This is a genomic window from Paenibacillus hodogayensis (assembly GCF_039536325.1).
Taxonomy (GTDB): domain Bacteria; phylum Bacillota; class Bacilli; order Paenibacillales; family NBRC-103111; genus Paenibacillus_AB; species Paenibacillus_AB hodogayensis.
In genome coordinates this window covers 1-57,671 of the sequence record NZ_BAAAYO010000010.1, presented here as the reverse complement: position 1 = coordinate 57,671, position 57,671 = coordinate 1, and the positions used below count along the sequence as shown (strand labels likewise).

At 54.0% G+C, this 57,671-nt stretch carries 38 protein-coding genes and 1 pseudogene (1 of these 39 running past the window's edge); 31 read left to right on the top strand and 8 right to left on the bottom strand.

Annotation, left to right across the window (positions count from 1 at the left end; translation table 11 throughout):
• The 5 genes from ABD796_RS19450 to ABD796_RS19430 form a co-directional block, all read left to right on the top strand.
• Positions 1-126, top strand: partial view of an HD domain-containing protein gene (locus ABD796_RS19450; protein WP_379117665.1) — the 3' portion only. The gene continues 525 nt to the left of window position 1, outside the view; the window shows 126 of its 651 coding nt (coding positions 526-651); its start codon lies beyond the left edge, outside the window; its stop codon occupies positions 124-126.
• A 199-nt stretch (positions 127-325) separates the two neighbouring features.
• The gene (locus ABD796_RS19445; protein ID WP_344910714.1) at positions 326-3,226 is read left to right on the top strand and encodes a 2-oxoglutarate dehydrogenase E1 component; all 2,901 of its coding nucleotides are present in this window, start codon (positions 326-328) and stop codon (positions 3,224-3,226) included.
• Complete coding sequence (gene odhB, locus ABD796_RS19440) at positions 3,219-4,508, top strand: 2-oxoglutarate dehydrogenase complex dihydrolipoyllysine-residue succinyltransferase (protein WP_344910711.1); 1,290 nt, start codon at positions 3,219-3,221, stop codon at positions 4,506-4,508. Before ABD796_RS19445 ends, odhB begins: the two co-directional genes overlap by 8 nt.
• An 892-nt stretch (positions 4,509-5,400) precedes the next feature.
• A complete protein-coding gene (locus ABD796_RS19435) occupies positions 5,401-7,641 on the top strand; it encodes an exosporium glycoprotein BclB-related protein (protein WP_344910708.1) in 2,241 nt (746 codons plus the stop codon).
• A 30-nt stretch (positions 7,642-7,671) separates the two neighbouring features.
• Positions 7,672-9,234 carry an RCC1 domain-containing protein gene (locus ABD796_RS19430; RefSeq protein WP_344910706.1) on the top strand — a complete coding sequence of 521 codons (1,563 nt, stop codon included), beginning with the start codon at positions 7,672-7,674 and terminating at the stop codon, positions 9,232-9,234.
• Between the two features lie 107 nt (positions 9,235-9,341).
• On the opposite strand, the gene ABD796_RS19425 is transcribed toward ABD796_RS19430, so the two are convergent.
• Positions 9,342-10,412 (bottom strand): LacI family DNA-binding transcriptional regulator, encoded by a 1,071-nt coding sequence (locus tag ABD796_RS19425; RefSeq protein ID WP_344910704.1) that lies wholly within the window; start codon positions 10,410-10,412, stop codon positions 9,342-9,344.
• Between the two features lie 284 nt (positions 10,413-10,696).
• Between ABD796_RS19425 and ABD796_RS19420 the strand changes: the two genes are divergently transcribed.
• The 11 genes from ABD796_RS19420 to ABD796_RS19370 all read left to right on the top strand — a co-directional run bounded on the left by ABD796_RS19420 (position 10,697) and on the right by ABD796_RS19370 (position 28,856).
• Positions 10,697-12,250, top strand: coding sequence for an FAD-dependent oxidoreductase (locus tag ABD796_RS19420; RefSeq protein WP_344910701.1), 1,554 nt, complete (start codon positions 10,697-10,699; stop codon positions 12,248-12,250).
• A gap of 38 nt (positions 12,251-12,288) precedes the next feature.
• Positions 12,289-15,867, top strand: coding sequence for a carbohydrate binding domain-containing protein (locus ABD796_RS19415; protein ID WP_344910696.1), 3,579 nt, complete (start codon positions 12,289-12,291; stop codon positions 15,865-15,867).
• A gap of 60 nt (positions 15,868-15,927) precedes the next feature.
• Positions 15,928-17,244 (top strand): ABC transporter substrate-binding protein, encoded by a 1,317-nt coding sequence (locus tag ABD796_RS19410; RefSeq protein WP_344910691.1) that lies wholly within the window; start codon positions 15,928-15,930, stop codon positions 17,242-17,244.
• Positions 17,245-17,337: 93 nt separating this feature from the next.
• Complete coding sequence (locus ABD796_RS19405; RefSeq protein WP_344910688.1) at positions 17,338-18,219, top strand: carbohydrate ABC transporter permease; 882 nt, start codon at positions 17,338-17,340, stop codon at positions 18,217-18,219.
• Entirely contained in the window at positions 18,212-19,036 is an 825-nt protein-coding gene (locus tag ABD796_RS19400; RefSeq protein WP_344910685.1) for a carbohydrate ABC transporter permease, read from the top strand. Before ABD796_RS19405 ends, ABD796_RS19400 begins: the two co-directional genes overlap by 8 nt.
• A gap of 524 nt (positions 19,037-19,560) precedes the next feature.
• Positions 19,561-21,507 (top strand): 1,4-alpha-glucan branching protein GlgB, encoded by a 1,947-nt coding sequence (gene glgB, locus ABD796_RS19395; RefSeq protein WP_344910683.1) that lies wholly within the window; start codon positions 19,561-19,563, stop codon positions 21,505-21,507.
• A gap of 15 nt (positions 21,508-21,522) precedes the next feature.
• Entirely contained in the window at positions 21,523-22,689 is a 1,167-nt protein-coding gene (locus ABD796_RS19390; protein WP_344910681.1) for a glucose-1-phosphate adenylyltransferase, read from the top strand.
• Positions 22,686-23,798 (top strand): glucose-1-phosphate adenylyltransferase subunit GlgD, encoded by a 1,113-nt coding sequence (glgD, locus tag ABD796_RS19385; protein WP_344910680.1) that lies wholly within the window; start codon positions 22,686-22,688, stop codon positions 23,796-23,798. The genes ABD796_RS19390 and glgD overlap by 4 nt, the downstream gene beginning before the upstream one ends.
• Before the next feature lie 118 nt (positions 23,799-23,916).
• Positions 23,917-25,347 (top strand): glycogen synthase GlgA, encoded by a 1,431-nt coding sequence (gene glgA, locus ABD796_RS19380; protein ID WP_344910678.1) that lies wholly within the window; start codon positions 23,917-23,919, stop codon positions 25,345-25,347.
• A gap of 25 nt (positions 25,348-25,372) precedes the next feature.
• A complete protein-coding gene (locus tag ABD796_RS19375; RefSeq protein ID WP_344910676.1) occupies positions 25,373-27,334 on the top strand; it encodes a glycoside hydrolase family 15 protein in 1,962 nt (653 codons plus the stop codon).
• A gap of 313 nt (positions 27,335-27,647) precedes the next feature.
• A complete protein-coding gene (locus ABD796_RS19370; RefSeq protein WP_344910674.1) occupies positions 27,648-28,856 on the top strand; it encodes a HEAT repeat domain-containing protein in 1,209 nt (402 codons plus the stop codon).
• A 165-nt stretch (positions 28,857-29,021) separates the two neighbouring features.
• Here ABD796_RS19370 and ABD796_RS19365 read toward each other — a convergent pair whose 3' ends face one another.
• Positions 29,022-29,867, bottom strand: coding sequence for a helix-turn-helix transcriptional regulator (locus tag ABD796_RS19365; protein WP_344910673.1), 846 nt, complete (start codon positions 29,865-29,867; stop codon positions 29,022-29,024).
• Between the two features lie 129 nt (positions 29,868-29,996).
• Between ABD796_RS19365 and fabF the strand changes: the two genes are divergently transcribed.
• The 3 genes from fabF to leuS all read left to right on the top strand — a co-directional run bounded on the left by fabF (position 29,997) and on the right by leuS (position 35,459).
• On the top strand, positions 29,997-31,232 hold the full coding sequence (gene fabF / locus ABD796_RS19360) for a beta-ketoacyl-ACP synthase II (protein ID WP_344910670.1): 1,236 nt from the start codon (positions 29,997-29,999) through the stop codon (positions 31,230-31,232).
• Positions 31,233-31,461: 229 nt separating this feature from the next.
• Positions 31,462-32,586 (top strand): DUF3900 domain-containing protein, encoded by a 1,125-nt coding sequence (locus tag ABD796_RS19355; protein WP_344910668.1) that lies wholly within the window; start codon positions 31,462-31,464, stop codon positions 32,584-32,586.
• A 422-nt stretch (positions 32,587-33,008) separates the two neighbouring features.
• Positions 33,009-35,459: a leucine--tRNA ligase gene (gene leuS, locus ABD796_RS19350; protein WP_344910666.1), complete on the top strand. Its 2,451-nt coding sequence runs from the start codon at positions 33,009-33,011 to the stop codon at positions 35,457-35,459.
• Positions 35,460-35,557: 98 nt separating this feature from the next.
• On the opposite strand, the gene comER is transcribed toward leuS, so the two are convergent.
• Positions 35,558-36,391 carry a late competence protein ComER gene (comER, locus tag ABD796_RS19345; protein ID WP_344910665.1) on the bottom strand — a complete coding sequence of 278 codons (834 nt, stop codon included), beginning with the start codon at positions 36,389-36,391 and terminating at the stop codon, positions 35,558-35,560.
• A 178-nt stretch (positions 36,392-36,569) separates the two neighbouring features.
• Here comER and ABD796_RS19340 point away from each other — a divergent pair, with 178 nt between their 5' ends.
• The 4 genes from ABD796_RS19340 (at position 36,570) to ABD796_RS19325 (ending at position 41,828) form a co-directional block, all read left to right on the top strand.
• Positions 36,570-37,142 (top strand): ComEA family DNA-binding protein, encoded by a 573-nt coding sequence (locus ABD796_RS19340; protein ID WP_344910663.1) that lies wholly within the window; start codon positions 36,570-36,572, stop codon positions 37,140-37,142.
• 114 nt (positions 37,143-37,256) lie between these two features.
• Positions 37,257-38,549: a homocysteine synthase gene (locus ABD796_RS19335; protein WP_344910661.1), complete on the top strand. Its 1,293-nt coding sequence runs from the start codon at positions 37,257-37,259 to the stop codon at positions 38,547-38,549.
• An 11-nt stretch (positions 38,550-38,560) separates the two neighbouring features.
• Entirely contained in the window at positions 38,561-39,073 is a 513-nt protein-coding gene (locus ABD796_RS19330; RefSeq protein WP_344910659.1) for a deoxycytidylate deaminase, read from the top strand.
• Between the two features lie 175 nt (positions 39,074-39,248).
• Positions 39,249-41,828 carry a DNA internalization-related competence protein ComEC/Rec2 gene (locus ABD796_RS19325; protein ID WP_344910657.1) on the top strand — a complete coding sequence of 860 codons (2,580 nt, stop codon included), beginning with the start codon at positions 39,249-39,251 and terminating at the stop codon, positions 41,826-41,828.
• A 628-nt stretch (positions 41,829-42,456) separates the two neighbouring features.
• On the opposite strand, the gene ABD796_RS19320 is transcribed toward ABD796_RS19325, so the two are convergent.
• Positions 42,457-42,786, bottom strand: coding sequence for a DoxX family protein (locus ABD796_RS19320; RefSeq protein ID WP_344910655.1), 330 nt, complete (start codon positions 42,784-42,786; stop codon positions 42,457-42,459).
• 62 nt (positions 42,787-42,848) lie between these two features.
• On the opposite strand from ABD796_RS19320, the gene ABD796_RS19315 reads away from it, so the two are divergent.
• The 8 genes and pseudogenes from ABD796_RS19315 to ABD796_RS19280 all read left to right on the top strand — a co-directional run bounded on the left by ABD796_RS19315 (position 42,849) and on the right by ABD796_RS19280 (position 53,719).
• Positions 42,849-43,178, top strand: coding sequence for an ArsR/SmtB family transcription factor (locus ABD796_RS19315; RefSeq protein ID WP_344912887.1), 330 nt, complete (start codon positions 42,849-42,851; stop codon positions 43,176-43,178).
• A gap of 150 nt (positions 43,179-43,328) precedes the next feature.
• Positions 43,329-43,406, top strand: a pseudogene (locus tag ABD796_RS19310) (phage tail protein); the annotation flags it as partial.
• Positions 43,407-43,914: 508 nt separating this feature from the next.
• The gene (locus ABD796_RS19305; RefSeq protein WP_344910653.1) at positions 43,915-44,385 is read left to right on the top strand and encodes a hypothetical protein; all 471 of its coding nucleotides are present in this window, start codon (positions 43,915-43,917) and stop codon (positions 44,383-44,385) included.
• A gap of 324 nt (positions 44,386-44,709) precedes the next feature.
• Complete coding sequence (locus ABD796_RS19300; RefSeq protein WP_344910651.1) at positions 44,710-45,027, top strand: hypothetical protein; 318 nt, start codon at positions 44,710-44,712, stop codon at positions 45,025-45,027.
• A gap of 73 nt (positions 45,028-45,100) precedes the next feature.
• Positions 45,101-45,556 carry a DinB family protein gene (locus ABD796_RS19295; RefSeq protein WP_344910649.1) on the top strand — a complete coding sequence of 152 codons (456 nt, stop codon included), beginning with the start codon at positions 45,101-45,103 and terminating at the stop codon, positions 45,554-45,556.
• Positions 45,557-45,681: 125 nt separating this feature from the next.
• Entirely contained in the window at positions 45,682-46,191 is a 510-nt protein-coding gene (locus ABD796_RS19290) for an NUDIX hydrolase (RefSeq protein WP_344910647.1), read from the top strand.
• An 882-nt stretch (positions 46,192-47,073) separates the two neighbouring features.
• Positions 47,074-53,268 (top strand): metallophosphoesterase, encoded by a 6,195-nt coding sequence (locus tag ABD796_RS19285; RefSeq protein WP_344910645.1) that lies wholly within the window; start codon positions 47,074-47,076, stop codon positions 53,266-53,268.
• A 262-nt stretch (positions 53,269-53,530) separates the two neighbouring features.
• Positions 53,531-53,719: an S-layer homology domain-containing protein gene (locus ABD796_RS19280; protein WP_344910643.1), complete on the top strand. Its 189-nt coding sequence runs from the start codon at positions 53,531-53,533 to the stop codon at positions 53,717-53,719.
• 338 nt (positions 53,720-54,057) lie between these two features.
• On the opposite strand, the gene ABD796_RS35680 is transcribed toward ABD796_RS19280, so the two are convergent.
• From ABD796_RS35680 to ABD796_RS19265, 4 genes are all read right to left on the bottom strand, one after another.
• A complete protein-coding gene (locus tag ABD796_RS35680) occupies positions 54,058-54,360 on the bottom strand; it encodes a GerAB/ArcD/ProY family transporter (RefSeq protein WP_379117297.1) in 303 nt (100 codons plus the stop codon).
• An 18-nt stretch (positions 54,361-54,378) separates the two neighbouring features.
• Positions 54,379-55,113 carry an IclR family transcriptional regulator gene (locus ABD796_RS19275; protein WP_344910641.1) on the bottom strand — a complete coding sequence of 245 codons (735 nt, stop codon included), beginning with the start codon at positions 55,111-55,113 and terminating at the stop codon, positions 54,379-54,381.
• A 616-nt stretch (positions 55,114-55,729) separates the two neighbouring features.
• Complete coding sequence (locus tag ABD796_RS19270) at positions 55,730-56,188, bottom strand: heme-degrading domain-containing protein (RefSeq protein ID WP_344910638.1); 459 nt, start codon at positions 56,186-56,188, stop codon at positions 55,730-55,732.
• Positions 56,189-56,200: 12 nt separating this feature from the next.
• The gene (locus ABD796_RS19265; protein WP_344910637.1) at positions 56,201-57,382 is read right to left on the bottom strand and encodes an MFS transporter; all 1,182 of its coding nucleotides are present in this window, start codon (positions 57,380-57,382) and stop codon (positions 56,201-56,203) included.
• Between the last annotated feature and the right edge of the window lie 289 nt (positions 57,383-57,671).

Here is a 57,671-nt window from a genome sequence, read left to right as displayed (position 1 = left end):
GAAAAGCTTCTGAGGTTGCGCGACCTGCTGGAAACGGAGTCGGCCCGGACGATCGCGGCGGAGCGTCATCGGTTTATGGAAGGTTATCTGGAACAGTTTCATAAGGAGTGGAACGGGGAATGCTAGTAACTGTATGAGCTACGACGGCAGTTCCCCGAATTCCTTCTTTTTAACCTATATCAAAATTAGATCGATATCATGCAAAACAAGTTGTATTATATATGATTCATTTCGCTTATACTGGACTTAAGCTATATGCTAGTGGTATGCCTTCGGCGCGAAGACACGACTCTTTGCCCGGAAGGGATTAGGAGGTTATACGTCAATGACGACTGGGGAGAGGAATATGGAGAAGCTGTGGAGAACTTACTACGGCCCCAATCTCGGATACGTGCAAGAACAATATGAACGCTATGCGGCCGATCCTGAATCCGTGGACGCTTCGTTCCGCGATTTGTTCGTACGGTGGGGAGCGCCGCCTGCCATAGATGCGGCACCGTACCAAGAGTCTTACGCCGCTCAGACGGCAACAGGCAGCGGCAAGGTCGATCCGGAGCTTGTCCGGAAGGCGGTCGCGGCCGGAAAGCTGGTTTGGAATATTCGCACATATGGCCACCTGGCTGCCGATATCGATCCGCTTCGGCTCAGCGCCGCGGCCAATACGAGGCTGCTGGAGCCTGAAACATATGGTTTGAACAAGGAAGATTTGCAAACGCTGCCTGCCTCGCTGATCTGGGAAAATGCACCGGACTCGGTCGTTACCGGCCAGGATGCGATCGAGCGGCTTCGTCAGGCTTATACGCAAACGACCGCCTACGAATTCAGCCATGTGCATGAAGAACGCGAGCGCGATTGGCTGAACAAGCGGGTGGAGCAGGGCATTCCCGCTGCGGAAGCGCTCAATGCGAAGGAACGCGAGGAGCTGCTGACCCGACTTCTTCAGACGGAGCAGTTCGAAGCTTTCCTTCATCGCACGTTTGTCGGTCAGAAGCGGTTTTCGGTCGAAGGCAACGATTCGCTCGTGCCGATGCTGGACGAAATCGTCCGTTCGGTAGCCCGGGAAGGCGGCAAGCATATCCTGATGGGAATGGCCCATCGGGGACGTTTAAATGTGCTCGCACACGTGCTCGGCAAGCCTTACAGCAAAATTTTCGCCGAATTCCATCATTCGCCGAACCGCGATCTCGTTCCGTCGGAAGGATCGATCGGCATCAACTACGGCTGGACGGGCGACGTCAAGTACCATCTCGGCGCAAACCGCTCCGTCGAAGAAAGCGAAGGCAAACAAATCCGTCTGACCTTGGCCAATAACCCGAGCCACTTGGAGTACGTCAATCCGGTTGTGGAGGGTTTTGCGCGCGCAGCCCAGGAAGACCGCAACAGCCGGGGCAACCCCGTTCAGGACGAAAGTCTGGCTGCCGCTGTCATCATGCACGGCGACGCGGCTTTTGCCGGGGAAGGCATTGTGGCCGAGACGTTGAACTTTAACCGTCTGCCGGGCTACCGCAACGGCGGCACGATTCATATTATCGTCAACAACCGCATCGGTTTCACAACCGAAAGCGAAGATTCCCGCTCGACCTATTACGCCAGCGATTTGGCCAAAGGCTATGAAATTCCGATCGTGCACGTGAACGCGGACGATCCGGAAGCTTGCCTCCTGGCGATCCGCATGGCTTGCGAGTTCCGGGAACGGTTCAAGAAAGGCTTCCTGATCGATCTTATTGGCTACCGCCGCTACGGCCATAACGAATCCGACGATCCGGAAACGACACAGCCAATCATCTACGAAGCGGTTCGCAATCATCCGACGGCGGCAACGCTGTATGCCGACAAGCTTGTAGCGGACGGAACGCTTACCGCGGAACGCGTGGAGGCGATTCGTCGCGAAACGCTGGCTAACTTGCAAGCGGCTTACGAAGAAATGCTGGCCAGCGGAGAGCGGGACGGTACGGCCAAGCCGAACGCCCTGCCGACCGAGCTGGACACGACAAGCTCGATTACGCCGGTAACGGTCGATCAGCTGCGCGGCATCAACGAGGAGCTGCTCAAGCGTCCGGAAGGCTTCCGCACGTATCCGAAGCTGCAGCGCATTCTGGAACGGCGGGCGAAGGCTCTTGACGACGGTGAGAAGGTCGACTGGGCGCTGGCCGAAACGCTTGCGTTCGCGACGATCTTGGCCGATGGCAAACCGATCCGCGTAAGCGGCCAGGATTCCCAGCGCGGCACGTTCGCGCACCGCAATCTCGTGCTGCACGATACGGCCACGGGAGAGCTGTTCTGCCCGCTGCACGCCTTGCCGCAAGCGAAAGCATCGTTCGCGATCCATAACAGTCCGCTGTCGGAAGCGTCCGTGCTTGGCTTCGAATACGGGTATAACGTATTCGCCCCGGAGACGTTCGTCATCTGGGAAGCCCAATACGGCGATTTCGCGAATGCCGGACAAGTCATTATCGACCAATTTTTGGCGGCGGGCCGGGGCAAATGGCGGCAAAAGTCCAGCTTGACCATGCTGCTGCCGCACGGCTACGAAGGACAGGGGCCGGAGCATTCCAGCGCCCGTCTGGAACGGTATTTGCAGCTTGCCGGTGAAGACAACTGGACGGTTGTCAATATGACCCGCGCGTCGCAATATTTCCACCTGCTGCGCCAACAGGCGGCATCGACACAAACGGAGGAAGCCCGTCCGCTGATCGTCATGGCTCCGAAGAGCCTGATCCGCAATCCGCGCGTCGCTTCGCCGGGTGAGGAGCTGGCGAACGGCAGCTTCCAGAAAGTGCTGGAGCAGCCCGGACTCGGGCAGCAGCCGGACCAAGTCGAGCGGATCGTGCTGTGCAGCGGCAAAGTCGCGATCGATCTGGAGGAAGCCGTACAGAGCGATGCGAATGCCGATTGGAGCTGGCTGCACATTATTCGCGTCGAGCAGCTTTATCCGTTCCCGGCCGAGGAGATTTCCCGCATTGTCGCGCGCTTCAAGCATTTGCAGGAAATCGTCTGGCTGCAGGAAGAGCCGCGCAATATGGGGGCGTGGAGTTTCATGGAGCCTCGTATTCGCGAGCTGGCGCCGGAAGGCGTAGTCGTCGGCTATGCCGGCAGACGCGAGCGGTCCAGCACCGCCAGCGGTTACCAGAACGTTCATGCGTTCGAGCAGCGCCAATTGCTCGCCAACACGATGGATCGCAGCTTTTTACAAAAAAACCGTCAAGGGGGCGCAGTACATGTCTGACATCAAAGTACCCGAAATGGGAGAATCGATAACCGAAGGCGCAATTGCCAAATGGACGGTCAAAGTAGGAGATACGGTTAACCAGGGCGATATGCTGCTGGAACTGGAAACCGATAAAATCAATCTGGAAGTCAACGCGGATCGTTCCGGCGTCATCGAGGAAATCCGCAAAGTCGAAGGCGACGTCGTGCAAGTGGGCGAAGTCGTCGGCACGATCCGCGAGGGCGCCGCTTCCGCTCAGGCGGAAAGCGCGGCCCCGGCAGCTGCCGAGCCGGCAAAGCCTGCGGCAAGCGAGCCTGCGCCAGCCGCCAAGCCCGCTGCCGCTGCGCCTGCGGCTCCGGCGCCAGTAACCGACGGTGGAGCATTCGTCGCCTCCCCGTCGGCGCGCAAGCTCGCACGCGAGCAAGGCATTGATCTGCAGCGCGTTGCCGCAGTCGACCCGAACGGCCGCATCGGCCTCAGCGATCTGACGACGCCGCGCCAAAGCGCCGCAGCGGCGCCGGAAGCTCCAGCCGCCAAACTGCAAATCGAACCGGCCTCCAACCGTTCCGCAGGAGGCACGGTGCTTGACGATCCGGCGAAGCCGATCGAAGTTATCCGCATGTCCAGACGCCGTCAGACGATCGCCACGCGGCTTGTCGAAGCGCAGCGTACGGCTGCCATGCTGACGACATTCAACGAAGTGGATATGTCGAAAATCCTCGATATCCGCAAGCGCCGCAAGCAGGCGTTCCAGGAGAAGAACGATATCGGCCTCGGCTTCATGTCGTTCTTTACGAAGGCGGTTGTCGGAGCGCTGAAGAAATTCCCGCTGTTGAACGCGGAAATTGACGGCGACCGGATTCTCGCCAAAAAATATTACGATATCGGCATAGCTGTATCGGCCAAGGAAGGGCTTGTCGTACCTGTCGTACGCGATGCCGACCGTCTCGGCTTCGCCGAAATCGAGCGGACGATCGCCGATCTGGCCGGCAAGGCGCGCGCCAACACGCTGCAACTGTCCGATTTGCAGGGCGGCACCTTCTCCATCACGAACGGCGGCGTATTCGGCTCGCTCATGTCCACGCCGATCTTGAACACGCCGCAGGTCGGCATCCTCGGTATGCATAAAATCCAGTGGCGTCCGGTTGCGCTGGACGAGCAGCGGATGGAAAACCGTCCGATGATGTACATCGCACTGTCCTACGATCATCGCATCGTGGACGGCAGCGAAGCCGTGCGTTTCCTTGTTACGGTGAAGGAACTGTTGGAAGATCCGGAATCGCTGCTGCTGAACAGCTAAGACGCGGACAAGCGTCGTCTCCAGCACAATAGAAGACAGCAGGGAGCTCGGGAGAGCTCTCTGCTGTCTTTTTTACGGATAAGAAGTCAGTCCTCAGGCAATCTCCCCGCATCTAGAATCGCCTCCATTTCAGGAAGGTGACTGCGCTGACGCATGAATAAGACGCGAAATATGTCGTAGCCGCTACTCGCAATAACAGTCGTACAGTCGCCTTCCGTTATTTCGACATCTTCGGGACTAGGTGCAGAATCCCCCGAAATCTTAACGGGTTTTGTCGTGGGAACACCTGTGGTATGAATCTAACGAAATAGCTGTCATCAAGGAGCTACCGTGCTCGCTCCTTGATGACAGCTATTTCTCTTTCAGAAGTCTTTCATAGCCTACATTTATAATAATAGTAGTCTATGACAATACAAAGCAAGGAACTATATAAGTTGAACGAAAACACTTTCTGGAAATAGCCAAGTGAAATGGATAAAGGGATCTGTCTTGTAGCGAGTTTTGGCTCTCAACTCTATTCCGCTGAGTCTTTTTTTCAATCCAGGAGTTGAAAACAACATGTCTGAGCAGCAAGGCAGTCCTTTTCGGAATGAAATGGGCTTCCAACATTCGTTCAACTTATACAGTACAAAGTCAGAGCTAATTCTGCGTATTCGGAAAGGTCTGATCTCTTACTGAGCAAGAGATTAGGTCATTTCATAAATACGGGTTAAGGTCTGACTTTGTGATAGAAGGAGTTGAAAGTTTCATGCTTTTGAAAGGTGGTATAGCATGCAGCACAGACTAAGCCAGTTTTAAGCTCTTACACACCCAATGGCCATAGGCCGTAGCATTTTCGATATCGTTTTAGAGCCGCCTCAAGCTATATTTCAAATTAATGGAGGTAATGACAATGAAAAGCAAGAAGTCAAAGCTTTATAAGTCGTCGGCAATCGCGTTACTGCTAGTAGGGCAACTTACAACCTTGTTTCCTAATTTTGGACCTTTAAAATATGGGGTTGCAGACGCTGCAGCGTTCTCGGATGTGGGCTCATCCTCATGGGCTTCCAAATATATTTCAAAGGTTGCTGCGCTAAGAGTTGTTGAAGGCGATGATTTAGGCAACTTCAATCCTAATAGTCCTGTAAGCCATCAGGAAGCAGTCATTATGGCAGTTCGATTCCTAGGTTTTGAAGAGGCTGTTCCTAAACCTGCTGATCTTACTCTCAAAGTCGATTTATGGGCGCAGAACTGGGTTAAGCTTGCTTTTGAAAAAGGACTGATTGTACCAGGTGAAGAGGTAGAACTTACAGGTTCCAACTGGGGGAGTCAATCAGCCAGCCGTGAATGGGTAACAAGGATCGTTATTCGAGCCATGGGCAAATCTCCCGAGTCTACAGCACTCGCCAATAAAGCAGCGCCGTTCAGCGATGCTTCTGATATTTCAGATTGGGCAGTCGGTTATGTGAATACAGCGGCACAGTATAAAGTAGTTGATGGATTTCCCGATCATACATTTAAGCCAAAGCAAACGATCACACGGGCTCAACTGGCGACAGTTTTGAGTAACGCTGAAATACATACTAGCAGCTTGTCCGATCGGATAACTCGAGGGAATATTGCTGAACTGACTGCGACTAGTATTGTAGTACTGAATAGCATAGGAGCAAAAGTTGCATATCAGTTAAGCTCGGACTCTATCGTTTATGGACAGAATGGACTAGCATCGACGATTCAAGTAGGTGAAGCGGTAACAATCGTACATAATGGCAGCCATGCGCTTTTCGTAGAAGCATCAACTGCTGAGGGGGCTGCATCTGCACCATCCACGCCGCCACTTGTTCCAGGATTGGCAGGAGGTAAAGGTGACAAGGGCGACAAGGGCGACAAGGGCGACAAGGGCGATAAAGGTGACAAGGGCGATAAAGGTGATGTAGGAATTGAAGGTTCAAGAGGAGCAGATGGACAATCGGGTGGAATTGGACCACAAGGATCAGAAGGACCACAAGGACCGCAAGGACCGCAAGGACCACAAGGACCAGCCGGAGTAGCAGGACCAGTCGGGCCAGCCGGAGTAACAGGTGCAGCAGGGGTTGGATTAAATGGAGTGCTGGCATTCGATGCGGCAGCAGCATCCGCTTATTCCGCAACACAGGTAGTCACGCATAATGGCAGTACCTATATTACAAATGTTGCAGCACCAACAGGAGTGCCTGGATTATCCGCAGACTATACACTGATAGCTGCAGCAGGTGTTGCTGGGGCAGCCGGAGTAACAGGTGCCACCGGACCACAAGGACCACAAGGACCACAAGGACCAGCCGGAGTAGCAGGGCCAGTCGGCCCAGCAGGTGCAGCAGGTTCCACCGGCCCAGCAGGGCCAGCCGGAGCAACCGGACCAGCAGGGCCAACCGGAGCGACCGGCCCAGCCGGATCAACAGGTGCAGCAGGGGTTGGATTAAATGGAGTGGTGGCATTCGATCCGGCAATAGCTCCCGGTTATTCCGCAGCACAGGTAGTAACGTTTAATGGCAGTACCTATATTACAAATGTTGCACCACCAACAGGAGTGCCTGGAGTATCTCCAGACTATACACTGATAGCTGCAGCCGGAGCAGCAGGCGCAGGTTCGCTTATCCCTTTTGCGTCTGGGGGGCCGATCACTATGACAACCCTCCTAGGTGGATTGACAGGTACGGCAAGCTTGATTGGGTTTGGATCTTCCGCAACAGGAATTAATCTTACGAGTGGCAATATTGATTTGACCGGTACGACAATGGGGCCAGTTATTAATTATGCATTTATAACTCCGCGTGGTGGAAAAATCACATCGATTTCCGCCTTTTTTAGTAACACTACTCCATTAACACTTATGGCAGGAACGTCGGTAACCATGCAGGCTCAATTGTATAAATCAGCGGGTCCTTCAGCCAACAACACATTTGCTGTAGTGCCAGGAGCTGGGGTAACATTAGCGCCGTCTTTAACGGACGCTGTTTCTTTAGGAGATACAATAAGCGGGACTACAACGGGTTTAAGTATACCCGTAGCGGCTGGTGATCGTTATATATTGGTATATTCCATTTCAGCCCAAGGTATGGCTTTTGTAAATTCGGTAACCGGGTATGCAAGCGCAGGAGTTGCCATTGAATAATCGGTAATAGCTCTGGGGAGGGTGCATCCTATGAAGAATAAGTCTTCGGTAAGTTTTGTTATTATGACAGCTGTATTACTCCATCCATTTGCAATGATGAATCAGGTAGAAAGCAGTCCCGGCAATCCAGGTACTCCGAGCACAGTTGTTAGCCAGAACGTTTACTTAGCCCCACAGGTGAAGGAGCCGCAGCTTGAAGTCAATGTTCCGCCAATCCTTATTCCTGTGGCCGGGTTCCCCAAGGATGGATCTGCACCAAGCGCTCCGCTCTTGAAATTGGCCGGGAGCACGGCAGATAGCGTAAGCCTCATATGGACAGCCGCAGCAGATAATATCGGTGTCATTGGTTATGAGGTTTACAAGGGTGCGTCTGTAGTAACAAGTGTGACTTATGGTACACTCGAAACAACAATTACTGGATTAGTGGCGGGTTCCAGCTATAGCTTCACGGTCAGAGCGAAGGATGCGGCCGGGAATGTTTCATTGGCAAGCAATGAGGTGACACTCCGCCTTATCGACGCTGCTTTGCAAATAACACCCCAAGTTTCGATGGGCAGCTTTAACGCCTTTCACACAGCAGCTGTTAAGCAAGATGGAACCGTGTGGGAGTGGGGAGGATACAAGCTGGGAATCGTGGGACTGGATAAACTTATTCACAGTCTACTCCCATCGAAGGTCATAGGCTTGGATTCTATAAGCTCCATTTCCGTTGGCCAGAACCACTCGCTTGCATTGAAGCAGAATGGTACCGTATGGGCGTGGGGAAGTAATGGTGTTGGCCAATTAGGCGACGGTACGGTAGAACCGAAGCTTGTACCGGTACAAGTGCCCGGTCTAAACCATGTAATTGCCATACAAGCAGGGCAACAGCATTCGTTGGCTTTGAAAAGCGACGGGACCGTGTGGGCATGGGGCTTAAACGCATATGGCCAACTAGGCGATGATACTACGGTTGACCGAGTAACACCAGTCCAAGTATCGGGCCTTGACTCCATTGCCTCCATTTCAAGCGGTGCATTCCATAGCCAGGCTGTTCGAAGCGATGGTACTGCATTTGCATGGGGGTCTAATGCATTAGGCCAATTGGGAGATGGAACGGAGGTGAATCGTTCAGCACCCGTGAAGATAGCGGGCTTAAGTGGGATCACCGCCCTATCGAGCGGACTTTATCACAGTATGGCTCTGAAAAATGACGGCACGGTATGGGCCTGGGGATATAATGGGGAAGGCGAGCTGGGCGATGGCACCGTGATCTCGCGCTTACAGGCTGTGCAGCTGGCTGCCTTACCCCCTGTAAAACAAATTTCCGCCGGTGGTCTCCATAGTATGGCTTTGGGAACGGACGGCATCGTTTGGACTTGGGGGTATAATGGATACGGTCAACTCGGTGATGGTACGAAAGCTACAAGGCTGCTCCCTGTTAAAGTGGCAACCGACGTACTTGTGGACTCTTTGTCTGCCGGGTACTTAAGCAGCAGTGCGTTAAGCCGCGAGGGTTCTTATCTCACATGGGGATCCAACGATATGGGGCAACTGGGTAATGGTTCAATTGTTGGTTCTACATTGGTCCCTACAGAGGTTAAAGTCAACTGATAACGCGAATCGTGCCCTATAAGCCATCCACTTGTGGATGGCTTATATGGGGAAGTATGCCCTCCATTTATTTGGGCATGCCGTTGATTTGTTCTTCAAACGCGAGGTTATCGATTTTTCGGAAACGCCCCCTGCCCTGCGCGCTGCAGCGGCTTGACGGTCTCGCCCCTATAGAAGCCGCCTTGAAGCTGGGTGTGCTCATAGGGCAAATGCGGATTAGCGAGCCTCCACAACATGCGCTCCGCTCCGCGCACCCCGGTTTCCTTAATAAGGAGAAACGGTCTTGACAGCTGCGGCACAAAATCGCTTTTGTCGTGTTCCAGCGAAATCAGCGAGCAATTATCGGGGATGTGCAGCCCGTTTGCGTCACACGCCAAATAAATCCAGGGCAGTCGGCTGCCCAGCGCGCTCAGGATCGCCGTAGGTTTCCGTCGTTGAAGCCGTTCCGTGACGATGTTCATCCATTGCTCTTTGTTCGAAATGACGTCTGTGACATGATCGTCGGCATGTACGTCTTCGCCGTTTTCCCTCATCGCTTCCACGAAGGTTTTCCAGCGCAGCAAATGACCGCGCGCTTCTTTTTCCCCGATAAACAGCACATTGGTATGCCCCATCTCCAGAAAATAGCGCACCGACTGATAGATCGCCGTTTCGACATCCCAGATCACACTGTCTGCGTCCACTGCCGGAGGAGCGTAGTTCAATATAATGCGAGGGATGGCCAGCGACAGCAGCTTGCTTTCCAGCCCCGGCGCGGTAAGCGGTGGAATGAAAATGCCGTCGGCGTACTTGATGTTGTGCTTGTCCACCCATTCCTCGAACGCACCGTCTTTGTCGAACGTTTCGGGAGCAATGACCGTCTCAATGGAATGGCCGAATTCCGACAGCTTCTCCTGCAAGCCGACAAGCAGCATCTGGTTTAAGGCGGAGCCGCTGTTCGTTCGCGCAATGATGAGCATAAAGCGGTGTTTGACTTCCGGGAATAACTGAATCCTCTCCACATTAAGGCTTCGTTTTTGTTCTTTCGTACGGTAGCCCAGTTGTCTCGCCATCTGGTTGACCGCATACCTCGTTTCTTCGGACATGCCGGGAAGACCGCGGAGCGCTTTCGACACCGTATGTATGGAAAGCCCTAGACGATAGGACAAATCATGCAAGGTTACTTTGGGTTTTGGCATGACGGTACAAGCTCCTTTACGAGTTCAATAAGGATCTGAATTCATTGTAACAAAAAATGAAACAAAAATGGAGCTATTTATAAAAACGTTGATATAGGATTTAAGTAGAATGGGAGCCCGAGGAAGGATCTTATGAGATGGTGATTCTAGATAGTCTTGTTTAATCGGTGAATTTGTAATTTGAGTAGAAAATGAAATCAAAATGAAACTAGAAATATAACTTAATTCCTTTTATTCTACGAGTGTATTCATTCGCATGACGAAGAAAAGGAGAGTACGGATTCATGCACGATTTCAGTTCGTTAACGTACTACAAGCCCGCGCAGAAGCAAGCTTTCCCGGAGACCGTAAAAGCGGACCTTTGTATTTACGGCGGAACATCCGCCGGTATTGCCGCTGCGGTACAGGCGAGCCGAATGGGGCTCAAGGTGGTCATTGTCGAGTTTGGCAGCCATCTGGGAGGGTTGACAACCGGTGGGCTGGGCGCAACCGATATCGGGCACAAGGGGGCGATCGGAGGCATTGCCCGCGAGTTTTACCTCGCACTGGGCAAACACTACGGAACGACAGAAGGAGACGGCACGCAGTGGACGTTTGAACCGAGCGTTGCCAAAGCGATTTTCATGGAATGGCTGGAGAGGGAGCAAATCCAGGTATATATGGAGCAGCACCTCGACAAAGTGATCAAGCGCAACGGAAACATTGCGGAGATCGCGATGGAGAACGGGAATACATTTGCGGCAAGCATGTTTATCGACGCCACCTACGAAGGAGATTTGATGGCGCAGGCAGGCGTTTCGTACCATGTCGGCCGGGAATCCAACAACACGTATAAGGAAGTGTTGAACGGCATTCATTTCGGCGACCGCGAACACGATTTCAAAATTTGGGTAGATCCGTACACAATCGAAGGGAAACCGGACAGCGGATTGCTGGCGGGTGTAAGCGATGCGCCTCTCGGTCGCCAAGGGCAGGGAGACAGCAGTGTGCAAGCGTACAATTTCCGCATTTGTCTAACGAATGTGGAGGCGAACCAAATTCCGTTTCCCGAGCCTCCCGGCTATTGTCCGGATGACTTCACTCTGCTTGCCCGCTATATTCAGGGCGGGATCTGGGATGCGCTGCTGCTGCACATCGCGATGCCGAACGGCAAGAGCGACCTGAACAACAAAGGAGCGGTTTCGACCGATTTTATCGGTCAAAACTACCGTTGGCCGGAAGGAAGCTACGCCGAGCGCGAACACATCTTCCAGGCGCATGTTCGCAACAATGTGGGGATGCTCTATTTCCTTGGCAACGATGAGCGGGTACCGAGGGCGGTTCGCGAAGAAGTGCGCAAATGGGGGCTGCCGGCTGACGAGTTTACGGAGACGGGGCACTGGACGCCGCAGTTGTACATTCGTGAAGCTCGCCGCATGATTGCCGAAACGGTCATGACCGAGCATCATTGCAGAAGATTGAGAACGGTGGACGATTCGATCGGTCTTGCTGCGTACACGATGGACTCCCATAACTGCCGAAGAGTCGTTCTGGATGGACGTTGCATCAATGAAGGGAATGTGGAAGTTCCGGCGGCGGCGCCGTACCCGATATCGTACCGGGCTATTGTACCGAAAGGCGAACAATGCTCCAATCTGCTTGTGCCGGTTTGTTTGTCCGCCTCGCATATTGCATTCGGCTCGATCCGGATGGAGCCGGTCTTTATGATTCTCGGCCAGTCGGCTGCGACGGCAGCGGCTCTTGCGCTTCAGGACGGTCGTTCGGTGCAGGAGGTCGACTACGCCAAGCTGCGGCAAAAACTGCTGGAGGACAATCAGTTTTTGGATTGGCCGAAGTGAAGCGAACGTCCATTACGTTCCAATCGGGAGGGGCTACGATGCGTCGAATGCGTTTTGTCGAAAAAAAGCTTGTTTTTCTGATGATACTCACTCTCCTCTTATCCGCGTTTCAAGTCAAAGGGTACGCGCAGGTGGATGACGACGATACGTTCAGAACGGAGACAGCGCTTGGCGCTGTTTCGGGTGCGGTATACGGTCCTGGCAATGTGGCGCTGGAAGGAGCCAGAGTAGTCGTGCTCGGCACCGGCAAACAGGCGATCACCGATGCGTCCGGCGCATACTCCATATCCGATGTTCCGGCCGGCAATCACACATTGACCGTTAATAAAGTGGGATTTGTGGAGAAAAGCTCGGAACCGTTCGTTGTTGCGGCCAATCAAACGGCCAACGTATCCGTTACGCTGGTCGTTGAAGAACTGCTGAAAAATGGCGGGTTTGAGGCGGTCAACGCGGGTATTGCCGCCAATTGGTCGCCGATCAAGGACGGCTGGGGCAATTTTATGCAGGCCGTCCCGGAAGCGGTCCGGAGCGGGAATTACGGCATGTCGATTTTCACGAGCGCGAGCAACAACCCGTGGGTTATGCAGCCGATTCCGGTATCGGAAGGCGGTTTTTACAAGGTAACGTCCTGGTTCAAAGCGATGAATGTGACCGGCAACGTCGGGCTGAAATTCGAATTTTACAAAGGGCCGCAGAATACGTCCGAGAACTGGGTTTCCGGATATGACGTGAAAGCTTCCGCCGCGCTGAATGACGGGGGATGGCATGAGCTGAGCGAGGAGCTCGAAGTACCGTCCGGAACCAAGTATATGTACGTCTACTTGCGCTTGTTCGGAAAAGGAACGGCCTACTTCGACGATGCATCCGTCGTCCAGACGAAGCGTCCGCCTCAACTCGTATCGGTTCAAACGAATAACGTGTACTACTATCCGGATATGACCGCGGGAACGATTCAAGTCAAGACTTCGCCCGAGGACGGGATAACATCGAATAAAACGGTAGATATCAAGATGGTTGCCGATGAAACGGGAGTCATCGTCTTTGAGGAGAACGGCATCGCTGCGGCTCTGGAGATGCATGTCTCATTCGATCCGACCGTCATGGATATGCAGCAGCCTTATCGGATTGTCGTGACGTTAAGGGAAGATGCCCTGCGAACGATCGGCGAGTTGGAGCGTACGGTTTATCGCTGGGCCCGTCCGACGGCGCTTCCGGCGAATGGCCCGCTATATGTGGACGGTCAACCGTTCTTCCCGGTCATCGGCTATCATGTCGATCCTGCCGATTTTCCGGATCTGCTCGCGATCGGCATCAATACGATTCAAGGCCGCTTCGCCAGCAATGCGGCCCAATTGAAAGCGCAGCTCGATGCGGCCCATGCGAGCGGACTGAAAATGTTGGTGCCCTTGTACACCAACATGAAGGTGAAAGAAAACTTCGAGCAAAATCGGCAATATGTAGCCATGTTTAAAGATCATCCTGCCGTGCTTGCGTGGATGATAATGGATGAACCGAGTCTGCACAAAGTGCCTCAGTGGGAGCTGCTGGAATCTTACAGGCAGGTCCGTGCGATTGATCCCGTGCATCCGACCTACATCACGGATTACGATGCATTCGAGACGGCGGGGCAGGCAACCGACATTTTGACAACCGATGTGTACCCGTACCGAAAAGACTTTATGCAGCCGATCTCGGCGGTAGGCAAAAGCGTGCGACTGGCCAGAGCGGCGGTTGACGATGCCAAGCCGATCTGGACGGTGCTGCAAACGTTCCGCTTGGCAAATACGGTGTACGACTATCTTCCGACGATCGATCAGGTGCGCAATATGGCGTATCAATCCGTCTTGGCGGGAGGTAAAGGACTTGCCTACTACTCCATAACCGATCCCGGATGGAAGCTGCAGCAATCCGAGCTATGGCCGGGACTCGTGCAGTTCAAGAGCGAGCTGGGGCTCATTGGCGAGCTTGTAACACAAGGTGCGAAGATTGACGAGCACATTGGCAATGACGTGCAGTGGGGCATATGGGAGCGCGGGAGCGAGCGCTATGCGGTCGCGATCAATTTGACCAAGCAGAACCAAACGGCCGCTTTGCCGATCGCTGTACCCGGATACGAGATGCAGCTGCTGTATGGCGGTACGCCAAAACAATGGGCGAGCTGGGAGAGCGAGCAGCAGATCGCGCTGACCGCGGAGCAGACGCTTGTATATCGGATCGTTCCGTTTGCGGTAAAGGCGGATGAAGCTTTCGGACAGCTGGAAGCGGCGAAGGGGATGACTCCGCATCCCGATTGGGCGGTCAAAACGGACGCGCTCGCGGGTCTGCTGGCACAATTGCAGCAAGCCTTGCAGCTGGGCGCAGCGAACAAACAGGGGGTGCTGCAGGAAGCGATCGCCTTTCTGAAAGCGTTATCGCAGCTGGTGCAGTGGACAGAGCAGCAGGACGACGTTGTGCTTGGAGGGGAGAAAGCGGAGATGCTCAATGTCCTGCATCAGATCGATGCCCGGATCCAATCCATTGTGCAAGCCGCTCTGCGAATTGATCTGCAGGTTGCGTCCAAACAGGTGGCTGCGGGCGATGCTTTGGGGGTCGGCGTTCAGATCCGCAACGCAACGGACAAAACTTTGCAAAATGTGCATGTGTCCGTGTATGTGTCGCTGCCGGGGATTGCCGGCATGATACCGGTTCACGATGACATCGGCAGTTTGAGCGCTTCGGACAGCTCAGCGTCCCATCTGGCGTTCGATATTCCCGAAGATGCCGTGCCTGGCGACTACCAGGTGACAGCCGTCGTTCAATTCCAGTACGAAGGGGAAACGCTTGCAGCCTCCGCGAAGAGCCCGATTGCGGTACAAGCGCTGCTGAAGGCCGTGCTTGATTCGGATCGGCTGGAACTGCAGCGAACCGGGACGCATTCGTTTGCGCTTGACCTGACGAACCATTCCATGCAGGCGATCGCGGTAGATCTGTCATTTGCGTCGTCTGTAGCCATCGCGGTTTATTTGCCTTCCGTTGTCCTCATGGGAGGCAAGGAAACGAAACGGGTGGAAGGAAGCTTGACGGTTCCGCATACGGTTACGGAAGCGGTCTATCAGCTGGACATTTTGGCGAAGGTTGGCGATACCGTACACGCCTCCGTTCCGCTTCATGTTCACATCGATACGAATCTGGTCTATAACGGGGGCTTTGAGAAGCAAGCCTCCAGCGGCGTAAAAGCAGACGGGTGGTACACCGCAAGTGCAGTCTGGGATCGGACGGTGGCGCATAGCGGTCAAGCTTCGGCGCGGATCGATCCGAAGCCGACCAACAGTTGGAATGTGATCAATACGGCAAACGAGAAAAGCATCCCGGTTGTCCCCGGCAAGCAGTATGTGCTGTCCGGCTGGGTGAAAAACGAATCGACCAGCGGTGCGGTCGAGCTCGGCATCCGGCAAGTGAAGCAGGACGATACGACGCTTGCCTACAATTGGACCAAAACGAAAAACAACAGCGGCTGGACCGAGTACCGATTAACGTTTGTTGCAGCGGAGCAAACAAGGAAAATTCAAGTGTACTTCAAAGCGGATACCAATGTGAACGGACCGGCTTGGCTTGATGATGTGAACGTACACGGTTGAATGGAGCAAATCCGGGTCGGAATCGTCTCCGGCCCGAGACAAAAAGCAGGAGGGGTTCACATGAAACAAACATCCGTATGGATTTCTTCGCTCGTCGTTGCACTATCCTTGGCAGCCTGCTCATCCAATACAGGCGAAAAGGGAGGAGGAAACGCATCTTCGGAATCGCCTGCCACATCGAACAACGCGGGGGGGCCGAAAGAAGTTGCGCTGAAAATTGGGCTTCCCGGGGCGTACGATGTCACCAAGAAAGAGATCATCGACGGGTTTATTGCCAAGCATCCGCATATCAAAGTGGAAGTCAACGATTCGCCGTGGGGGGATTTCGTCTCGAAGGTCGCGACGCAAATTGCCGGCAATACGGCCCCCGATCTATGGTTCCAGGAAAACGCCGTCATTCTTGGCTACGGAAAACGAGGCGTAGCGGAAGACTTGTCTTCCTATATCAAGCGGGATCTGAAGGAAGACGACTACATCTCCGCTTTGTACGCGGCACGCACGCCGGACGGCAAAGTGTACGGCATTCCGCATGGCATCAACCCCGCCGCGCTGGCGTTTAACAAAAAAGTGTTCGGCAACGCCAACGTTCCGCTGCCTACGGACAACTGGACGTTTCAGGATCTGATCGAGACCGCCAAAAAGCTGTCAAAAAAAGACGAGGTTTACGGCTTGATCGGAAATGCCGGCATTACGCAGGGCTGGTTTCCGTTCATTAAGATGGCAGGCGGGCAAGCGCTTGACGAAACGAAGACGAAATCGATGTTTCACGATCCAAAGACGATTGCCGGTTTGAAGGCGATGCAGGACGGTGTAAAGGGAGGCTATATATCAACCCTGGAATTTAACCGCGCGCAGGGGGGCGATCTGCCTGCGCTTGCGAACGGCAAAGGTGCCATGTATATCCTGCAATACAGCAACCAGACCACGATGAACAAAAGCTTCCCCGATGCCGATTGGGATGTCGTGAAAATGCCGAAAAGCGTAGACGGCAAGCGCTATGTTCCGATGGTGACGAATTCTTGGCTCATTTACTCAAAAGCGAAGCCGGAGGCGAAGGAAGCGGCTTGGGCATTTATGAAATATTACTTGAGCGAGGAAGCGCAAACCGTTGTGGCGAACAGCGGCTCGTCCATTCCGGTCAACAAGAAGGCGTTGAAGGAGCTGGAGAAAAACACAAGCAAGCCGTTGAATAAAAAGGCGTTCACCGATGGTATCGCGGAAGCGGGTACGACGCTCGATGAAAATGCCAGCTGGAACGAATGGAGAGGGGTTGCCCAGCCGATTATCGGCGACATATACAGCGGCAATGTTTCCGCTGAAGCGGGTGCGCAGGAAATCGACAAAAAGGTGCAGGCTGTGCTCGACCAGAACAAATAAACCGTTACTGTTCGTTGTTGTCGTAGGTGAAGCGCGCAACCGCTGGAGCGTGCTTCACCTTTCCGTTTTTAATAGAGGAAAGGCGGTGTGCCGATGCAGAAGCAAGGCTATTGGGGATACATCTTTACGCTACCGTTTTTGATTCATGTTGTCGTGTTTGTGGCGTTTCCGATTTTGTTTTCAACGTACTTATCGTTTGCGCAGTGGGATTTGTTTAATCCGATCGAGTGGGTTGGTCTGAGAAACTGGAAAAACCTGCTTTCCGAACATACGTTTTGGATTTCGATCCGCAATGTGTTTTATTTCGCTCTGATTTTTGTCCCTTTGCAAACGATACTCTCCTTGATCGTTGCTCATTTGCTCAACCAAGCCATTCGCGGCAAAACCTTGTTCCGTCTTCTTTATTTTTTGCCTGTCGTTACACCGTGGATGGCTGGGGGGATGCTATGGAACTATTTGTACGGCGAGCAGTACGGGTTGGTCAACTGGGTGTTGAGCTTGGTGAATCTCGGTCCTGTGCAGTGGCTGACAAGCAGACAGTGGTGGATTGTCATCGGCAGTATCGCGTTCGTGCAGGTGTGGAAAGGAATCGGTTCTTCGATGATTCTGCTTCTGGCGGGCATGCAGAACATTTCCAAGGAGATGCATGAGGCGGCCCAGATCGACGGTGCGTCCGGGTTCAAGTATTTCAGCAAAATTGTGCTTCCGCTCGTATCGCCGATGATTTATTTGGTCATGATTCTTTCGACCATCTCGGCGTTTCAGGCGTTCGACGTGTTTCTCGCGATGTGGGGAGCCAATGTGACGATGGTGCCGGAACGAAATTTGGTGCCCAATATGCTCATTTACCGGGATGCCTTTATGCTCTCCAAGATGGGGCCGGCTTCCGCAGCGGCTTGGGCGCTTTTTCTCATTATTTTGACGATTACGCTGTTCCAACGATTATTCGAGAAAAGGTGGGTTCACTATGACTAAGGTGATCGGCAAAGCGATTGTTTACCTGCTGCTTGTTGCGGGAGCGATCGCGATGTTCCTGCCGTTTCTGTGGATGGTCAGCGCATCGCTCAAAACGGCGGGGGCTGTCGCCAAGTTGCCTCCGCAGTGGATACCGAATCCGATTGAATGGGGCAACTACAAAGTCGTATGGGAGAGTGTCAACTTTGCCGGTTACGCGTTCAACAGCACGTTTCTCGTGATCATCGAGTTGATCGGGACGCTCCTGTCGTGTGCCCTGGTTGCCTTCGGCCTGGCGCTGTTCGACTTTCGGTTGAAAAAGCCGCTTTATCTGATGATGCTGGCAACGCTGATGCTGCCGTTTCAGGTGACGCTCATTCCGAGTTATTTCATCTGGAAGTCATTCGGCATGCTGAATACGTACTATCCGTTGATCGTTCCGCACTTTTTGGGAGGGGCATTCGGCATCTTTTTGCTTCATCAATTTATCAAGAGTTTGCCGAAGGAGTTGTACGAGGCTGCGGTGATGGACGGGTACTCGCCACCAGGAATATTTTGGATAATCTATTTGCCGCTATGCAAGCCCGCGCTTGCGGCGTTGTCGGTGTTCACGTTTATGGGCGCCTGGAACAATACGATCGGACCGTTGATTTACTTGCAGGACAAAAAACTGTTCACCTTGCCTTTGGGACTTCTGTATCTCAAAGGAAATAGCGAGGTGGATACGTCGTTATTGATGGCGGGAGCGGTGATCATAACGATTCCGGTCGTCGCTGTTTATTTGGTTGCGCAGAAGCAGTTCGTGCAGGGCATCGCCTCAACCGGTCTGAAAGGATAGGGGGACGGCTGCTCGACAACGGAACTTTGTGCGCGAACGGGAATCGACAGGGAACAGTTGCGCTCCATCATGCGGTGGAGCGCTTATTGTGCGTTGCCGGTCTTTTAATAAATGAGTCTAATGTATGTAATTAGAAAAAAATACAGAAAAATCATGTCTTTTTTATGTCTCTATTTAAAAACTTTTGTCGAATCCGGCGCGCCGCGGACCCGTTTGGGCGGGGGTTCCGTGGGCAAGCCGCATGGCTCAAGGGAAGTTTGACGACTTTATTTTTAGTGAAGTGAGGAAAATTGTCGTATGGTGATATGTTTTGTTGATACCGTTTCTGGGTATTGAATGATATAGCTTGTTTAGTATACAATTGGGCTCTGAAATGAAAATTAATTTGGAAATTATGGTGAAAATATTCCGGAATTCACTTATAATCAGATTAAAGCTTCATTTCTTGTTAGATATCTTTACAAAAAAATAACATTAGGGTCAAGTTTGCTATCCATCTGCTGCTGCAAGGAGGTGCCCCGCCCATGACGGCGTTAGCTTTTCCGTCCATCGCTTCCCAGGATTTGTATTTATTTAATCACGGCGAGCTGTTCCGCGCCTATCGCACCTTCGGGGCCCACTTGCGGACGGTCGAAGGCGCTGACGGCGTTCAGTTCGTCGTATGGGCGCCCCACGCAAGCGAGGTGCGCGTGGCCGGCAGCTTCAACGAGTGGGACGGCTCCACCCACCCGCTGCGCCGCTGCGGCTTTACGGGCGTCTGGAGCGGCTTCGTTCCCGGCATCGGGGAAGGAACGCTGTACAAGTACGAGCTGATCGACGGTACGGGAGACAAGCGGCTGAAGGCCGATCCGTTCGCCTTTCAGGCCGAGCTGCGGCCTGCGACGTCTTCCGTAGTCGCCAGGCTGGACGGGTACCGCTGGAAGGACGCCGCCTGGATGAAGCGCAAGGCGGAACGCCCGCCATACGAACGTCCGATGCTCATTTACGAGGTGCATCTCGGATCGTGGCGGATGGAGCAGCCCGAGCAATTCCGGACTTATGCGGAATTGGCCGACGAGCTTGTCGAATACGTCGCCGCCGGCGGTTACACCCACATCGAAGTGATGCCATGGGCGGAACATCCGCTCGACAAATCGTGGGGCTACCAGACGACCGGCTATTTCGCCGCCACGAGCCGCTACGGTCCTCCGGCGGGCCTGCAACTGCTCGTGGACCGCTGCCATCGGCGCGGCATCGGCGTGCTGCTCGATTGGGTACCCGGCCACTTCTGCAAGGACGACCACGGCCTGCGGCTGTTCGACGGCTCCCCCTGCTACGAGGATGCCGATCCGCGCAAGGCGGAGAAGCCGCTGTGGGGAACGCTGGCGTTCGACTTCGGCAAGCCGGAGGTGCAAAGCTTTCTCATTTCCAACGCGCTGTTCTGGCTCGAGCTGTTCCATATTGACGGCTTGCGGGTCGATGCGGTCGCCAGCATGATCGATCTGCGGTTCGACAAGCCTCCGGAAATGCACACGACGAACCGCCACGGCGGCTTCGAGAATCTGGATGCGCTGGCTTTTTTGCGCAAGCTGAACGAAACGGTATTCCGTTATTACCCGGACACGCTGATGATCGCCGAAGATTCGTCGGCTTGGCCCGGAGTGACAGCGCCCACTTACCAAGGGGGTCTCGGCTTCAACTACAAATGGAATATGGGCTGGATGAACGATATGCTCCGTTACATGGAGACCGATCCGGAACAGAGACCGGCCCGACATTCCTGGATTACCTTCCCGATGATGTACGCCTACTCCGAAAATTACATCTTGCCTCTCTCTCATGACGAAGTGGTTCATGGCAAACGCTCCCTGCTCAACAAAATGCCCGGCACGTATGAAGAAAAATTCGCGAATTTGCGTTTGTTTTACGGCTACTGGATGTCGTTTCCCGGCAAAAAGCTGCTCTTCATGGGCGGCGAGTTCGGTCAATACGACGAATGGAAAGACGATGAAGGTCTCGACTGGCTGCTGCTCGATTATCCGCTGCATGCGGGCATAAGGCGCTGCGTCGACGATTTGAACCGGCTGTACGCCGCCAAGGCGGTTTTATGGGAACGGGACCACGCTCCCGACGGATTTCGCTGGATCGATCCGGACAATGCGGCGCAGAGCGTCGTATCGTTTGTCCGGCGGGGAAAAGGGAAGGACGCCAGACGCCACCTCGTGGCCGTCTGCAACTTCTCCCGCACCGATTATCCGCAGTTCCGCATTGGGGTGCCGTCCGGCTCTGTTTACAGCGTCATATTCCACAGCGATTCAGCGGAATACGGCGGCAAGGAACGGCAGATGCGGCAAGTGAAGGCCGACCGGCGCAAGCTGCACGGGATGCCCTTCAGCATCGAGCTCCCGCTTCCTCCGTTGTCGTTTATTCTGCTCGAGCCGCTCCGTTCGCGGACGGACGGCAATCGCGGCAAGCAAGCCACCACACCCTGAGAGGAGAATTCGGATATGCGCCGTAACGAATGTGTTGCCATGCTGCTTGCCGGCGGGGAAGGTCGCCGGCTGGGCGTTCTGACGAAAGATTTGGCCAAACCGGCCGTACCGTTTGGAGGGAAATACCGGATTATTGATTTTACGCTCAGCAACTGCGTCAATTCCAGCATTGAAACGGTGGGTGTGCTGACGCAATATCAGCCGCTGGAGCTGAACCGCCATCTCGGAATCGGCAGCCCGTGGGGGCTCGACCGCAAGGAGGGCGGCATGCACGTGCTTCCGCCTTACGTGCGGCAGAAGGGCGGTACATGGTACAAGGGAACGGCCAATGCGATTTATCAAAACCTCGGCTTTATCGAAGGGTATGATCCGGAATACGTGCTGATCATATCCGGCGATCACATATACAAGATGGACTATAACGAGCTGCTCGAAACCCATAAGCGCAATGGGGCCGACGCCACGATCGCGGTCATCTCTGTGCCTTGGGCGGACGCTAGCCGGTTCGGCATCATGAGCGTGGCGGAGGACGGGCGAATCGTGGAATTCGCTGAGAAGCCCAAGCGGCCGAACAGCAACCTGGCTTCGATGGGTGTCTACGTGTTCTCCTGGCCGGCGCTGCGCGATGCGCTGCTGCGCGACGAGGCGAATCCTAGCTCCTCGAACGATTTCGGTAAAGACATTATTCCGGCCTTGCTGCATGGCGGGGCGCGGTTGTACAGCCACCGTTTCAGCGGCTACTGGAAGGACGTCGGCACGATCGAAAGCTTATGGGAAGCGAACATGGACCTGTTGGAGGACGACGCCGCCCTGGATTTGTGCGACCGCTCCTGGCGCATCTATTCGGTAAACCCCAACCGTCCGGCGCAATACGTATCGCCGCAGGCCAGCGTGCAGTGCTCGCTTATCAACGAAGGCTGCGTTGTCGAGGGACGCGTCAACCGGTCTGTCCTGTTCCACGGGGTGAAGGTCGGCGCCGGCAGCCTGATCGAGGAATCGGTCATAATGCCGAACGCCGTCATCGGCCGGGGGGCCAGGGTTGTGAGGGCGATCGTCGGAGAAGGGGCGGTCGTCGGGGAGGGCTGCATGGTCGGCAGCTTCGATTCGGCGGAGATCGCCGTAGTCGGCAGCGGGTCGGTCATCGAGATCGAGCCGACGATAAAGGAGGCGAAGATCGGATGAAGCTGCCGATGATGGGCGTCGTCAACCTGATTCACGAAACCGAGCAGATGGGCCCGCTGACAGACGGACGCTGCCTGGCAACCGTACCTTTCGGCAGCCGTTACCGGCTGATCGATTTCGTATTGTCCTCGATGGTCAACTCGGGCGTGCCGAACGTAGCGGTATTCGCGCATACGAAATACCGGTCGTTGATGGACCATCTCGGGTCCGGCAGCAATTGGGACCTGCACCATAAAAAAGGCGGGCTGTTCGTGCTCCCGCCGGCTATGGAGGACCAGTCCGACTTCGGCAAAGGGGATTTGTACCACTTTTACCGCCACCGCGATTTTTTCGCGCGCAATCAGCAGGAGTACGTGGTCATCACCCGCAGCCATATGGTATGCAACATCGATTTTGCCCGCGTGCTCGCCCAGCATCGCGAACGGAACGCGGACATCACCGTCGTGTGCAAGGAGTGGCCTGGCGCGCAAACCGGCCTCACCCGCAAAGTGCGCATGGATGCCGACGGCCGCGTGCTCGATATGCAGGATCATTACGGCCGGCTGGCGAGCGATATTATCTCGATGGAGATGTATGTGCTGCGCAAGGAGCTGCTGATCGAGCTGGTGGAAACGTCGCTTGCCCAGGGACGGGACCATCTCGTCCGTCACGCGATTTTGCCGCGCCTGAACGAGCTGCATGTGAACGCCTATTTGCACGAAGGGACGCTGGGCGTCGTCAATACGATCCCGGCCTACTACCGCCACAATATGGAACTGCTGAACCCCGACGTATGGAACGAGCTGTTTTTCCGTCCGGGTCCGATCTTCACGAAGGTCAAGGATGAGCCGCCGACGCGGTACCGGCGCGGCTCGGAGACGGTGCATTCGCTGATTGCGAACGGCTGCGAGATCGAGGGGTCCGTCTACGGCAGCATTTTGTTCCGCGGGGTGAAGGTGCGTCCGGGTGCGGTCATCAGCAACTGCATCGTCATGCAGAACGGCATTATCGGAGAGAACAGCTCGTTGGAAAATTGCATCCTCGACAAGGAAGTCGAGGTGCGTCCGGCCAAAGGGCTGAAAGGCTCGACGGATACGCCGTTTGTCGCGATCAAGCGCAACGTGATTTGAAGCCGGATAACCGGGCGAAGGACTGCAGTCCGCTTGCGGCCGCAGCTTCGCCGCTTCCCTTGAGGAAAGCTGTAAGTCCCCATGTGGGACGGGGCAACGAATGCGGAGGAGGATGGAAATGAACGTCTGGTTCGCGGCGTCGGAGGCGGCGCCGCTCGTAAAGACCGGCGGATTGGCCGACGTGGTCGGAGCGCTGCCGAAGTCATTGGCCAAACGCGGCGTGGATGTAACGGTGGTCATGCCCAAATACGGGCAAATCCCCGCCGGAGTGACCGCCGCTACGACCGGGAAGGGCATGTTTCAAGTGTCGCTCGGCTGGCGCAGTCAGTATTGCGGCTTGGAGGAAGTGACGGTCGACGGCGTCAGGTTTCTGCTGATTGACAACGAGTATTATTTCAAACGGGGCAGCTTGTACGGGTACGGGGACGAAGCGGAACGCTTCGCCTTCTTCAGCTTTGCTTTCATGGAGGCGCTTTGCCGCGAGGAACGGCTGCCCGACGTCGTGCATTGCCACGACTGGCAGACTGGACTGATCCCGTTCCTGATGCGCACCCGGTATGCGTATCATCCCGGCTTCGAGCAGATCCGCACCGTGTTTACGATCCATAACCTGATGTACCAGGGCGTATTCTCGCGGGATCTGCTGCAGGATCTGCTCTCGGTCGGCGACGACCTGTTCGGTGAGGACGGGCTGGAGTTTTACGGGGCGGGGAGCTGCATGAAGGCGGGGCTGCGTTACGCGGACAAGCTTACGACGGTAAGCCCGACCTACGCGGGCGAAATTCAGACGGCCGAATACGGCGAGCAGTTGGACGGCGTGCTGCGGCAGCGGGCCGGGGATCTGCTCGGCATCGTCAACGGCATCGACACGGACAGCTACGATCCGATGAACGATGTCAATGTGAAGGTGCCGTACCGCAATTCGCTGGCCAAGAAGCGTCTGAACAAGACGGCGCTGCAGCAGGAGTTGGGGCTGGACGAGGACGGACAAGTGCCGCTTATCGGCATCGTCTCGAGACTCGTCGGGCAAAAAGGGTTCGACCTGATCGGCGAAGCGCTGCCCGCTCTGATGGAGGAGCGGCTTCAACTGGTCGTGCTCGGCTCGGGCGAGCCACGCTTCGAGTCGATGCTGCGCGAAGCCTGCGAGCGCCATCCGGGACGGATAGCCGTATGGTTCGGCTTCAACGAGGGGCTGGCACGGCGCATCTATGCCGCCTCGGACATGTTCCTGATGCCCTCGCGCTTCGAGCCCTGCGGGCTCAGCCAGCTGATCTCGCTGCGCTATCGGACTGTGCCGATCGTACGCGAGACCGGCGGCTTGCGCGATACGGTTCAGCCTTACAACGAATATACCGGGGAAGGCAACGGCTTCAGCTTCGGTCCGGCTTCGGCGCACGATCTGCTGCATACGGTACAGCGCGCGTTGTCTTTTTACGAGGACGAAGACGCCTGGAGACGCATCGTGCTGAACGGCTCCAGGAAGGACTGCGGCTGGGACGCCTCATCCAAGGAATACCATCAATTGTACCGAGAGCTCGCTACGGGATGATTTTGCTACGGAAGGGACTGTGGGCATGGCGCGACATCTGGTCATCGGCAACGGCAAATGCTTGATCAATCTGGACCACCGCTGCTTTATTCGGGATATGTATTACCCTTATGTCGGACAAGTCAACCATACGGGCGGACAAGCTTGCCGCTTCGGCATATGGTGCAACGGGGAGTTCGCCTGGCTGGACGACCCGGAATGGCGCATCGAGCTCGGCTACATCGAGAACTCGCTCGTGACGAACGTCACCGCCCGTCACGAGCGGTTCGGCCTGGAGCTGCAAATGAACGACGGGGTGCATCAGCGCGAATGCATTTACATCAAGCGCATCTTTATCCGCAATTTGACGGGCGATCCGAAGGAGGTCAAGCTGTTTTTTCATCAGGATCTGATGATCGACGGCAACGAGGTAGGCGACACGGCGGCCTACTACCCGGACAATCGGACCGTATTTCATTATAAGAAGAAATATTATTTCATGTTCAACGGCAGCACGAGGCTTGGCGGTATTCACCAGTATACGACGGGCATCAAACGGTTCCATTCCGCCGAAGGGACATGGAGGGACGCCGAGGACGGCGAGCTGATGGGCAACGCCATCGCCCAAGGCTCGGTGGACAGCACGATCAGCCTCCGCGTCGTTTTGCCGCCGCGCGGCGAAGGGACGGCTTACTATTGGATGGCTGTCGGACAGGACCTGGCCGAAGTGAAGCGGCTCGATCAATATGTGCAGGAGAGCCAGCCCGAGAAGCTGCTGAGCCGGATCGTCATTTACTGGAATCACTGGCTGTCGCGGGTGGGGGACCGGTTCGGCGACCTGTCGCCGGCCGTTGTCCGGTTGTTCAAGCACAGCGTGCTGATCGTGCGCACGCAGATCGACGAGCGCGGCGCCATTTTGGCGGCGAACGATACCGATATTTTGCAGTACAACCGCGACCATTACAGCTACATGTGGCCGCGAGACGGGGCGCTGATCGCCGCCGCGATGTCGCTGGCGGGCTATCATGGCACGATTGCGCCGTTTTTCCACTTTTGCAACCGGGTGCTGTCCCCCGAAGGGTATTTGTACCACAAGTACAATCCCGACGGGACGGTCGGCTCGAGCTGGCATCCGTACATCGTCGGCGACGAGCCGCGGCTGCCGATCCAGGAAGACGAGACGGCGCTCGTCCTGTTCGCGCTCTGGAAAGACTACGAGCGCCACGGCGAGATCGAGCTGCCGCAGGCGCTCTACCCGACGCTGGTGCGCAAGGCCGCGTCCTTCCTGTGCAACTATATCGATCCGGAGCTCGGTCTGCCGCTGCCGAGCTACGATCTGTGGGAGGAGCGGTACGGCATCTGGACGTATACCGTCTCCAGCGTGTACGGCGGGCTGATGGCCGCGTCCTTCTTCGCGGATCTGTTCGGCGATTACGAGCGCAGCGACCATTACCGGCTCGTCGCGGAGCAGATGAAGCGGGGGTTGCTGGCCCATCTGTGGGACGAGCAGACGGGACGGTTCGCGAGAGGCCTCGTTCAGCGGGAGCACGGCTGGGAGAAGGATATGACGCTGGAAAGCAGCCTGTTCGGGCTGTTCGAATTCGGCGTATTGCCGGCCAGCGACGAGCGCGTCAGCCGGACGATGAACGCCATCGCCGCCGATCTCGCCGTCCGGACCGACGTCGGAGGCATCGCCCGCTATACGAACGACTACTACTTCCAGCAAAGCGGCGACATCGAGCGCATCCCGGGCAACCCGTGGATCATCTGTACGCTGTGGGTGGCCAATTTCCAGATCGAGACCGCCTTGACGGCGAACGATCTGGAGGCGCCGCGCGCCGCTCTGGAGAAAGTTGCAGGCTGGACGCTGCCCGGCGGGAATTTGCCGGAGCAGCTTCACCCGATCGACGGAACGCCGCTGTCTGTCGCCCCGCTGACGTGGTCGCACGCGACCTACGTTGAGACGGTATGCAAATACGTGCGCAAGCGCGAGCAGCTTGGCGTATAACCCGCAAGAGACGCCCGGAATTGCCCCGCAACGTCGATTATGAGGAAAAATTGGCGAAAGCAGCCCCAAAAGGCTGCTTTTCGTGCGTTTGTACGGTATACTTGTAGTACCGTATGCAGTACCATTGCCGACGGTCCGGCCGTTACACGGAGCGGACCGGAACTGGAAGCGTATCCGCTTCCAATCGCAACGGATATGGGGCGCCGGCTGCAAGACGAAGTTCGAACCGGCAATCACTTCCGCTACCAACGCGGTCGCTCAACTTGAAGTACGTCATGGACGTGTTTTCTTATCATGGAATAGGGGTCGAGAGATGATGAGTGCATTCGCGGATTTTGGCAAAATGGGACGCTACTATTTGGATCAGGATTCTTACGGGGCGGCTGCTTTCTCCTTCTATCAGGCCGTAGCCCAGGACAATACGGACGCAGCTTCCTGGAACGGGCTCATCATGTCGTTCACCCTGATGCGCCGGGAAGACGACGCGCAAACCGCATTGGCCCGCTACGCCCGGCAGGAAGGGCTGCCGTTCGATAAAAATTTGGTCACCTTCGCCATGATGATGTTCCAGCGCAGCCCGCTCGCGCTTGCGGAATGGTTCCGCGCCATGTCGAAGCGGTTCGGGCTCACGAGCGAAGAGCGCGACAATTACGGTCAGCTTGCCGACGAGCTGGACCAAAACTACCGCAAGCTGGAGGAGCAGCAGGGGGAAGCGCTGCTGAAGGCGCAGGGCGTGTTCAGCCTGGAGGAGTTCGCAAGCCGGAAGATGGAGCTGGATCAGCTGTCGCAAGGTACGCTCGACGCCACATTCAGCCGCATTCAGGCCGCTCTGGAGCAGGATACGGATTCGGCGCTTACCGCCGTCCGCCTGCTTTGTCTGATTCCCGATCCGCGCAGCGAGAAGCTGCTACGCCGGGTATGCCGCAACGAGGATCTGAACGGCAAGGTGATTACCCAGGCGCTGCTGACGCTGCGCTGGCTGGGGGTACGCGGCAATATCAAGATCCATAAGATGGGCGAACCTTACGTCATCAATCTGGACAACCCGGAGCCCGAATTGACGATTTCCGTCCCGGCCGCTTACAAGCCGGCGCTGGACCGGATGAAGCTGTGGATCGCCAAGGCGCAGGGCGTCGTCACCGAGGACGAGTACGAGCGCCACGCGTCGACCGACGAGCCGGAGCTGCCGCCGGAGCTGGCGGAGAAGCTGTCCGGCGCGGACATCCCGTCCGTGCTGCAGGAGGTCGTGCATACGCTGATTCGTGCGGCCTACGATCAATATTATCCGTTCGTGCCGACGATCCGCCAAACCCGCCAGTGGAGCAATGCGTTCCTGCTGCTGATGAAGCAGTACTCGGTCGGCGTAGGGGACGGCTGGCCTTACGGCGAGCTGGAGCAAGACGAGGAAGCGAAGCTGCACCGCAACTGGATGTTGAGCGCAAGCCCCGATTTCCAGGCGTCCATCGAAGCGGCCGCCCAGTTCCGGGCGATTTTGCCCAAGCCGGTGCCTCACGAAAGCTGATTCGCGAGCAGGGCCGTTTCACCTCTGATAGAAAGGCTTGTCCGCTGCAAGGCGCAAATTCGCGTGAACGCTCCGGCGTTTGCGACGAACTTGCGCCTTTTTTGCGTTCGACCGCGGGACGCTCTTGAACGAGCGGGCATACCGGCTTCTTGGGCGGTTCCGTTGTCATTTCTCGCTTAAGCGGCTCATCAGTCGCTTCATTTTCGCTTCGGTATCGGAGCCGGGCGAAGGCGTGTAGATGCTGCATCGCAAATCCGATGCGCCCTGTACCTGCAAGGACGTCAAATCGAACAGCATTTTGCCCGCTTTGGAGTGCCGAAACTCGATGCGTACCTCCGGGGCGGAGCTGACGTCGTTGATGTCCCACAGCGAGCGGAATTCCCCGTTGTGCCGGCTGAGCCGGTCAATAAACTCCCCGTACCACGCATCCCCGACATATTTGCCGTAATAATACCGGAACAGCGCCAGGAAGCCGCGGACGAAATGCTCCCAGTTGGCGGCCAGCGCCCGCAGCTCCTTGCGCGTAAACAGCAGCCAGATCAAGTTGCGCTCCTCGGCCGGCACATGGGCGAAATCCATAAATACCGCCGCCGCCGCCCGGTTCCAGCCGACAATGCCGCACTGCCGGTCGGAGATGATCGCCGGACAAAAGCGCAGCTCGTCCACAATAAGCCGGAGCGCGGGGGAAAGCTCTGCTTCCGGCGCTTCGGCCCGCGCCGAAGCGGGCTGCTCCAGGGCGAGCGTAAACAAGTAGCGCCGCTCTTCTTCATTCAACTGCAGCGCGAAGGCGATGCGCTCCAGAACCTGGGCGGACATGCGAATGTCGCGTCCCTGCTCCAGCCACGTATACCACGTAGTGCTGACGCCGGCAATCTGGGCGACCTCCTCACGGCGCAATCCCGGCGTTCGCCGCCGTCCGCCGGCAGGCAGGCCGACCGCCTGGGGGGTCAGCCTGGCGCGGTGGGCGGTCAAAAATTCGGATAGCGCCTGCATGCGCGGATCGTTGTTCATTCTGTGACGGTCGCCTCCCTTGCTTCCTATCATGGATTATACCAGGATAAGCTATAACTTGTAATAGGATAACGGATGTGACATGCTTAGTAAAGTCAGAGGCAACTTCATACGAAAGGGATGGTTCACATGGAACGCGTAGTCATTACCGGAATGGGAGTCATTACCCCGCTCGGACTCGATGTCCCGACATTATGGGCGGCTGTGATTGCCGGCCGCTCGGGTATTACTCCAATCGACACATTCGATATGTCAGCTTATAAAACGAAATTTGCCGGCCTCGTGCGCGATTTCGATCCCGATGCGGCTTTCGGCCGCAAGGAAGCTCGCCGGATGGACCGCTTTACCCAATTTGCCGTCGCGGCGGCCCAACAGGCGCTGGACGATGCCGGCTTGCTCGCCGGAGAAACGGACAAGGAGCGGGTCGGCGTCTATATCGGTTCCGGCATCGGAGGGATCCAGACGACGCTGGACAATTACCGTACGCTGCTGGAACGCGGACCGGGGAGGGTAAGCCCGACGCTCGTGCCGATGATGATCGCCAATATGGCGGCCGCCCAGGTCAGCATCCAGTTCGGGTTGAAAGGGCCCACGCTGGCTCCGGTGACCGCCTGCGCGACCGGCAACAATGCGATCGGCGAAGCGTTCAAGCTGATTCAGCGGGGCGGGGCGGATGCGGTTATAGCCGGAGGCTCCGAGGCGACGATCATCGACTTGTCGCTTGCCGGCTTCGGCAGCGCAGGCGCGATGTCCACCCGAAACGACGAGCCGGAGCGGGCAAGCCGGCCTTTCGACGCCCAGCGCGACGGCTTCGTGGCCGCGGAAGGGGCCGGCGTGCTCGTGCTCGAATCGCTGACGCACGCGCTCCGGCGCGGCGCCCACATTCATGCGGAGATTGTCGGCTACGGCTCCAGCTCGGACGCTTACCATATGGTGGCGACCGATCCCGAAGGGGGCGGGGCTTATCGGGCGATGAAGGAGGCGTTGGCGGACGCCGGTCTGCAGCCGGAGGAGATCGATACGATCAATGCGCACGCCACGTCTACGGAAATCGGCGACCTTTCGGAGACGAAAGCGATCAAAAAGCTGTTCGGCGCCAAAGCGTACGACATTCCGATCAGCGCGACCAAATCGATGACCGGCCATCTGCTGGGCGCAGCCGGCGGCATCGAAGCCGTCGTGCTCGTCAAGACGATTCAAGACGGAATCATTCCGCCGACGATCAATCTGGAGCATCCCGATCCGCAATGCGATCTGGATTATGTGCCGAATGTTGCGCGTAAAGCGGATATTCGCACCGGTCTGTCCAACTCGTTCGGCTTCGGCGGCCATAATGCAGTCATCGTGCTGAGCAGATTCGAGTAAGCGACGCTTTTGCGGACCCAAAGGCTCCCCTCCGTCTTCTCTGCATAGCCGTACTGTGTCTCATGCGATTGCCCTGCCGACGGGACTTCTCCCGGGTTCCCAGCTCGGCGGTTTTTTGATAAAGTAGAAGTCCGGGCCCTTGCACGCCCGTACGGCGCGAATCGATGCCGGCGGCAGCGGGGGCCTTTGCGCTACTGAGCAAGAAACCGAATTAAGGAGCGTTGCAGCCGTGGATTTTTCTATCCAATATTTATCTTTTTTCGTCATTCAAACGGAGGACCAATCGTCCAAATCGTTCAAACATTACCAGACGCTCGACCGCGAATCGTACGAAACGAGCGAAATCAAAAAGTTTCTCGACGGAGAGTTTGCCCGGATCGTCAAGCGCAAAGCCGAAAGACATCCGTCCAACGAGCAGGTGCCGACCAAGCTGGGGCGATTTATCGTGGAGCCGGGCTTCGAGCTGGCGGGCAATCCGAACTATGCGCTGTTCCAGCGAATCCGGTTCGCGGAGAACGGCCAGGAATTTCTGTACGCGAGCGACGAGCTGGTCCGGGCCTATATGGATACGAGCGCCGTTCGCGGAGGCGCGCTGATCGTGGCGGCGGCCAAGCTGAGCCGGTGGTTTGACGATCCGATGCTGTTCGTGATGAAATGCGACTTCGAACCGAAAATCGCCTCCATCGCCGACGAGAAAAGTCTCGTACGCCACGTCGAGATGGCGATTAGCGCCAAGAACATCAAGGCGATCCAATACCCCCATATGCCCGAGGAAGGGATGCTCGAGGAATGGGAGATCAAACTGCACCAGTCGTCTCATGCGCGTTATTTTGAGGATTTCCTCAAATTCGTCTCTTACGAGCCGTCCGTGCCGGAGCTGATCAACGAGCAGGTCATGGGCATGGTGCAGGACTATATCGAGCAAAAATGGCAGGACCAGCCGGCCGAGCACGAGGGTAAGCAGCGCGAGGCCGAGGAGATGGAGCTGTGGGCCGCGAGCGAGCAGCGCGAGCTTCAGCAGAAATGGAGCCACGAGCAGGTGAGCGAGGCGACGATGCGCATCGTCGAGCACCAGCCCGAGGTCGAGTTGAAGTTCAAACTCGACGGCGTATCGGTCAAAGCTCTGCTTTCCGATTACGGCGAATCGGTGCATGTGGCTTCGCTGAACGGCCGGTACGTGCTGCTGATCGAAGGAGACTCGTTTCAGTTCGAGAAAGGGTTCTCCCCGGTCGAGCTGCTGCATCCGGAATCGTTCGAGGACGTGGCGCGCAAGCTGATCGAGAAGCCGGCGCAGCCGCAGCCGGACGTTCCTTACGGGCATGGCGGCGGGGGCGACGACGGCGTGCCGTGGTAGGGCGCTCGTTTACGGCTCCGAAACGGTGTCGGCCGCTTGACTTTGCCGCTATCCAGCATTTATAATGTTAAAAAGTTATATATCGATTACAGGCGTCGATAAGGAACAGTAGTGTATTCTCATTCCGCAGAGAGCTGGCGTACGGGTGCAAGCCGGCAATGAGACAAACGAACTCGCCTTGGAGCCAACGGTATGACCCGGATTTGCGCTATGCGAAAGCGTTCGCTGCGTCCGGCAAACCGGCTCGTCGTCCCCGCGTTAAGGGGTAGAGTGGGCATAGGCCGAAGTACGGTCCGTGCCAACTAGGGTGGTACCACGGGATATACAACCTCTCGTCCCTAGCGATTACGCTAGTGACCTGAGGTTTTTTGGTTTTTAATGGTGACGAAATCGATTGGGGCCAATGGGAGGAAGTGCGAACAATGACGCAGCAGAACGATACACCAAAAGAGACGCAAGGATACAATCCGCTCGCCTCAGAGCCGAAATGGCAGCAATACTGGGATCGCAACAAGACGTTCAAGGTGCTGGAAAACTCCGGCAAGCCGAAGTTTTACGCGCTCGACATGTTCCCGTATCCGTCCGGGGCGGGCCTTCACGTCGGTCACCCCGAAGGCTACACGGCTACGGACATCGTCTCCCGCTACAAGCGGATGAGAGGCTACAACGTGCTCCATCCGATGGGCTGGGACGCGTTCGGCCTGCCGGCCGAGCAGCACGCCCTCGACACGGGCAAGCATCCGCGGGACATTACGTTCACGAACATCGACAATTTCCGTCGGCAGATCAAGTCGCTCGGCTTCTCGTACGATTGGGACCGCGAGCTGAGCACGACCGATCCGGACTATTACAAATGGACGCAATGGATTTTCATCCAACTGTACAAGAAAGGGCTCGCCTATGTGGCCGAAGTTCCGGTAAACTGGTGTCCGGCGCTCGGAACGGTGCTCGCCAACGAGGAAGTCATCGACGGCCTGAGCGAGCGCGGCAACCATCCGGTCATCCGCAAGCCGATGCGCCAATGGGTGCTGAAAATTACCGAATACGCCGAACGGCTGCTCGAGGACCTGGAGGAACTCGACTGGTCGGAAAGCATCAAGGATATGCAGCGCAACTGGATCGGCAAGTCGAAGGGAGCCGAGGTCGTATTTGAGATTGAAGGTCATTCCGGCAGCAGCCTGACCGTCTTCACGACCCGCCCGGATACGCTGTTCGGCGCGACGTATTGCGTGCTGGCGCCGGAGCACGAGCTGGTCGGCGTCATCTCCACTTCGGAGCAGACGGCAGCCGTGAAGGCTTACCAGGAGAAAGCCGCGATGAAAAGCGACCTGGAGCGTACCGATCTCGCGAAGGATAAGACCGGCGTTTTCACCGGCGCCTACGCGATCAATCCGGTCAACGGCACGAAGACGCCGATCTGGATCGCCGACTACGTGCTCGGGGGTTACGGAACCGGGGCGATTATGGCCGTTCCGGGCCACGATCAGCGCGACTGGGAGTTTGCCAAGCAATTCGACTTGCCGATTATCGAGGTCGTGCAGGGCGGCGATGTGACGAAGGAAGCGTACGCCGGCGACGGCGAGCACGTCAATTCCGGCTCGATCGACGGCTTGCGCAACGAGCAGGCGATCGCGGCCATGATCGAATGGCTGCAGCAGAACGGCAAAGGCCAAGGAAAAGTGACCTACCGGCTGCGCGACTGGCTGTTCAGCCGCCAACGCTACTGGGGAGAGCCGATTCCGATTCTCCACCTGGAGGACGGCACGATGAAGCCGGTGCCGGAATCCGAGCTGCCGCTGCTGCTGCCGGAAGTCGACGAGATCCGTCCGTCCGGTACGGGCGAATCGCCGCTCGCCAACGTAACGGAATGGGTCAATACGGTCGACCCGGAAACCGGGAAGCCGGCGAAGCGCGAGACGAACACGATGCCGCAATGGGCGGGCAGCTGCTGGTACTACTTGCGCTTTATCGACCCGCACAACGACGAGGCGCTCTGCTCGCCGGAGCTGCAAAAGGAATGGCTGCCGGTCGATCTGTACATCGGCGGAGCCGAGCATGCGGTGCTTCACTTGCTGTACGCCCGTTTCTGGCACAAGGTGCTGTACGATCTCGGCGTCGTCTCCACGAAGGAGCCGTTCTACAAACTGGTCAACCAGGGCATGATTCTCGGCGAGAACATGGAGAAGATGAGCAAATCGCGCGGCAACGTCGTAAACCCGGACGACATCGTAGGGGAATACGGAGCCGATACGCTGCGTCTGTATGAAATGTTCATGGGGCCGCTGGAAGCGACGAAGCCGTGGAATACGAACGGGGTAGAAGGCGCGTTCCGCTTCCTGAACCGCATCTGGCGCCTGTTCGTGAACGAGGACGGCTCGCTGAACGCCAAGATCGGCGGCGAAGGCAGCGAAGCGTTCAAGCGGACCTGGCACCGCAGCATCAAGAAGGTAACCGAGGACTACGAAGCGCTTCGCTTCAATACGGCGATCAGCCAGATGATGATTTTCGTCAACGAGGCGTACAAAGCCGAAGCGCTCCCGGTCGAGGCGATGAAGCATTTCGTGCAAATGCTGTCCCCGATCGCCCCGCATATCGCCGAGGAGCTGTGGGAGAAGCTCGGACACGGCGAGTCCATCACGTACGCGGCCTGGCCGACGTATGACGAAGCGCTCACGGTCGACGACGAAGTCGAAATCGTCGTGCAGGTGAACGGGAAAATCGCCGACCGGGTCAAAATCGCCAGCGGCACCGACGAGGCGGGCATGCAGGAAATCGCCCTGGCTCTCGACAAGGTGAAGGAGGCGACCGGCGGCAAGACGGTGCGCAAGATCATCGCGGTCAAAGGCAAGCTGGTCAACATCGTCGTCGGTTAACCGCAGGTATAAAAAACGATAAACCGATAAGCAAACAAACAAAAAACGGTCGGCCTCGCCAGGGAACAAGCAGTTCCGTCAGGCGCAGGGCCGGCCGTTTATTCTACAATTTGACCGTAAAATTGCTGCTCGACCTTCTCGACGTCCTCGTCGTATTTGGCATGCGTCGCCTGCAGCAGACGGACGAACGTCGTGTCCAGTTCGCGTTCCATCAGCTCGAGCCCGGCTTCGATAATGCCGCCCGGCACCGCGACCCGCCGGCGCAGCGTCTCCGGCGTAAAGCCGCCTTCGTTCAACAGCTTGCCGGTGCCGAGTACCATATCGGCGGCGAGCCGGGTCGCTTCCTCGCGGGGTAGGCCGGCTACCTCGACGGCGGCGTCGACCAGCTTTTGCACGAAGTAGGCGAGGAAGGCCGGGCCGCAGCTGGAGATGTCGGAAGCGACGCGGGTGAATTGCTCCGACACGCGGACCGGCTTGCCGATCATGCCGACCAGCCACTCGAGAGCCGCCCGGTCCTGATCGCTCATCCGCTCTCCATATATGCACAGCGCCGCGCCGCTCAGCACGCCGTTCGTTATGCTCGGGATCACCTTCGCCACCTTGCAGGGGAGGGACGATTCGAGATGCTTGAGCAGAACGGGGCTCGTGATCGAGATAACCGTCGTGTCGGGCTTGACGCAGGACTTAATCTCATCGATAACGGTTTTGAAAACAAGCGGTCTGACGCACAGGAAGACGGTGGAGCAGGCGGAGGCGACTTGCTTGTTCGAGTCGGCCGCCGTCAGTCCCGGATACTGGGCTGCGAGGCGCTCCACTTTGTCCCGGGAGCGGTTGCTCGCCATTACGGACGAAGGCTGGAGCGCTCCGGAGCGTATGAATGATTCGATGAGCACCGTTCCCATGCTGCCCGTTCCGATAAAACCAATCTTCATGCGGCGATCCCTCCCGGTAAAATAAACGCTTCGCTCTGTATAGTTTGCTCCCCGGTTGCCGGGGAGGCGGGGCCCGGGGTGTTCCCCTAAGCACAGATGCCCGCCATTTCATTGATGTATACGCATCATGCGCACGGATTATGACGCGATGTCCCAAAAAAAGGAGGAGAATAAGAAGATGGAGACGAAATCGGCGGCCCGGTGGACCGCGATCGCCATATGGGGCACGCTGGCCTTGCTGCTGTGGGCGATAGTGCGTCTGGTGCAAGGGAATGTCGCGCATAACGCCGCGGTGACGGTACGCGATGCGGAAATGGCCGCGTTGTTTGCCGGCGGAGGGGAGCAAGGGGGGAAGGCAGGCAAAGGTTCGTCCAAAACAGGACAAACGCCCGTCGCCGGGAGTGCAGCGACTGCCGGGGCCGTTGCCGTGGACGGCGGAAATCCCCCGGTCGCTGAGCCGGCAGCGCCGCAAGCGGCGGGCGGGGCGGAACATTCGCCAGGTTCTGCTGCCGATGCCGGCAGCCCGGGTCCGAAAGAGACGTTCGATAGCCGCGGGCTTATCGATTTGAACCGGGCGACGGCTGCGGAGCTCATCAAGCTGCCGGGCATCGGCCCTTCGAAAGCGCAGGCGATCGTCGACCACCGGGATCGGCAAGGTTCGTTCCGGTCGATCGACGAGCTGAAGAAGGTGAAAGGGATCGGAGCGAAGACGTTCGAAACGTTAAAGCCGCTTATTACGGTCGGTCCCTGACCTGTGAAAAAAAGCTTGCAAACCCAAGGCTCGTCTTTTCAACGGCTGCAAAATATGAGACAATATTGAAGTTACTACATACCGGTAATATATAAAGGAGGAAACCGTTTACCTATGACCGAACAACGCAAGCTTTCCCTGGACACATTGGCCGTCCATGCCGGCCAGGAGATCGACCCGACTACGCTTTCCCGTGCGGTGCCGATTTACCAGACTACCTCTTACGGTTTCCGCGATACGGAACACGCGGCCAATCTGTTTGCGCTCAAGGAGTTCGGCAATATTTATACCCGGCTTATGAACCCGACCTCGGACGTATTCGAGAAACGGATTGCCGCGCTGGAAGGCGGAGTCGGCGCTTTGTCGACCTCTTCCGGACAAGCTGCCATCACGTACTCGATTCTGAATATCGCCGGCGCTGGCGACGAGATCGTCTCGTCCAGCACGCTGTACGGCGGCACGTACAATCTGTTCGCGATTACGCTGAAGAAGCTCGGCATCCATACGAACTTTGTCGATTCGTCGGACCCGGAAAACTTCCGCAAGGCGATCACCCCGAACACGAAGGCGCTGTATGCGGAAACGATCGGCAACCCGAAGGGCGACGTACTCGATATCGAGGCGATCGCGGCGATTGCCCATGAGAACGGCATTCCGCTGATCGTCGACAATACGTTCCCGAGCCCTTACCTGCTCCGTCCGATCGAGCATGGGGCGGATATCGTCGTCCATTCCGCGACGAAGTTCATCGGCGGCCACGGCACGTCGATCGGCGGCGTCATTATCGACGGCGGCAAGTTCGACTGGAAAGCAAGCGGCAAGTTCCCTGGCTTGACCGAACCGGATCCGAGCTACCACGGTGTCGTGTATGCGGATGCGGTCGGACCGATTGCCTATATTATCAAGGCGCGCGTTCAATTGGCCCGCGATATCGGGGCGACGATTTCCCCGTTCAACTCGTTCCTGCTGCTGCAAGGGCTGGAGACGCTGCACCTGCGGATGGAGCGGCACAGCTCCAATGCGCTTGCGGTAGCACGTTTTCTGGAGAAGCATCCGGGCGTGGAATGGGTCAGCTACACCGGGCTGGAAAGCCATCCGTCGTATGCCCTCGGGCAAAAATATTTGCCGAAGGGCCAAGGCGCCATCCTGACGTTCGGCATCAAGGGCGGCCTGGAAGCCGGTCAGAAGGTGATCAACAGCGTCAAGCTGTTCTCCCACCTGGCCAACGTCGGCGATTCCAAATCGCTGATCATCCACCCGGCCAGCACGACGCACAGCCAGCTTGAAGGAGAAGAGCTGCTGTCGACCGGGGTAGAGCCGGGCATGATCCGCCTGTCGGTCGGAACCGAAGGCATCGACGATATTTTGCACGATCTCGATCAAGCGATCCGCGCAAGCCAGCAGTAAGGAAACCCGCCATGAGCAGACGCAAGGACTGGGACACTTACTTCATGGATATCGCCTACATGGCGTCAACCCGCTCGCAGTGTCCGCGCCGACGCGTCGGGGCCGTGCTCGTCCAGGGCAAGAAGCTGCTCGGCTCGGCCTACAACGGGGCGCCGATGGGCGTCCCGGACTGCTCGGAAGCCGGGTGCATGCTCGTCGAGGAGTACGAGGTCAAGCGGGTGGACGGCCGCGACGAAATGGTCAAGAAGCAGCGCTGCATTCGGACGATTCATGCGGAGCAAAATCTGCTGCTGTTCACCGACCGCAGCGACCGCGAAGGCTCGACCGTTTATGTGACCGACCAGCCGTGCTGGACGTGCGCCAATATGCTGGCGAACAGCGGAGTCAACGAAATCGTCTACCATCGGACTTATCCGAAGGATAAGGAAAAGGTGACGGAGATGATGGTGACCCGCGGCATCCGCTTTCGTCAGCTGGCCGACTACGAGCCTCCGGCCGGCATCGACTTGGAAGTAACGAATTGATAATGGGGAGGACGGGCGACGCCATCGCCTCCTCCTGTCATCGAAACATGTGGGGAAGCACCTCCTTTTAACGGAAGGGGTGCTTTTTTTTGCTTGCGAACAAATCGGGATACGCTGAAGCCTCCTTAAACGGACCTAGCCGATCGGGTTGCCGCACGGGAAGGGAGGCTTCGTCATGAAACGGCCGTTAACGTTGTTCGCTTTCGCGTGGGTGCTCGGCATGGCGATCGGCAGCAGGCTTCCATCCGGTATGCTGTCTTGGAAAATCGCCATTCTCGCCGCCGCGCTGGCCGCGATTGCCGCTCTTGTGGCGTTTCCCGGCCGCCGCTGGGCCGGCCTTGCCCTTGTCGCGGTAGCGGCCGCCGCCTATTACCAGGGTTACGACGCCCGCAACGTGCCGACGATTTCCTTGCCCGAAACCGCGGTACAAACGGGCAAGGCAGGGGCGGCGGAATGGGAGGCGCTGCTCGAAGGCACGATTGCAAGCCGGGTCGATGTGGACGGAGACAAGGTCGCGTTTACGCTGCTGACCCGCACCGTCTCCTTCCCGCCGGAGCAGGATGCGGCAAGTGTCCGGGACAAGGTGCAGGTGTCGATTCGGCTGCTGAAGCGGGAAGAGCAGGACCGTGCGCTTGCGTGGGGGCGCGGAGACCAGATCACGTTAACCGGCGCACTGAAGGCTCCGGAGCCTTCCCGCAATTTCGGCGGCTTCGATTACGACGTCTACTTGTACCGCAAGCATACGTTTTGGCTGTTGTCCGCCAAAGGGCTGGATGACGTGCGGGTCGCAGCGTTGTCCGAGAGCGACGGTTCCCGTTTCGGAACAGGCGCTGCCGCCGATCGGGCGATGCGCTTGAACGACGATATCCGTCTGTACCTCGGAAGCGTGTTCGACCGGCTGTTCCCTCCCGGGAGCCCCGATCCGGGTTATTTGAAGAGCCTCGTGCTCGGCTTGACCGACGACATGGACCCGGAGCTGTACCAGCAGTTTTCCCAGCTCGGCCTGACCCATATCCTCGCGATCTCCGGGCTGCACGTTGGCGTGTTTGTAGCAGGCTTCATCTGGGTGCTCCGGCTGTTTCGCCTGACGAAGGAGCGCATCTTGACGATTACGCTCGTCTTCGTGCCCTTGTACGTGGCGCTTGCCGGGGCCTCCCCATCGGCCGTGCGGGCCGGCATTATGGCGATGATCGGGCTGTATGCGGCAAGACGCGGCCTTTGGAAAGATACGTTGAACATTATTGGACTGGCCGCTGTGCTGATGCTGCTGTGGGAGCCGTATTTCCTGTACGACGTCAGCTTCCAGCTGTCGTTTCTCGTTACGCTCGGGCTCATAGTCGGGGTGCCGCGCTTCTCGGCTCTGCTGCCGATCCGCAAGCCGTCCTGGAATTCGCTGCTGTCGGTGACGATCGTCGCCCAGCTTATCTCGTTCCCGGTTACCGTTTATTATTTCAACGGTGTCTCGCTGCTGTCCGCCTTCGCCAATTTCGTGCTCGTCCCGTTCATCAGCTTCATCGTGCTGCCGCTCGGAACGTTGACGCTTTTTGTCGGCGCCATGTCCGTCAGGGCGGGCACGCTTCTGGGCTGGCTTCTGGGCGGCCTCGACGGCGCCACGTTCTGGCTGATCGATAGGGCTGCCACCCACGATCCGCTGCGGCTAATATGGCCGAAGCCTTCCTTGCTGTGGGTCATCCTCTTCTATGCGCTGCTCTGGGCGGCGTATGCGGGCACGATGCGCTGGAGGGAGGGCGGCAAACCGTCTGCAGCCTGGGCCGCCGTGGCGGCGTTCATGCTGTTTTTGTGGTACGGATACAACCCGGGCTTGCTCGACCGGACGGGAAACGTGCAGGTTATCGATGTCGGGCAGGGGGATGCGATTCTGATCCGGTCGCCTCAAGGGCGCCATATGCTGATCGACGGAGGGGGCACCTTGTCGTTCCGCAAGCCGGGAGAGGAATGGAAAGAACGAAAAGACCCGTACGAGGTCGGCCGCAAGCTGCTCGTCCCGCTGCTCAAGCAGCGCGGCGTGCACCGGATCGATGTGCTCGTCTTCAGCCATCAGGATCAGGACCATATCGGCGGCCTCCAGGCCGTTGTCGAGCAAATTCCGGTCCGGACGATCGTCATGAACGGAACGTGGAAAGGCAGCGCTTCGACGCGCAAGCTGTTCGAAACCGCCATGAGCAAGGGCGCCCGGCTGGCAACTGTGCCGCAAGGAGCTTCTTGGCCGCTGGATCGGCATACGACGCTGACGATGCTTTCGGCCGGAGCGGACCGCCCGCTGCGCGTGGCGGAAGACCAGAACGGGGAGTCCGTCGTGCTGCTTATGCAGATGTACAATACGCGCTTTTTGTTCACGGGCGACATGGTGGCGGACAATGAGACAGGCTTGCTGTCCGGCTGGCGCAACAGCACTGCGTCTGCGACCGCGAGCTTGTCGGGTTCGCCGGCAAGCGCACCGGGGACGAGCGGCGGCGGACCTGCGGTCCTGCTGGACGTTATGAAAATCGCCCACCACGGCAGCAAGACGTCGACGACCGCTGAATGGCTGGCGTTCTGGAAGCCGCAGACGGCGGTCATATCCGCCGGCCGCAACAACAGCTACGGCCATCCGAATCCGGGCGTGCTGGAGCGTCTGGAGCAGATCGGCTCCGACATCCGCCGCACCGACAAGGAAGGGGAAGTCGTATTCGAGGTTACCGGGAAGGGCATGTCGGTTCGGACGAAGCTGCCGGGACCCGGTCCCGATTCCTGAGTGCCGCTCTAGTCCGCCGCTGTTTCATTTTGGGGGTAGGCCTCAACTACAGCCCTAGAGCCTTGTTAATAACTTTGGGTGGAGAGGGACTTCATGAATATTTCGGTCCGATAGAGCCGTTATTCCGGCAAGTAGTGAGCCACCCCTCTGGAAAAATGAGCTGCATCTCCGGTTACGAGAGCCACTATGTACAAGCTGAATCGCCTGGAAGAAAAAAGTATAACTTTTCAAGAAGATAGATATGAATTGACAATCCATTCTGTAAACCAGCTGCATACGGTATGCAGCCGGTTTTAATTTTTTGGTCAAATAGGCGATTAGTATTCGAATACCTTTTCAAGCTCGCCGCACCAGCTCGTCCAGCCCCACTTGGCGCCCTCGAGTCCTTGGACAGTCGAGATTCCGGTTCGAATCTATCGACGTCTGTTGGATTCGCTATAGCATCAAACACATCCCGCACACAGTTCCTATCGTTCACAACCTTAAAGACTGAATTGCCTTCATTGCGTCGGATATGATCATTGCAGGGTTTTTCATGCGTGCTTGCATGACTTCATCTCCTTGTTAGATAAGTTTTGCATTTCCTCATGGTACTCATTGATAGGATTTTCTCGTACGCATCACCTCCTTATAGTTTGCGGCTCTTCGGACGTAGCGCCCATGAGGCGAGAGCTAGGATTGCATGACCTAGAGTGCTCCAAATATGATACGCATAAGCCCCGTAGTCCCCCACGAATGCATGGGATGCAACTGCGCCTATCATTCCAAAGAATATGCCTGCATACGCCCATTCTTTAAGCCGAGGAAAGCGCGGCACGAGAATGGCTATCGTCCCAAGTACTTTCCAAATTCCGATAATGGTCAGAAAGTACACCGGATACTTTACTATCTCCACTGTATCGAGCGTCCCCCATTGATGAGTTAGTTCCCCAATTCCTCCGCTTTGTTGCCTAGACACTATTTACTGTCCTATAATCAAAGCACTAATCTTTTTAATTTCATACGAGGGAGTTGGAGTTGATGAGCGCAGTTGCACAGATACGGGATGTCTATTACGCCGTGGCCGATCCGACCCGGCGCGAAATCATTCGACTGCTGGCGGATGCAGATGAATTGCCGCTCCATCGGTTGACTCCGCATTTTGCGATGGGGCGCACCGCTGTTTCCGGGCATTTGATGATTTTGAAGGAAGCAGGCCTTGTGACGGAGCGTAAAGTCGGCCGTGAGACGCGAAACCGTCTTAATCCCGCACCGCTGAAGGAACTTCAGGACTGGTTATCGTACTACGAGAAATTTTGGAAACAAAATATGGTTCGTCTGGATCAGCTTCTTAGAGAGGAACAGGAATGAAGCAAGATCTTTCGCTCGATTTTCAGGACAACGATTTCAAAGAAAGAAGATAAGGACGGAACGGTCCATCTGCATCTTGATCAACCGCTTCAGCGCAGCTAGGATATCGATCCAGTTAACAGAAAATAAATGGATACGAGGAGGATGGAGATGGCCTATATCGTTGATTTCAAAAATGTGTCTACGATTGGTCTAGAGTCTTCACCCGTTGCGAAAGCGCTTGCAGGTTTCGAATTAGGAATAGCCTTGAAGAGCCAGTTCGAGTTCTTCCTTTTTTTGCTTCAGGGTGCGTCTAGCGAATCAAAAACGTGTGCCCGCTTTAATGGGTAAGACCAGGCGGAACCTCTAGGAGCGGCTGCTTCGGACTTCACACCGGAACAGCCGCTCCTGTATTCAATTACTAGTGATGATCGCTTGCAAGCTTATCAACGAAACCATCCTAAAGAGTCATTAATCGAGATTGGACGAGTGGCTCATGAGGTATTGCCAGGGGCAATACTGCGACGCCGCTTCTATTACCGATATTTATTATCATGGAACAAACCGAAGGGCAGTAACGAGTAACGCTACGCCAACGGGACGATAGTTGAATAAGATACCACGACGGCAGCCGGCCAGAATAATCGGCTGCCTTTTCTTAATACTCTTTATTGATACAGTTCGAAAAAGATTGACAATCTAGTTACAATTTGAGACGATATCATAATTTCTCTATGTCAGTTATGAGGTGATCAAATTGGAAGAGTCCATTCAATCAGCTGCTCAACGAATCAATTTAGCTGTGCGTGAAATCATGTTAAATCATGTTAAGTCCTCTTTTAGAGGGTTGATAGTACAAGGTTCAGCTGTTAAAGGTGGTATCATTTCTGGTAGTAGCGATATCGATTACGTGCTTTATGTGGATGAAGCAGGTCTTAACGAATCAGATACATTGCCTATTGAAACCTGCATCAATCTCCATAAAGCATTAAGCGAAATTGACGTTCATCCGTTCCGTTACATTCAATTCAGTGTTATATCTCCAAAAACTAATAAATATTTGCCGCCTATTCCCGGTAGTTTTCACTATTGGCCGGGCAATTGTTGGAGCCGGAAGCGACACGGTAGTATGGCCTGTTGTTTTTCAGTTACTTACTGTAATTCATCAAGATGGCATTCGTATATGGAATCTGAAAAAACAAGAGGCGGTCTCTCTGCTCTCCAATGAATTAGAGGTAGGGGACATGGCGGCAAACTTCCTTTGTTCGGTGCAGTCTTACTACCCACAAGAACAATCACCGGAAAAGGCATTGGGGCTAATTGAAGAGGGTTTCGCATTCTTAAACGCTACAAAAAGATACTGGTTGACACACTGCACAAGACTTTAGTTTCGAGAGGATACTACTAACATATATGCATTGAATTATTACTCACTAGCCCAGCTCAATCGTTACACAACCCAGCCGGTGAAAATGTTCGGCTGCCGTCGTTGCGTTAGCGGACAGGATCGAATAGTAACTTCGCCGAATTCGTAAGGAGAATATGTATAAGAATGAGGTCAAACTTAATGGCGCTTACTAGCTGGCTAAGAGATAAGTACACACTTTACTGCCCTAATTGTAGTAACGAACTAAATTGGTTCGAAACAGCTTATGGCACAGGTATTCGGATCGATTACTTAAGATGTGTCGTCTGTGATATGTTCTTTATAAAAGATGCAGCACTAACCCCAACAGATGCCCCAGGAAAACGTGTTGAGCACTTTAAAAAACAGGGTTGGGACGATGAAGGTTATCAAGGTGTTCCAACAAGTTATTTTTATAAGCCTGGGTGGATAAGTAAAATAGAACGTTTACTTGGGCTTAACTGAAAAGGTCAATCCATTAAACTAACGAATAACAGTAGGTTCAAGTAATTGAGGAGACGAAGAGGGGGAAACCGAAATGAAGACGATCAAGTGCATGATGGACCACCTGTACTGGGCGGACGGACGCATCTTGGACGCGCTCGAGGAGAGTGAGACGAAAAATAAGGACCTTCTGAGGCTAGTTCGGCACGTCGCGGTCGCGGAACGAGTCTGGCTGTCCCGATTGCAGGGCAAGGGCAGCGCGCAATATTCGTTGTGGGAGGAAGCGGAAGACCTGATGGCGATCCGGACGATGTTCGAAGAAAACGCCGAGCAATATCGCGTCTATATCGAAGGGCTCGAGGAATCCGAGTTGGACGAGATGATCGACTATGCGAACCAGAGCGGGGTTCCCTTCCGAACGTCCGTCCGGGACATCCTGTCGCAGGTCCTCTTACATGGGCAATATCACCGGGGACAGATCAACCGGGCACTTCGGAGCGAATCGGCAGAGCCTGTCCAAGTCGATTACATCACGTTCGCGAGGCTCTAACAGGGCCTAATAATCATCCATCAACTGCTTCGTTGCGCTAACGGCTCAATGGATGTGCAGGGAAATTGTAGAAAATAACGAATTTTAAATAGATGATTACCAATTTTAAAAAGGAGAGAGTGCCATTGTTTTTTGTCAATGCCCGTGCCATTGTAGAACGTGAACGTGATGGGAAAACCGAAATTGTAGTGCAAACCCGTAACAAGCCGAATCAACCGAAGCAACTGGAGTTGCCGGGAGGTGGGGTGGAGCAGTTCGAGTCCTTAACAGCTGCGTTGCGTCGCGAGGTAAAGGAAGAAACCGGTCTCGATGTTACTTGGATTGAAGGAGAAGATACACGTATTGATACGGAAGGGATCAATACGGATTATGCTGTCGAATGTATTCGGCCATTTGCCGCGTACCAGACCATTAAAGGAGGCATCGATTCAGTCGGTTATTATTTTATTTGCCGGGCAGAAGGTGATTTGCTCAAAGAAGGTGACCGTACGCAAAACCCTCGCTGGATTCCCATAGACGAACTGGCGGAACGAATACATAACGATCCGGTGCAGTTTATTAACATCGACCTTGCCGCGATCATGTTCTATTTAAAGCACCGTGTAAATGCCCTGCCAGTCATTGAAACAAAATAGCTCTTTCTTGCTATGCTAACAGGTACGATAGTGAGGAGTTCCTACGCAGGAGCTCCTTTTTTCGTTTGTTGAACGTGCAGTTTAGCGCTGTTTCAGCCGCGGCTTCCGGATTTACGTTCACTGGCGCCGGGCGAATTGATCATTCGGTGAGCTGTAGCTGAGTGAGGGAACGGCCATGGCTGTCAAGAAAACAAAAAGAGTATATAAAAAATCCAAGAAAATTTGAATGACAAAACATATCATAGAATGTTCCTTCCATTGACGTGTTTTTGATGTAATGAAAATATTAAAAACCGTAGAACTATTTCTGACGCGGTAGTGGTCCTTCTGTAATGTGAAATGCGAAATGATCGATACATCCAGTCACTCTAGGAGGGCCAGGTTGAGACAAAAACTTTACTGAAGTACGCGACCTCATAATTACGACGGAGAATGTTAGTTCAGTGGCAAATAGGAAAGGAAGTAACGAAGGAGTCCCTGAAAAAAGAGGGCTTTGTCTTGGAAGCATAGGTTTGCCGCAGTAATTAGGAAGCATTAGCTTGCCTAAGCGGCAATCCTATGGGTTAAATATTGGAGTGTTTCTCAACAACAGCCCTACAGTCTTGTTAATGTTTAAAACAAGATGAAACAACCTGCAAATTGTTCGGAATAACTAGTCTTATTTCAACCACAATGCGACTCATCCTCGCGTTGTGGTTTTTTTGGTACGCCCAGGATGGGCGTCATCTTAGGGTGAAAGTCCCGAACGGGGCTGGTGAGCGCCTACCGCAGCCAAGTGCAAGGATATTAGATTTTTACGTATTCTTAACGTAAAAGTCCATCGGATTTAATAAATGACAATCATAATGGCCGTATATCTTACTGAGAGGGGAATTACTTGGAGTGTACAGAGCAATAACATCTACGACAAGACTTATCGCAGCCATTCTAGTAGTGCTTTTAACAGTTTCTGGCCTTGCATCGCCTATGACAGCGTTTGCAGCAGCGCCTGCCGCACTTCCGTCACAAATTGCAATAAGTTTGGCCGGAGGCGCAGAAGCAGGTAAATCGGCGATGAGCTTTAATTGGGTAACCGATCCGACAGTGAATAATTCAGAAATTATTTATGGTACATCACCTGACCTGGTTGGTGGTGTAATAAAAAGCGCAACAATGACTTCTCCAGAGGCCACGGATATTTTTCCAGAGAATAGGCGGACTGGCTTTAAAGCTATCCATTCCTTTAACGTTATTGTTCAGGATCTTACTCCTGAAACAAAGTATTATTATAAAGTTGGCAACGCAAGTAGCGGATATAGCGCTATAGCTAGCTTTACCTCTCCTGTCGATCCTGACGGCAAGAAGCCGTTTTCTTTTGTGATCACCCCTGATACACAGGGGACATCTGTAAGCGCGTTTGACAATACAGCCAAGTTATACGACTATATTAAGGCAAATGAACCGGATGCTGCGTTTCTTCTTCATATGGGTGACGTAGTAGAGGATGGGAATGTTTCCGACCAATGGCAGTATTTCTTTGATGCAGCTCAAAATCTTTTAGATACGCTACCCATCATGGCAACCCCGGGTAACCATGACGGCGCATCCTATGACAGAGATTTTGTACAGTATAAAGCAAGATTTAACCATAAATCTTTACGGAAACCAAGCGGACTGTCTTCAGTTGCTGAAGGAACCGTGTATTCCTTTGAATATGGGGACGCCTTGTTTATTTCTCTTAATTCCTTTGCTTCTTCCGCTGACAACGCTATTCAGTGGCAATTTTTGGCTGATGAGACTTCAACGACCGCTAAGAAATGGAAAATCGTTTACCTTCATGTCCCCCCTTATGACCCAGGTTCAAGTCACTATCAAATCGACAATGTAACGGGTAAAAAACTTACCGATGCAGGCGTAGATTTGGTATTTAATGGTCATGAGCATGCTTATGCTAGAACCACTTTAAAGACAACTTCTACTGCGTCGGGTACAGGAAGCTTTGAAAAAGCAAAACTCGGCGAAGCTCCTACCTATGTCATAGGCGGATCGGTTTACAATTATGGCTACAGTTTGGACCCCAGCCGCGACACATCCTGGAACGATTTCTTTTATGACCTTCGCATCAACAAAGCGGGTTCGGGCGGAGGGGCCATCTATTCGCCAGGTGTGTACAGCAAGGTGGAGGTTACGAGCAATGCGATAATCTATAAAGCGTACTATAAAGCTACTGGCTCTGAGAATCCTTTCCAAGTCATCGATACATTCACCATTACCAAATCAGGGAATAAGATAACCCAGCCGACAGGCGGCGGCAATGCGCCTACCTCCGTAACCTTCTTGTTCGACTCGTTTAAGCAAGAAACAGGCAAGTATATTGCACGCTTTAACTGGGTAACGCCAATAACAACGAAGACAACGCAACTGTATTACGCTAAAAAATCAGACTTTGAAAGCAATGGCGGAAAATTTACAGATGTTGTTGTGGGAACGAATAAAACGGTAGACCTTTCAAGCGCCATCTCAAAAGCTAACTATAATAGCGCAGGGACTGCGTACTCTGTTGCGCCTATACAAAGCCATAAGGCGGAAACGGCCGTACTTGAGCCTGGAACGGAATATGTATATTCCGTTGGCGACGGTGAAACGAATGTTACAAGCGTTGCATCACCGGCCAGCTTTACAGCTCCTGCCAGCAATCTCGATACATTTAATTTCAACTGGGTTACTGACGTACATGCAGCTCGTAACAATAATGATGGTCACAATGCTAAAGCTCTTAATCAAGCATTTGATGATTTCCCGAATGCCTCGTTTATTGTCAGCTCGGGCGACCAGGTCACTTATGGTTTCGATACCTCGGAATGGGACGGTTTTTTTGAGTCCAATGCGAATACGTTTGCGCGTATGCCACTGTACATGGGGACAGGAAATCATGAGTACGACGGCGCAGGCAATAGCTGGGCGCCTAACAACAGCTGGGCCCCGGTGGACCCCGCGTTGCAAAATCTTTTAGGACGCTACAATCCGCCTAAAAATGGCGCATCCTTTTACGGCGGCGGCGACGGGACGCAAAGAATGGTAGCGGGTATGGACAAAATGCAGTTCGAGTCCAGCAACTACTACTTTGTTTATGGCGACACGCTTTTCTTGATGATGGATTACCAGGACCAGAACAGTGCCGCGCAAATCAAAGCGCAGCAGGATTGGATGAAGTCGGTCGTCAAACAAAACCCGACCAAATGGCGTGTTGCGATTATACATAAATCTCTTTTTGGGTATCGTATGGCAGACCCTGTCGCATCCTGGACAAACGCTTTCGATGAAGCGGGAGTTGATGTGGTGCTTGCGGGACACGACCATCTCTATGTCCGTACAAAGCTGTATGCGAATGGCGCAAACATTGAGCCACAGACTTATGGCAACGGAACAACCTATCTTACGAACTATTCCGGAAATAACGACAGACGCGGACCTTATTTCGTAAGCAACAATAGGGACGCTTCAAAAATGGCTTATGTCGATGTAAGAGCAATAGGACCGGGATTTGCAAATATTTCGATTTCACCGACCGAAATCAGAGTGACGAGCAAAGGATTTGATTCCAATGGCACATTGGTAAGCGGGGATACCAACGCACTTGTCACGAATAAACCGCGGACTCCTAATTTGTCGACATGGACTTATCCTCAGGTCCCGCAGGACGTCAACGAGTTGACCATAACGAATGTTGCCGTTACAGGAATTGCTAAAGAAGGACAAACCTTGAGTGCAGCCGTTACTCCTTCTAACGCTACCGCTTCTTTCAGATGGGAACGCTCGGCGGACGGTACGGTGTGGACAGCCATTGCAGGAGAAACATCATCGAATTATACGATCAAAGCGGCGGATGTAGGTATGTATTTGCGCACCGTTGCCACAGGAACCGGTTTTTACAATGGAGTCGCAACAAGCTCCGCCACAGCTAAAGTCACACCTCTTGCCGGCGGCGGCTCGTCAGCCATAAAAATCGGAACAGCAAGCGAATTGGTTGCATTTTCGGCAGGGTTTGGCACCACCGCCTATCCGATTGACGGAAAGTACGAATTGTCGGCGGATATTGATATGAGCGATGTGACCTTTTCGGCAATCGGTGGAGGCGCCACTCAGACTCCATTTATAGGGACATTTAACGGGAAAGGTTATACAATACGAAATTTAAAAATTTCAAGCAGCAACAATAACACCGGCTTTTTTGCTTATATAGGCGCAGGCGGCCGAGTGGCGAATGTTAAATTAGTGAATGTAGATATTACCGGCGTCAATATCACAGGCTCTATCGCGGGAACTTCCATTGGCACGATTGAAAACAGCTCTGTGGAAGGAAAAGTAACCGGTGCCGGGAATACGGGCGGTATTGTAGGTTTGCTCCATGCGGGAACGGTGCAAAATAGTTCCGTAACCGCAGAAGTTTATGGAAGTCCAGTTGGAGGGTTGATTGGAACTACGAACTGGAACAGCTCAGGTTCGCCTCTTACCAAACGAGATACTACAACCGGAAAAGTTATTTTGAATAACTATGTGAATGGTAAGGTTGCAGGGCCGGTCGGAGCCCAATATGTAGGTGCATTTGTTGGTGATATGGGCGGTTCTTCAGGCAGTCTGCTCCAAACCCTAAATGGAAACACGGTGATTAATGCCGTATACGGGACAACACCTGGCAAAATCGCAGGCTATTGGTCTGGCAGCAGGCCGATCATCGACCAAAATCAAGTCAACTATTTTGACAGTAATAAGTTAAGTACAAGTGGACTACCCACAGGAATTCCCGCTACTTTTGTCGGAAAAACGGCTTCCGATTTTGCGCAAAAAACAGTTTTTGAGGTACTTGGTTGGGACTTTGCCAACGTTTGGGATTGGGATGCAACGAACAACGTACCCGTACCTAGAACTATTCAAATCGGCGGCGGAGAGGAAGATAGCTTCGTAACCATTATTGCAACTTCAGGTTCAGGCGGGACGATTTCTCCAAACGGATATGTTTTGGTCGAGCGTGGACAGAATCAGAAATTTACATTCACTCCAAACCAATATTACGAGATTGACACGGTAAAAGTTGACGGAGTGGCAGACGCTGCAGCTGCTGCGGCAGGCGAGTATATCTTTACGAATGTTACCGCCGTGCACACGATAGACGTCACCTTCAAGCTTTCCGGTTCTATTTCCGGTGTTGCTCCAAGCCTTGTTTCAACGAGTGCCTATTACAACAAGGGGGATGAAGCCCATATTTGGGTAACGGTAGACTTTGGACGCGGCGCTTTGGGTATTCAGCCTGAGAATTGGCGGAAAGCGGTAAAAGGCGTAAAGATCATGAAGGACAATGCACTGGTTCTTGATGCCGCCGGCTGCTATTGGTTCCCAAGCACAGGCTATGGCGCGCCGCCGGAACGGCTTGAAATTGCCCATGACGACATCAATAAACTTCCGGAGTATGGTAATTTGGTTCCGGGGACATATGATCTCGTTATTACCTTTGCAGACTTGAACTCCAGTGAATACACCATCCCTTTACTTGTAGAGGATAGGAAAGTATCTGCCCTTACTGTTGATGGTGGTACAATTACGGTAGGTGGAGCTGCGGTAGACAGTCCTGCACAGATTAAGGAGAACGAGCAAGTTACGGTAAAGGCTATTGTTCCTAACGGACAACGCTTTGTAAAATGGACAGCGGCAGGTCTTGCAAATGAAAGCTATACAGCAAATCCGTTTACATTTACGATGCCCGCTAGCCAGGTTGCATTGAAGGCCGAGTTTGAAAACATACCGAACGGAGAAGACCACGGCGGTGACAGCAACGACGGCAACAACAGTAGTGGTGGTACTGGCAATAACAATGGAACAACTATTCCAAACCCAGAGCCTTCAAAACCAGAGCCTTCAAAATCGGACGAAAACCGGGTAACAGTACCATCGGAAATTAAACAAACTGATGCAGGCACCGCAGCTTTTGCAACAGTTACAGAAAAAGCGGTAACAGATGCCATTGCATTTGCGGAAGCCACAAGCGGTACGGTTGAAATCAAGGTAGAAGCTCCGGCAGATGCGAAGACAATTGAATTGACTATTCCAAGAGCATCTGTAGGCGCAGTAGCCGAAGGCAAGGCGGAAGCACTTACGATTGCTACACCGGTCGCATCGATTACCTTTGACAATAAGGTGCTAACAACGATTGCAGGTGCAGCCAAGGATGATGTAAAAGTTTCAGTAAGTGTTGTAGACCCGGGAACACTTTCCGTGCCAGCGGCTATCCTAGAAATGGTTGCGGACAGACCGGTGTTTGACTTTACGGTAACAAGCGGCAACGATAAGATATCAAACTTCGATGGCGGCTATGCAACCGTAACAGTTCCCTATACATTAAAAGAAGGAGAAAATACAAACTCAATAGTCGTCTATTATTTGGATATTAACGGAAATCTCAAACATGTAATGGGCAGATTTGATGCTGCAACAAGTACAGTAAAGATGGCGCTCGGCCACTTCTCAAAGTTTGTTATCGGCTACAATAAAGTAAACTTTGAGGATGTCGCAAGCAATCAGTGGTATGCAGAGGCAGTAGACTTTGTAACAGCTCGCCGGCTCTTTAGTGGTGTAAGCGATGGTAAGTTTGCGCCAAATATTGAAATGACAAGAGCTATGTTTGCCATGGTAATTGCAAATATGGAGGGAGCGGACCTGTCCGGATACAAGACATCCGAATTTAAAGATGTTGACATGGATGCTTGGTATGGCAAGGCAACTGCTTGGGCAGCAGATAAGAACATTGTTTCAGGGGTAGGCAATGGAAGATTTGACCCTGATGCACAAATCACTCGTGAGCAGATGGCGGTCATGATTAATAACTATATAAAATATAAGGGAATCCAGCTAGCAAGCACAAACCGGCCAGCTTTTACAGATGCAAGTACAGTGAGCAGTTGGGCGAAGGATGCCGTAACACAGATCCAGGGCAATGGCATTATCAGTGGTGTAGGTGAAAACACATTTGCACCAAAGGCCAATGCTGATCGAGCAAGCGTTGCTACAATATTTACTAACTTTATTAAGGCCTCAATTAAGTAAACGTATTGCAGAATCTCCCTTTGGTTAATTCCAAAGGGAGATTCTTTATGAGTAGGCCTAGCATGGAAGCCAGCTTTGGGGTGAAAGTTCCAATGAAAAATTGAGGGAAATCGATACAACTTATTCCGATGTAGGAGGACAAGAACATATATCCATAATGGCACCGCGCACAAGGACAAGGAAAAGCGCTGGCGGTTCTGTTCAAGCGGTTTGCCGCCCTGCAAGGGGATTCGTTCGAACCTGCGGCTTCCGGCCGGAGCCAATGGACCGTTTTGCCGATTTGGAGAGAGTCTCGGCTTGGGCGAAGGAAGCGGTGGCCGCCTCCGTTCGTAAAGGATGGATGCAAGGCGTGACGGACAGCGAGCTGCTGCCGTTCGGCGAAGCAAGCCGCGGCCAAGCGGCGACGATGCTGCTGCAAGTGCTGACCTCCCTTGGAGCGATTGAGAAATAAACGTTAAGCAAAAGTCCGGCGGGCGGCTGCGGAGTACCTTCGGGTAATCCGGCCGCTTGCCGGACATTCGTTCTTGTCATGACAATATTAACTTTTCGGATCTTCCAACTGGTCGGATCTTTTCATTCGATTTCGAGTGCCCGATCATCCATAGCAATAGTGGAATTCCGAATAGAAAAATGGGGAAGGCGATATTTCTCCAGAATTGAGGGGGTAATTTATTTGAGACTCGTCTACATTTCTTGGAAATAGAGTGACAGCTATGATCAAGATGCCTACGATCCAAATCAAGTACTGCCATTTTCTGATATGAAACAACTGAGCCGCTCCGTAACTTGTCATAAACAAGTAGAGGCACAGTTTGATGAAAAAACTAAAGTGCTACCTTTTAACACCGACATAAAGCCCTCGATTCGTAAGAGTGGAAGAATACGTTCTGGGCGATAATTAACGATGGTTAGGATCTTGAACAATGTTATGTTAAAGATGATGAGAGGTCCGATGATTTCACTGCAACGTCCGACGATATGGAGACCTCCATACACCGCGTATACCATAACAAACGCCATGAATAGGACAACCAACCAAAATGGAGTAGCCATGAATAAGGCGGAATGAACAAAATCCGCATATTGTCGCAAGATTAAAGATAAGCGGGCTCAAATCAGACCGGATATTTGAGCGCTGCATTCCCTCAATTTTTTACTTACAGCACGATCTCTTTTCCGGTTTAATCGTGCAGCAGGGCCGGAAATGGCCACCGCCGCGATTACATTGCCGTTATAAAAGATTGGTGCAGCGATACAGCGTAAACCTATTTCTGTTTCTTGATCATCAATGGCGTATCCCTGCTGGCGAATTACTTTTAGATGCTCTCTTAACAAGTGGTTGTCGTCAAAGGTATGTTTTGTTGCTTTGTGCCGGGTAAGGTGCGTAAGCATTTCATTCAGCTGTTCATCACTCAGGTGCGCCAGGATAACTTTCCCAAAGGCACTCAGATGGGCATAAGCAGAATCACCTACACGGGAATGGCTACGTACGGCATGATTCCCCTCCACTACCTGAACCGTCATGACCTTCATTCCGTGCAAAACACCTATATAGGCAGTTTCGCCAATTTCCTGCGCTAATTGGTGCAGGGGAGGAACTACTAGCAAATTCAGTCTGATGGTAACAGACGAAGAATATTGTTCCCTTATTTCTGAGGCTTTGTAAGTATGACCTTCTTTTTGAATAAAACCTGTCGTTTCCAACGTATACAGCAGACGAAAGGTTGTTGATTTGTTCAGGTTAAAGCGGTGCATAATCTCAGTCAATCTCATGGGTTCCCCTTGCTGCAACTCGGCAAGAATTAGCAATCCTTTTTTTAGGGTTGCAACCTCATATTGATCCATTGCTTCACCTCTAAGCATGTTATTAATCCAGCCTTCAGGAACAGAACATCAGTACAGTTATCTTGGCTTGCAACATGGAGATTTTTTTGATTTTATCATGCTATAATCATCTTTCATCTTAGCTTGTATGGAATGAATTTGTACAGCTTGGGCCTATTGTCGGACCACCTCATTTGCTTACAAATGATAATAATATTGGACGAAAAGATTTTTTTAAAAATAGTCATTGATCTTCACCGGCTATTGCCTTTGATTCTTCCCTATTTTGTCGATACAATGTGCCTTTTTCAAACCATCCATCAATGGTGGGCGGATGTATATACGCTTCAAAAGGTTTGAGCTTGTCGGAAATCCACAATTCACGTGATAATGCAGAAATTATCCCCGATATTCTCTACGAGTGTGAAAATACCTCCAAATCATGCGCTATTCGACGCATCGGTTGCTACGAAATTCTTCACAAATGCTTGAACCGAAAACGCACGGATAAGAGAGGGCAGAGCATTACGCCCAACCCTCTCGTCTAAATATCCGAATATCTGAACACCATAAACCCAGGATGTATTTTCTGGGTGTTCTAAAACCCAGTGTACTTTTTTTGACCTACCTCGACCACTCATTTTCCTTTCAGAAACAGGCGAATGCCCTCAACTGCATAAGCATGATCCAACTCGCCGGTCAATCCTCCCACTGTAACAGACCCGACCACGCCAACATTTTCGACCCGGATGGGGAGAGAACCGCCGATCGCCTGATAGTCTGCAGCGGGAAGCAAAGAGTGTTCTTCGTGAGTAGCTCCATTTTGGTTAAAGCGCGTCTCGATGTAGGCTGAACTCCGGTTGTAATGATCGACGATCCGTTTTTTGCGAAACAGCCACAGGTAGTTCTCCTCCGAGGTGCCATCCATCAGATGCGTAAACACGGGAACCCGGTTACGTTCGATATGCACGGCCACAGCCACACTTTTTTCTTGGGCATACTGCACAATCCGGTTTCCAAGCGTAAGGGCGTCTTGATGGCTAAAAGTCGTAAATTCCAATTCTTGCTCTTCGCGGTCCAATGCTTTCAAATCCATTTTTCTCTCTCCTCAACGAATTATATTTTGTTTCTTATCCAGCTTGTAGTTTACTGCGGCCAGTAAAAAGGCGAACCCAGCCATAATTGCACCGATCCAGGCAGTGTCCATAATATGCATATGGTCTACCGCAATCCCGCCCAATGCCGTACCAGCAGCAATCCCGATATTAAAAGCGGATATATTGAGTGCAGAAGCGACATCCTTAGCCGAGGGTACCAGCTTTTCAGCAAGCATTAGAATGTAGGCCTGTACGCCTGATGACATCATGAACGCGAACAAGCCCATCAAAAGGAGTGACAGAATGCTGAGCGTCTTGCTGGGCAGAAGCCATATTTGCAGCAGTAGGGCACTGGCCTGAAACAGAAATACGAATCGCAGCGTCTTTACAGGATGCCCGTTTGCTAATTTCCCCCCTACAATGTTACCGATGGCCACGGCAATACCGTATACCATAAGCAGCATTGAAATGGATGATGCGGAATACCCGCTGACCTTTTCTAGTATAGGAGAGATGTACGTAAATATTGCAAAGGTGCCGCCGAAACCCAGTACCGTCATTACCAATGCCGCAATGATTCGGGGGTTGACGATCAAGCTCCCTACATCCCTCAAGGTTGGCAAGTGCTCCGAACGCTGGATTTTTTTTACCGCTATGAGATTGACCAGCAGAGCAATCAGTCCCAATACGGCCACTACGGCGAATGACATCCGCCAGCCGAATTGCTGTCCGATATACGTACCAAGGGGAACGCCCATAATGGTAGCGAAGGTTAAGCCAGTGAACATGATGGAGATAGCGGTCCCTTTTTTCGTAACCGGGACCATATCTGCAGCTACTGTCGCTGCAACGGCAAAAAACACGCCATGCGCAACGGCTGTAATTATCCGTGACAAGAGCAGCAATAAATAAGAAGGAGCTATCGCGGACAGGGCATTCCCGGCAGTGAACACTAGCATGAGGAACACCAAGTATCCCTTTTTAGGAAATCTACCGGTAAGAACCGCCACAATTGGTGTGCCAATAGCAATTGCCACTGCATACCACGAGATTAGCGTTCCTGCTTTTGTTACGGTTATCCCGAGATCAGCGGCTACTTCCTGCAGGAGACCGACAATTACAAATTCTGTCGTTCCAATGGCAAAAGCACTAACCGCAAGGGAAAACAGTGCAACATAGATATTTGAAGACATTTTTCCACCCCCCATTTATAAGACTGATACTAAATGAGTGATAAAAAAAGTTCAAATAAAGAGTAAGGGTTTCTATAATAGAAACTTTTAAGATGAAACAAATAGGAATTAGAGTTCCGACTTATGATGGCAACAGTTTCGTGGGCAGTACAGACTAGTTGGCCAGGGATTAAACGTTGTCTACTTGTGAATCCAGCAACAACGAAACGCGGCAAGGAAAACCGGAATACTGCACCAAAGGAAAAATATTTAATTTATACACCCTGGAGTCAAGGCCTCTGATGAACAG

Coding starts and splice junctions, on each gene's coding strand:
- ABD796_RS19415 (WP_344910696.1), top strand. CDS start 12,289: ATGCGTCGAATGCGTTTTGTCGAAAAAAAGCTTGTTTTTCTGATGATA.
- ABD796_RS19275 (WP_344910641.1), bottom strand. CDS start 55,113: ATGGATCAATATGAGGTTGCAACCCTAAAAAAAGGATTGCTAATTCTT.
- ABD796_RS19425 (WP_344910704.1), bottom strand. CDS start 10,412: ATGCCAAAACCCAAAGTAACCTTGCATGATTTGTCCTATCGTCTAGGG.
- ABD796_RS19270 (WP_344910638.1), bottom strand. CDS start 56,188: ATGGATTTGAAAGCATTGGACCGCGAAGAGCAAGAATTGGAATTTACG.
- leuS (WP_344910666.1), top strand. CDS start 33,009: ATGACGCAGCAGAACGATACACCAAAAGAGACGCAAGGATACAATCCG.
- glgD (WP_344910680.1), top strand. CDS start 22,686: ATGAAGCTGCCGATGATGGGCGTCGTCAACCTGATTCACGAAACCGAG.
- ABD796_RS19370 (WP_344910674.1), top strand. CDS start 27,648: ATGATGAGTGCATTCGCGGATTTTGGCAAAATGGGACGCTACTATTTG.
- ABD796_RS19335 (WP_344910661.1), top strand. CDS start 37,257: ATGACCGAACAACGCAAGCTTTCCCTGGACACATTGGCCGTCCATGCC.
- ABD796_RS19265 (WP_344910637.1), bottom strand. CDS start 57,382: ATGTCTTCAAATATCTATGTTGCACTGTTTTCCCTTGCGGTTAGTGCT.
- ABD796_RS19295 (WP_344910649.1), top strand. CDS start 45,101: ATGAAGACGATCAAGTGCATGATGGACCACCTGTACTGGGCGGACGGA.
- ABD796_RS19375 (WP_344910676.1), top strand. CDS start 25,373: ATGGCGCGACATCTGGTCATCGGCAACGGCAAATGCTTGATCAATCTG.
- odhB (WP_344910711.1), top strand. CDS start 3,219: ATGTCTGACATCAAAGTACCCGAAATGGGAGAATCGATAACCGAAGGC.
- ABD796_RS19420 (WP_344910701.1), top strand. CDS start 10,697: ATGCACGATTTCAGTTCGTTAACGTACTACAAGCCCGCGCAGAAGCAA.
- ABD796_RS19410 (WP_344910691.1), top strand. CDS start 15,928: ATGAAACAAACATCCGTATGGATTTCTTCGCTCGTCGTTGCACTATCC.
- fabF (WP_344910670.1), top strand. CDS start 29,997: ATGGAACGCGTAGTCATTACCGGAATGGGAGTCATTACCCCGCTCGGA.
- ABD796_RS19315 (WP_344912887.1), top strand. CDS start 42,849: ATGAGCGCAGTTGCACAGATACGGGATGTCTATTACGCCGTGGCCGAT.
- glgB (WP_344910683.1), top strand. CDS start 19,561: ATGACGGCGTTAGCTTTTCCGTCCATCGCTTCCCAGGATTTGTATTTA.
- ABD796_RS19445 (WP_344910714.1), top strand. CDS start 326: ATGACGACTGGGGAGAGGAATATGGAGAAGCTGTGGAGAACTTACTAC.
- ABD796_RS19430 (WP_344910706.1), top strand. CDS start 7,672: ATGAAGAATAAGTCTTCGGTAAGTTTTGTTATTATGACAGCTGTATTA.
- ABD796_RS19340 (WP_344910663.1), top strand. CDS start 36,570: ATGGAGACGAAATCGGCGGCCCGGTGGACCGCGATCGCCATATGGGGC.
- glgA (WP_344910678.1), top strand. CDS start 23,917: ATGAACGTCTGGTTCGCGGCGTCGGAGGCGGCGCCGCTCGTAAAGACC.
- ABD796_RS19365 (WP_344910673.1), bottom strand. CDS start 29,867: ATGAACAACGATCCGCGCATGCAGGCGCTATCCGAATTTTTGACCGCC.
- ABD796_RS19435 (WP_344910708.1), top strand. CDS start 5,401: ATGAAAAGCAAGAAGTCAAAGCTTTATAAGTCGTCGGCAATCGCGTTA.
- ABD796_RS19300 (WP_344910651.1), top strand. CDS start 44,710: ATGAGGTCAAACTTAATGGCGCTTACTAGCTGGCTAAGAGATAAGTAC.
- comER (WP_344910665.1), bottom strand. CDS start 36,391: ATGAAGATTGGTTTTATCGGAACGGGCAGCATGGGAACGGTGCTCATC.
- ABD796_RS19330 (WP_344910659.1), top strand. CDS start 38,561: ATGAGCAGACGCAAGGACTGGGACACTTACTTCATGGATATCGCCTAC.
- ABD796_RS19325 (WP_344910657.1), top strand. CDS start 39,249: ATGAAACGGCCGTTAACGTTGTTCGCTTTCGCGTGGGTGCTCGGCATG.
- ABD796_RS19390 (WP_344910681.1), top strand. CDS start 21,523: ATGCGCCGTAACGAATGTGTTGCCATGCTGCTTGCCGGCGGGGAAGGT.
- ABD796_RS19405 (WP_344910688.1), top strand. CDS start 17,338: ATGCAGAAGCAAGGCTATTGGGGATACATCTTTACGCTACCGTTTTTG.
- ABD796_RS19400 (WP_344910685.1), top strand. CDS start 18,212: ATGACTAAGGTGATCGGCAAAGCGATTGTTTACCTGCTGCTTGTTGCG.
- ABD796_RS19280 (WP_344910643.1), top strand. CDS start 53,531: ATGGACCGTTTTGCCGATTTGGAGAGAGTCTCGGCTTGGGCGAAGGAA.